The sequence below is a fragment of the Anaerobiospirillum thomasii genome (genome assembly GCF_900445255.1).
In the GTDB taxonomy this organism is placed as follows: Bacteria; Pseudomonadota; Gammaproteobacteria; order Enterobacterales; family Succinivibrionaceae; genus Anaerobiospirillum_A; species Anaerobiospirillum_A thomasii.
Map to the genome: position 1 here is coordinate 1132501 of NZ_UAPU01000005.1, position 57671 is coordinate 1190171.

Below are 57671 nucleotides of genomic sequence, written 5' to 3' on the forward strand. Positions count from 1 at the left end.
AGCCACGTACACGTAAAAGTCCGTGCAGTGAGCCAGATGGCTCATTTCTGTGGCACTGGCCAAACTCGGCCATACGTATAGGCAGATCGCGATATGATCTTGTTCTTGAATTGAAGATCTGAATGGCACCTGGGCAGTTCATTGGTTTTACTGCATAGTCTCTGTTCTCTGACTGAGTAGTAAACATGTATTCCTGATATTTATCCCAGTGACCTGATCTCTCCCAGAGTGATCTGTCCATGATCTGAGGGGTCTTGACCTCAATGTAGTGATACTTGTGCAGCATCTCGCGCATGAAGTTTTCCATAACGCGGTAAATTGTCCAGCCATCATTGTGCCAGAAGACAAGACCTGGAGCTTCCTGCTGGAAGTGGAACAGATCGAGTTTCTTGCCAAGTACACGGTGATCGCGTTTGGCAGCCTCCTCACGGCGCTTGATATAGGCATCAAGCTCCTCTTTGCTGGCCCAGGCAGTACCGTAGATACGCTGCAACATCTTATTCTTTGAATCACCACGCCAGTAGGCACCTGCAAAGTGTGTCAGCTTGAAGTTGGTGCAGAATGACATGTGTGGTACGTGAGGACCACGGCACATATCGATGTATTCATTGTGGTGATATAAGGCAGGAGTATCGCTCTTGTCGATATTCTCCTCTAAAATCAGATTCTTATATGACTCCTGACGCTCTGTAAAGACATCATGAGCTCTCTGCCAGGAGACAACTTCCTTGACAACACTGTAATCGGTTTTAGCAAGCTCGTGCATTCTTGCATTTAAAGCTTCGAGATCTTCTGCTGTAAGTTTGTGCTCAAGATCCACGTCATAATAAAAACCGTTATCAATAACAGGTCCGATAGCCATCTTGGTCTCAGGCCACATCTGCTTTATGGCATGACCTAAAAGGTGGGCACATGAGTGACGTATGATTTCAATGCCTTCTTTGTCCTTTGGTGTGACAATTTCAACCTTGGCATCATGATCAACCATATCACAGGCATCATGCAGTACGCCGTCAATCTTACCTGCAACACAGGCTCTTGCCAATCCTGCACCTATTTTCTGAGCTATCTGATAAATTGAGACTGCGCCATCAAACTCTAAAACAGCGCCATTTGGAAGTGTAATTTTTACCATATATTTAAAACCAACGGTGCCTACGAAACACCTTAAGGTCCTCTTTTATGTGAAAATGGGAAATAAAAGCGCTAACTGTAACTTCTGCCAACTAACTCGCTGGTCCGACTGTACAGGGCACTTGACCTTTAGAGTATACTCCTAAAAATTTGCATAAGATCACTTTTTATCAAGATTAAACACTTTTAATTCCAATTTCTGTACAAAGATCCATCATCTTTTAACGCCAAGACTTAGTTTTATTTTTGTAAAGTAAAGAAATGTCAGCCAGCTTTGTTCAAAACGTAAAAAGCTTTAAATCTGATATTTATCTCCCTTTTCTTAACAGTACCATTAAATACCTTAACCATTTTTTTTAAATTTTGTTCAAAAATTAAGTTTTTTTTGAAAAAGTTTACACTTTTTATTGCCTTTTTAAATTTTATTGCTATAATGCCTATCACTTTATTTAGTTATGCGCCCTTAGCTCAGCTTGGTTAGAGCATCACCTTGACATGGTGGGGGTCGGTGGTTCGAGTCCACTAGGGCGCACCATTCAGGCAGTCACAGACTGCTTTTTTTATATCCCCCTAAGATCGCACACTAAACATACCGAGAATCAATCTTAATTTCATGATCAGAAGCCGGCCGCCGGACGCGACCAGATCTTCTTTTTTTATCTATCGTTTAAAGCTAAAACCCTCTTCTTTGGCATATGCTGCACGTGTCAGCGTATCTAATGGCTCAATGCCAAATGAGCGTATTAACTCAGACTGCCTTTTTAATATTCCTCCAGAGAATATTATAGATCCATTTTCTTTATCAATAGTGGCCTCTATAGCCTCCAGAGAGCGCAGTGTGCCTCTAAATGAGTTATGACAAAGCTTTACAGGAGGCAGATTGTTTTTAATCTGCTCTTTATTAAAGACTTTATTAGCCTCGAGCATTTGTCTTTGAACCTCTGATGCAAGAGATAGTATGAATACTTTGGCATTTACTGTCTTATCGGTGGAGGCATTGAGTGTAGAGCCTCCAAGCTCGCCTTTAATTATACTATAGCCCACCTCTACATTATTTCTCTGCGCATATATTTCATTTGCCTCAATAACATTATCCACACAGTCAGAAACAAGAACTCTGGTGGCTATTTGTCTGCATAGCCTTGATATGGCATAGTATCTTGGGTAATAGCGTTGTTGAGGCTGCTCCTTTTTGTCAAAAGAGGAGTCAGTGTCTGCAACCTCATCACTATATTGAAATAAATCAACGAGCTTGTCTTTTACAAGATTGGTATGAGCGGCAGTAAGCTCAGATGGCTCTTTACCTGCAATAACCTCCTGCCAGTTGCTGGCTATATCATAGGCATCATTGAGCTCTTTGATTAAAACCCTATATTTATTCATGCTCTCTTCATATATCTCGCGGGAGAAAATAAAGTGTACATACAGATTTTTCTCTTTTTGCCTTACAGGCTTGTAAGACTCATTATTTTCTCTTGCCATTTTACTTAGAATCTTCTGTGTATAAGACCATGGGAGCTGTATAGTCTTTCCTGCAAGCAGTTTAGGCGCAGTGTCTGTAATATCTGCGCTACTGCTAAAAACCAGACCCCTGTCTCTTAGCAGATCGCGTGATATGACATCTACCTGCTCTTTGATAAGTTTGCTCTTGGCTATATTACAGTTGCACACAAAGGATATATTATGCTCAAGCATGGCCGAGATATTGTTGATAGACCAGAATCCCCTGTCACAGACTAAAGATATATTGTCGCCGGCGCCTCTGTCCACAAGCTGCCTGCATACTGACTCCACAGTCAGCACATCTGTAATATTGCCTGCATATGTAACAGTGGAAAACAGCTCATGTGTGCTCTGGTCAACCAGTGTTATAAAATTAATAACCTTGTTGTCTGTACCGCTTTTAGATTTGCCGTACTGTGCCTTAGTCAGGCAGTTGCCGGCATTATCTACGTTAGTACCATCAAGAGCCAGAAACTGCATGTGCTTATTGCTATTTTTCTTTTTATGATACTGAGTTTTAAATTTGGCAAACTCGTTTATAACGCCGTTTTCATCTATGTATTTATACAGTCTCTGTATATGATCTTTATAAGAGTTTATATCTAAATCAAGAGCGTGCTCTCTGACAAAAGCCTCAATCTCATAAGATATAGATTTAATACCCTTGGACAGACAGGTCATTATCATGTATACCAGCAGGATGTATTTGTCATCAGGCATAATCTTTTTAAGGATATTAAATGATGGCATCTTATCCATAAAGGATTTGAGCAGATAATAATCGCCAAACTTACGAGCAGTGCCGCAGATCTTGGGGGTAGCAGAGCCAGAATTTCTAGCAACAGAGGCCTTGGTGCGTATGCCAGGTTTAGATGGATTTGCTTTAATATCATCCAAAATATCCTGAGAGTCGGCTAGTTTTTGTTTTATTTCCTTGATTTCAGCTTCTGAGCGTCTTTCGTACTCAAACTTTCCCTGCCCCACACGTATAACCTTCCATGGAATAAACTCAGGATTTTCAGAGAGAAAGTTAATATTAAAAACACACTCACCAATACCATCTTTGCTTTTGATAGATCCAATCTGAGTTGGTGCCACACGGGTTGAATAGCCTTTTTCAGCATTCCATACAGATTTCCCCTGCAAGAGAGCATAGGCATAGGTTCTCTTGCTGGCAACAACGTTCTTGAAAACTGGGTGATCTTGATTCTTATCTTTACTGGCCATGATGTCCTCCTATTGGATAAATCGTACCATAAAACAAGAAAAAAGTCAAGGCATTTAGAAAAATAATTTAAAAAAAATTTGATTGATAACAAGGAATTTTTGGTAGGATAAAGAAAAACAAAAAAACTAGGTATTTTTACCCTGCGATCTCAGGGTTATATCTGAAATTCATATCTTAAATCCATATTCAAACGCTATACCCTATCATAGCAATTTGATGATGCGCACAAATGCTATACTGTAAAAAAGCAAAAGACCGCAACCCTAGTGCAGTCTTTTTAACTTTTATAAACTTTATCATACCCTAGCGTGGCATTATAGGCTGATAAAAATCCCTGCCGTCAATGTGCAGCTCCATACCAGGTATAGAGTTGTTGTTCTGCTCATGATAGAGATCGCGCTTTTGCCTTTGTCTCAAGCTCTCTTCAATGGCAGCATCCTGCAAAGGACGGGTTGAGATTATACTGCCATCCTGTGGCAGAGGATCATTGTCACACTGCCCGTTAATGCACACCAGAGCATGTGCATTTAAAGACATAAGCGTAGCTCCCAAAGCTATTATCATTTTAAGCATAGCCCACCCTCCATGAATCATATGTTCTTTTAATTATAGAACATCAAATATAGTTTTACCTTAGCTTTTACGGCTTAATACATATAAAGCCAGCCCTAAAAACGCAAGTGTAGGAGCACTGGCGCCTATAAGCGGCGGAATACCATAGACTAATGATAAAGGGACACCAACACGATTGGCCAGATAGAACATAAAGCCAAGAGCAATACCGCCTAAAATGCGCACACCCATTGAAGTCTGGCGCAGTGGCCCAAATACTGTTGAGGCAGCTAGAAGCAGCATAACCACAATATTTAGCGGAGTTAAAAATTTTCCGTACAGATCGAGCTTGTACTTTGAGGAATCCTGATTGTTCTCCTCAAGATACTCAATGTAGTCCATAAGGCCAAAGACTGACAGACTGACAGCCTTTTCACGCACCACAGCCACGCGCTCAGGAGTAAGATTAAGCTTCCATGGTTCATGCTCAGCCTTTTCAATTACAACCTTGTCTTCATTGTAGATATAGCGTGTCACATCATACATCTGCCATGCGCCATTTTCATAGCGGGCTTTGCTTGCATAGCTTACAGCCTTCATGGCGCCATCATGCATGTCATATTTGACAATGGCATTTAAGGTACCATCTGTATAGATAGTATTTATACCTATAAAACTCTCGCCTTCTTTAAGCCACAGACTTAAATAATTTAATGAGATAGCACCGTTTGATTCGGCATAGTTCAATTTGGTCTCGGCATACTGCGAAACACGTGGCACTATAAACTCGCCTATAAGCAGCACTACAACAATAACAGGAAAAAGTATTTTAAGTGATGATAGTACAATACCTGTACGTGACACACCAATAGACTGCAGCACAATAAGCTCTGAGGTCTTGGCCAGAGAGCCCAGAGCCACCGCACCGCCTATGAGCACAGCTATAGGAAAGAACATCACCAGAATACCTGGAACCTGCATCAGTATGTATTCTGTTAAAAACAGAAAATCAACACTGCCACGTCCAAGATAGCGCAGTCTGTCCACAAAGGTTATAAGTGTGGTCAAGAAGGTTAGAATCACTGTAACTATAAGTACAGTGTAAAGTACATTTTTACCTACATATCTGTCTAAAACACCAAACATCTTACTTCTTCACACCCTTTGATGGCATTATTCTGTTAAAGAAATGGCGTGGCAGATTTAAAGGAATAGCCACCAGCAGAAAAAAGGCCAGAGGCACAACGTAGATGCCAGGAACCATAGGGAATCTGCCTGACATAATAAGTGAGCGCACTGACAGTAAAAACATATAGTATGAAGCAAAAAGCAGAACAGCCGGCATGAGCTTGGCAAAGCGTCCCTGTCGTGGGTTGACCATAGACAGAGGCACTGCAATCAGACAGATAATAAATATGGTGAAAATAGGCGCAATACGCCACTGTCCCTCAACATTATACTCAGGATTGTCAGAACGCAGCAGATCTATTGTCCCCATGCTTGATATGGAGAGCTTTCTCATCTCCGATCTGTCATCATTTGACAGTGGGGCTCTGAAGGTATCAAAGGCGCCCACCCTGAAGGTTCCGTCAGCAAGCTGACCTTCATAACGGGTGCCATCCTTTAGATACAGCCACAACACACCTGACTCATCCTTTTGCAAATAGCCCTCGGAGGCTGTGGTCATGGAGCCGTTTATCTGAGAAAAAGGATTCTGCATAACATAGATATGCCTGATTTTCTTGTTGTCGCCGCCTTCCTTTTCCACCTCTTCAATATAGATGTTCATACCTACACCAAAGGAGACAAAGCGTCCTGACTCAATGGGCAGAAAGGTAGGATTGCTTTTGGCATCACTTAAAATCTTCTGCTGCTCCTGCGAGGCCTTGGGAATAAGATAGATAGAGCAAACACCTGTGATAAGAGCTGTTATAAAAGCCACTATTAGGGCAATATTCATAACCTTGGCTGGTGAAAAGCCCACTGAGCGCATCACCACCATCTCAGAGTCTGAACAGATGCGGCCTAAGGTTATCAAAATGGCAATAAAGACAGTTAAGGGCAGCAGTATCACTGAAATCTCTGGCAGAGCATACAATACAAGCTGTGCCACAATGGCGCCAGGTATGCTGCCAATAGAAGCCTCTGATATAAGGCGGATTAAAAGCTGGCTTATAAATACAGTATATAAAACTGCAAAAACCACCAGCTGCGAGCGTAGCAGCTCTTTGAAAATATATCTGTTAAGTATCAACTTTTATCCCAACAGTCCTGCTAAAAATGTTCGTAATGTAGCATAAGGGGCGCGTATGGCCATGCCCTGCTGCATATCATCAAGATATTTTAAAGACTCGGCAGCACCAAAGAGTCTATCTGCTTTCAACTGCGCAAAGACAGCAGCAGTTTTATTATCAAGCAGTGGCAGTGAGGCAAGGCCCACGCCTGCCTTATATTTTATAATCTGCACAATAAGTGCTGTCAATATGCGGCCAAGGTCACTAAGATTTGTATCAAGCGCCCACTCTTTGAGCATGACTATTATATCATCGGCACTGACTCTACCTTGTACATATTCACAAAGAGCGTCTTTTAACGCTGTTGCCTGCTCTGCTCTGCCACATTCTATAAGATGGGCTGCCTCAAGCGGGGCATTATCACACAAGGACAGAGCCACACTGCCCAAAGAGACATCATGCCCGTTTTGCTCAAGATACTGCAGAGCAAGTGCTGTGTCTGTTGTCATAAGAGGCATTTTAAGACCTCTTGATAAAATAGTTGGCAAAAGACTTTCATAATTGTCAGAGACAAGAATCAAAAGCGTATTGGCAGGCGGCTCCTCAAAGGTTTTTAAGATGGCATTGGCCGCACTCTCATTCATATACTGAGCATCGGCAATAAGACATACCTTGCACGGACCTGAGACAGATGACTCATAGACATAATCATTCATGCGCCTTAGTGCATCTACGCGCAGTGTCTTTTTGTGCTTTAAAAAGATATCAGGGCTTAAAAGCGCCTCATAGCGGTTTGAAAAATCATCAAAATCCTGTCCTTCTTTATCAGCGCTTTTGCTTTTAGGGCCAGTAGGCATAACCACGCGCAGATCATGATGCGACATGGCCTCAAATGTGGTACAGGAGCGACACTGACCGCAAGGATGCCTATTGATCCTGTGCTGGCACAGATAGGCCTTGGCACAGTAAAGTGCAAGATTATACACACCCTGCCCTGCACTGCCTCCTATAATGACAGATGGCGTAAGCCTGCCATTATCAAGGGCCTTTATAAAATTCTGATAATAAGGCTCAAGCCATGGCAATAGTTTTATCATTAAAGAATTTTTCCATTATGTCTGTAACAGCAGCTCGGACCTGCTCTCTATCCTTTGAGCTGTCTATAACTTCAACCTCAGACCGTGTTTTGGCAGCCTCAAGATAACTTTCTCTTACGCGTGTAAAAAAGGACAGCTCCTCAAGCTCGAATCTGTCAGTCTCACCGCGCGATCTGGCCCTTTGCATACCAGCTGCAGGCTCTATATCCATTAACAATGTCAGATCGGGTTTAAAATCACCAAGCGCTATATTACGTATTGACTCTATCAGAGCCATAGACAGACCACGTCCTCCGCCCTGATAGGCTATGGTTGAAAGATCATGTCTGTCACAGACAATGCATACGCCCTGCGCAAGCTTGGGTTTAATATATGAATTTACCAGCTGACATCTTGCTGCATACATTAAAAGTAGCTCTGTCACATTATCCATCTTCTCTGAGCATGGAGTTTTAAGTATAGCTCTTATCTGCTCGGCAATAGCTGTGCCGCCAGGCTCTCTTACACATTCACAAATCATGCCCTTACTTTCAATAAAATCTTTGATATAAGGCACTACAGTAGTTTTACCGGCACCTTCAGTGCCCTCAAGAGTAATAAAAAAACCTTGCATATATGGCCTATTTTGAATTTTTAGTCTCTTTTAAATATTCTCTTACGCGCTTTTTATAAACTGCAACGGATCTGTTATGCTCATCAAGCGTATCTGAGAACACATGTCCATCCTTTGGATCATGACTTTTGGCCACAAAGAATATGGCCTTGCTGTTGGCAGGATGTAAAACAGCATCAATAGCATTTTTTGACGGCATGGCTATAGGTGTAGGTGGCAGCCCTGCGCGTGTATAGGTGTTATAAGGTGTATCTTTTTTAAGCTGTGAGGCTCTTAAAGGGCCGCGAAAGAGCGGGGATACACCATACATGACAGCAGGATCGGTCTGCAGACGCATGCCCTTTTTAAGTCTGTTGTAAAAGACACTGGCAATCTGCGGCATTTCCTCGGCAATAGCACTCTCACGCTCAACAAGTGAGGCAAGAATTAAAGCTTCATATGGATCCTTAAGCTCAAGACCATCATCTTTTGATGGCCATGAGGTTAGCATGTACTGCGCCATATCCTTTAGGGCATAGGCAATAATATCGCTTGCTGTATTATCTTTATAATATGGATAGGTGGCAGGCAGCAGCAACCCCTCAAGTGAGTCATGAACACCACCTATAGCCTCAATAAGCTCCTTGCTCTCAAGAGTCTTTTGAATAAAGGCAGGCACGTCCTTAAGTACAATAAGATCATTTTGCAGATCGCCTCGTGCCATCATGCGCTTTAAGATAAGCTCAAACTGCATGCCCTCAGCAATAGGCAGAGTTTGCGGGTCCTCGACATAAACCTCGCCGCGCTTCATTTTCTCAAGCAGATCCTTAATGCTAATCTTGCCGTCAATAACATAAAATCCCCTTTGAATGCCTCTGTAGTCATCAGCATTGAGCTGCACCCACAGTGAAATTATAAATGGCGGGTATTTATCATCTAGCAGATCGTGCACTACATAAGATACACCTCTGTTGGCCTCAAGCTCATAAGGCAGACTGCGGGCTTTTAGAGGATCATTGCCTATGGCATTTAAAATTGAGTAGCCTGATGCTATAAGCAATATGACAAGTGATATAAGAGCAGCCTGTATAATCCAGGCAATAGAGAATTTACGAGGCTCTTTAAGCGGTCCTTCAATTATTTCAACTTCTTCTTTAATGGATGCAGACAGTCCCTGCTTTGTTTTGTTCTGAGCCTTTGCCATATGTAAACCTATAACCAAAAAATTTCGTAAATTCTATCATTTTTAGTCAATATTATCTTCATATATGCTCAAAAGTACCTTAAATTCTCATATCAAGGCGCTCGAAAATCCTATAGATATCTATCCTTCAAGTAGTAGCTACTGCTTATATTATCTTTTTTTAATAGTTACTAACAAAAAATTTAAATAAGATCTAAAGTTGGACTTTTTAACTGACGATAATGAGAATATAAAACAGAATTTATTTTTAGGAGGCCGCCATGGCATTGTTTGTAAATACCAACGTTTCATCCATTAATGGTCAACGCAACCTGACCAATGCTACCAACAATCTCAATACCACCTATCAGAGATTATCATCAGGTCTTCGTATTAACTCAGCCAAAGATGATGCCGCTGGTCTTCAGATTTCAGACAGATTAACCTCTCAGATCAATGGTTTAAACCAGGGTAATCGTAATACCAACGAATGCTATCAGAAGGAAGCGGTAACCGCTGCATAGTATTTCAGCCCCTCCTGCTTCCCAAGGTTTTTACAATGAGGAAGCTAACATGCCCACATCTACAATATCTCAAGCATCCATAGACTACATAAACGAATTCTTTCTAAAAACTGGTAAAAGATACCTTGCAGTAGATCTTGCATCCAGAGTTGTTCAGATTTGCTACTACTCAATAGCCCATAAAAAGATAATCAATAAAGAAATAAGAGCCAGCGAGCTTGAAAGTGTACTAAGCTCATATGAATCAGGAACTTTGATTGTAGGCTTTGAGGCATGTGGCGCCTGCCACTACTGGGCACGCCGTGCTCAGGAGCTGGGCCATGAGTACAGATGCTTTATGGCAGAAAATATACGTAAACATAAGAAAAAAGAAAAGACAGATAAGATTGATGCTCTTGCCATCTTCAAAGCTTTACTTGACCGTGACAGTGCAGATCTGAGCATAAAATGTAAAAGTCTTGATCATCAGATGCTCTCAAGTCTCATGACAACCCGTTCATGCATTACAAGCCAGAAGGTTAAGAGCCTGAATGCGCTGCGCGCATTCATGTATGAATTAGGAGTAGTCCTACCACGGGATTTAAGTCCTCAAAGGATGATAAAAAAGGCGCTTGCTTACAAGGAGCAGATGCTGCTCGAGCAAGGTGCCGACAGTGAAGCCTTTATCTTTTTTGATATATCGCTGCAGACCTATATTGCACAGATAGAGCACTGTGTAAAAATTATTGATGGACTGGATAAACAAATTGAGGAGCTCTCACGCAAGAATACAACATGTCAGCTGCTAAGAACCATACCTGGCGTTGGCTATATTATAGCTATGATGCTCTATATTGCAGGCTTTGATATATCAAACTTCAAAAATGCCAAGCACTTTGCAGGCTTCTGTGGCATAGCACCCCATGTAGAAGGATCAGGTGGCACTGCAACCAATCTTGGAGTCAGACATTTTGGCAACAGAGCTCTGGCAGGCATGCTCTACATAGGAGCTATGGCCCACTACTCAAATACATTAAAAAAGACGTTGGAAAATTCAGAGAATGAGCAGATCAAGGTGCAGATGCAAAAGAGACGTAAGGTCTTAATCTGCGCCATAGCAAATCACATAGCCAGAACTGCATTTGCTGTTATAAGGGATAAGACCCCCTATACAACGCAAAGAGCAAGTGGGCTACTAACTGCCTATAAAGAATGTATTTAATGTCTTTTATTTAAAGTTTTTTACAGGAAAACCACGAACAAGCTTAATGCCCGTGAAAGCGAATATAGATTTGTGTATGTAAAAAACTTATGTCATAAAAGATGACAACCAAATTTTAATGAGTCAGGTGAATGAACCTAAAAAATATAAAAACTATTATCCAACTCGATTTAAGAGGAGGACTTTAATTTAATTATACAGGTTTGTGAGCCTGACTTAAAAAGTATCAACCCCTAACAGAGGAGTCAATTATGTAAAGGTTATTGAACCTATACTAAAATAAACACGCTACAGTTTTAGTATATGGTATTTAAAAGGTAATAGCAAGTATAAAGTATTTAAGGCAATCTTAGGCTTAAAGCTTACGTCAACACAAGTATACACAGTACCTGCGTTACCTGGAGTATTGTCTACAAAAAAGATTGAATCTAAGTTCGAAATCGCGTCTAGCTTAAAACTGCCCTTTGAATAGGAACATGATTCAATCAAGATGGATGCATTGTAAAATGCATAGAAAAAGAAGGCTGTGGCCTTCTTTTTGTTTGGATGTTTAAGGAGGTCGATGCCTCCTTAATACAGAACTCAAATTTTGAATATATTAGCCAAGCAGTGATAAAGCCAGCTGTGGTCTTGAGTTGGCCTGTGTCAGCATGGATGATGCAGCCTGCTGAATGATGGTCTGCTGTGACAGTTTGGCTGACTCTTCGGCAAAGTCTGTATCACGGATACGGGCACGGGCATCAGATACGTTCATGGAAACATTTGACTGATTGCGAATTGATGATTCCATACGGTTCTGCATAGCACCCAAATGGGCACGATGTTTGTCAATTCCAGCAATAACTGAATCAATTGTAGTAATTGCAGCTGCTGCCTTGGATTGAGATGTTACTACAAATAATTTACCTGCCACAAAACCATGATCGTCTTCAGTTAAAGCAGCCCCGACTGCAGCTGAAGCAAAAAGACTTAAAGCAAATCCTTCACTAAAACCTGTCATCTGTAAGGTATCGCCTTTATAGGCACCAACCTGAATTGTGATAACACCACCACTGGCAACTATACTACCAGCCCCACTGCCATTTAATATAGTGTTTCCACCAAATTTTGTTTGCTTAGCAATTCGTGTTATCTCAGATGACAGCTGTGTCACTTCCTGCTGAATTGCCTCACGGTCCTTGGTGTTATTCGTACCGTTTGATGACTGTACTGCTAAGGTACGGATACGCTGTAACATGGTTGTCATCTCATCCATAGCTCCTTCCATAGTCTGAGCAAGGGCTATGCCGTCGTTCGTATTTCTATTTCCCTGATTTAAACCGTTAATCTGAGCAGTCAGACGGTCAGAAATCTGCAGACCTGCAGCATCATCTTTAGCAGAGTTAATACGCAGACCAGATGATAATCTCTGATAGGTGGTATTGAGATTGTTGGTAGCATTGGTCAGGTTTCTCTGGCCATTGATTGATGAAACGTTGGTATTGACGAATAGCGCCATGGCGACCTCCTAAATTGAATCTGTTTCTTTCTATAGCTTAATTATCGACCGGGGGGGGGGGGGGTAACTTTAGGATTTTTCTAAAAATTTTTACGATTTATTGGCTTTTATTATAGTATGCCAGAAACGTCACGTTTTTATTTGATGTGTTTTTATTTTTACAAGTTATGTGTTTTGAAAATCTTTAGAGGCAACAAAAGAGCCCTGTATGTCACTACAGAGCTCTTACCTCTAAATTTTCTTTAAAACGAGGATTTAATTATGTCACAGATCTACGATTTAAGAAATAACCCATTTGCTCAAGCCTGGATAAATTTTGATTTTAAGGTGGCTACCAAGCTGCAATGTGATCGCATTATTCAGGATTTATTTGAAACAAGTGACTCACTGCCTATGAGTTTTAACAGCAGGCAGGAGGCTCAGGAGCATCTGAATATAAGCTACAGAGCACTTTTTGAAAGAGTGGAGAGAGCCAAGTCCAGAAGCAAGGCTCATTTAGTTGCAGCAGGCTGCAAAGAATTTGAAAACATACCTGTCATCATAGAAAAAAGTGAGCTTAAAAAGTACGTGAATGTCTTTGAGCCATACATGATTAATAAAATTGTCAGTAAATGTAAGAAGTATGTGGTGATAGAGCTGCCAGCTGCCGCTGCTATCATCTTTAATCTTACATCGCGATCCAACCGCAACAAGATAAAACAGCAGTTAGGTGGCTTTACCGATAAGGGTGAACTGATTGTAGGTATAGATTTGGCCTCAGAATTACAGGAAATCTGTTTTTATCATGACACACTGCACTATCCTGTCAGTGTCCCTGTAAAGACCAATGTGCTTTTAGCCTATTTAGACTTAAGTCATCAGAGCATGTTTATAGTCTCAGAGTCCTGCTCTATGATATCCAAGCTCAATGATATGGTGGAAAGGCTTAACCAAAAAGCCCACCATGGCAGGCACTATACCTATGTTGCCCTCAAGAACACACATATCAATTATTTAAAAAGCCGTGACTCCAAGACTGATAAAAGTGATGCCACCATTTTATTTATAGCAGGCTCCACTCCCTCAAACCTGATACCTAAATCTCTTATATCTGATGAATACTGTGCCACTGGTAAAATCATATCATCTATACTCAAGGCCAAAAATCAGAGATATCAGAGTGTCATAACTGAAATTAAAAATGCAGTGCTCGAGCTTACCGGCACTGCCATAGATAAAAATGCCAATGGCGATGAGGTGTGCCGTGCCGCCACACTGTTACTGCTCTCACTTATGCCAAAGCTAAGATACTGTGTACAAAGGGTTTTATCTGATAGTGACCCTAAACATAATGAAGAGCTTATAGCTGCTGTCAGGGGACTGCGTCTTTTAGATGATGAGCAAATCAACAGAGCATTGCAGATGCGCAGCATCTGCAATGATGAAGATGTAACACCAGATTTGCAGGTAAGATTTATAGATAATGGATCCAGTGCTGATGAAATAAAAGCCGGCAAGGTTACATATAAAGGATTTGAGGGTTTAAATTTAGATTACTGTAAAGATATTGTAACAGACGGAGTGCTTACACATCTGACTCCAGCCCCTGGCTATAGCTATGAGGAGATGGATGCCATTATGTTTTACACCATGGCCTCATCACTTATTGGCAGTATACAGGAGGCTGTAATGCTGCAGATGCAGATTGAAACCCAAAAATGTGCCATAAAAGATTTAGTGGTGCCCTCCAATATTGCCATGACAGCAGCTTGTCAGATTCCTGCCATAGGCAGATATCAGGCTTTTGAGCTTGTTATCTCACTAGGTGATGTATGGCGTTTTGCCTCAGCCAAGGATGCTCAGTCATACCTGGGTATAGTTCCTGTACAGAGCTCTACAGGACATAAGCATTGTAAAGGTCGCAGGCAAAGCAGAAAAGGACGAAAGTCCTTTAAAAAGAGTATGTTTTTAGGACAGCTGGCTGAATCTATGCGCCATGACTTTGGAATATCAGATGACTGCAGCTTATGGAAAAACATATGTCATGCTGTGGCCGTCTACATTGCCATGATGAAACAGAACAAGCAATATATGCCACTTAAAAAAGATGCCGATGGCAGAAATAAAAGTAAGCTCAGGCAGTTCTCCAAGGTTAAGGTAGATGATAGATCCGATATTATTGCCTCAATACGTAAATCAAGAAGAGTATCCAAGCAAGGCATGACTGCCATGCTTTGCGGGCTGTACACAATAACCAGAGTCAAAGAGGCTCACAATTCCTGTCAGGATGAGCCTTTAATGGTTTCTGATTTTGAAAATGACACTGCCATCATGCCTACCTATCAGAACAACTACAAGCTGCCAAAAGTGGACAGCAGATATGAAAGACATCTTATAAAAGAGCGTATCAGTCATGCCCTGTTTAATGACTACAACTGCTTTTATGCCACTATTGACAGCATCTGCCCTGGCAGAGGCTCGCTTATGGGCTGGTTTGGCAACAACTATTTTGCATTTTTAGATTTGCTTATAAATGACATTTCCGCTCACTCCTATGCTTTTGCCAATACTGTAAAACACGCAGGAGCACAGGAGATTTTGAAAATTGTACAAAGAAAGGTTAATACATTTGGCAAGAAAGCCAAAAGCACTTTAAACAGCATCAAGAAGGCTGAACAATATCAGGCCGCAACTGAAATTACTCTGCAGAGCTTATAGGAGCTTTATATGCAAAGAGACTTAGATTTAAATCCTATTAACCAATAATTTGAACGAACTATAGAGTCAGGCAGTCGTGTTGACTCTTAATGTAATTCTGGGCTTCGAGCCATTTCAATAATGTAGAGAAACATGACTGCAACCCACTTTGAATGATAACTATAAATGCCATTAGCATTTAGATTTTTTATCTGAAATTCATAATATAGATGTTAGCTGCGAGCTATTAAAGCCTGAAAAAAGGCCTGTCTGACTCTAAAGTCCCCGTTCTGCGGGAGAAATTTTATGCCGTAAAAAGCTATTTTTTTGTTTTTTATGTGACCCAATTTAAGCTGAGGACAGATTTTTGCCCTCTGAATTTTTTTACGCCCAAAATTTTGGGCTTAACTGGATATAAACGCGATAAAATCAGGAATTCTATTTAAAAGAGTAGGCATTTTGATCTGTGAAAAAATTAAAAAAAGTGCTTGATTTAAGATCCAGTCCGATATAGATGGCATAGCTCTTGCCCAGACTATGGAAGGCGCCATGGATGAGATGACAACCATGTTACAGCGTATCCGTACTTTAGCTGTACAGTCATCAAACGGCACCAATAATGCAAAGGACCGTGAGGCTCTGCAGCAGGAAGTAGCTCAGTTATCAAGCGAGATTACACGTATTGCCTGTGCAACTAAATTTGGTGGTGAGCAGATACTCGCTGGTGCTGGCGCTGCAGCTGGTGGTGCTGGTGGTGGTACCGGCAATGGCCTCATTGATAAAGATGGTAATATTGTTATTCAGGTTGGTGCCTACAATGGCGACACTCTTAAGATGACAGGTTTTTCTCTTGGCTTTGTATTATCAAAGATTGCAAGTACTGCTTTAGGCGCAGCTGCAAAACTTGATGATCACGGCTTTGATAAAGGTGCATTTGTTATTTCCATGCAGTCACTAGCTTCAAAAGCAATTGACTCAGTTGATAAGTTTATTTCTCTTATTGACACTAAACGCGCTCACTTAGGTGCCATGCAGAACCGTATGGAATCATCAATCCGCAATCAGTCAAATGTTTCCATGAACGTATCTGATGCACGTGCACGTATCCGTGATACAGACTTTGCCGAAGAATCAGCCAAACTGTCACAGCAGACCATTATTCAGCAAGCTGCAAGCTCAATGCTGACACAGGCTAACTCAAGACCACAGCTGGCGCTGTCACTGCTTGGCTAATTTTTAAGTTTCTATTCTTTGCAAAAGGAGGCTTCGGCCTCCTTTTCCTTATCTGATAATCAACCACTTATTAAAAATTATTTAAACATTTATAAAAGTTGGCATGTATTTTTCTTTATATGAGTTAAGTTAATAAAACTGCCATTTATGGCAAACTCAGACACATATACTCAGGAGAAAAACATGGCTCTTTATGTAAATACTAACGTTTCAGCCATTAATGGCCAACGTAAACTTACAAACGCAACCAATGCCCTTAATGTTTCATATCAGAGATTAGCATCAGGTCTTAGAATCAACTCAGCTAAAGACGATGCTGCAGGTCTTCAGATCTCTGATCGTCTTACCTCTCAGATCAACGGTTTAGGCCAGGGCAACAGAAACTGTAACGACGGCATTGCCTTTGCCCAGACAATTGAAGGCGCCATGGATGAGATGACAAATATGCTGCAGCGTGTCAGAACTCTCTCCATTCAGGCTGCCAACGGTACCTATTCAGCTGATGATCGTGTTGCTATCCAGCAGGAAATTGAACAGTTATCTGCCGAAATTACCCGTATTTCATGTAAAACTACCTATGCAGGCAAAACAGTTCTTAATGGATTTAGAACCGCACAAGGTGGTGCCGGCGGTAATAGTGAGTCTACAATCATTGGATCAAACGGAAGTGTGACCTTCCAGGTAGGTGCTAATGCCAACGATACCATTGCTGTAGGTGGCATGTCAAAAGGCTTTATGCTCTCCATGATAGCCTCACAAGCTGGAATTCAAAACTTAAATCAGGATACTGGCTTTAAAGCTGTGAATGGTGTTGGTATTTCCTTCTCTGTCTCAAATCAGTCACAGGCACAGTTAACTCTTGGTAATGTGGATAAATTAATTCAGGTTATTGACTCCAAGCGTGCCGAGCTTGGTGCTGTGCAGAATCGTATGGAGTCAACCATCAGAAACCAGGCCAACATTCAGGAAAATGAATCTGATGCCCGCTCACGTATTCGTGATACTGACTTTGCTGAGGAAACTGCATCATTAACTGCAAATCAGATATTGCAGCAGGCTTCACAGACTATTTTATCCCAGGCCAATCAGAGACCACAGATTGCTCTGTCTCTGCTTGGAGGTTAATAAATTATTAAAAGCTTTCTCTCCTGAGCATTATGCTCATTGGCCAGAGCTCTCTCTGGCCCTTTTTAGTCATATCTAAAACTCATGCTTCTTACAACTAAGTGGCAGGACTTTTTATGCACTAAAATGTCTTAAGACTTTAATGTACCCACTCGTAAAAAAAATGCTCCTAAAAGAGTATTTTCATAACACTCATACGGCAGATGTGTTACGCCTATTTGCCTATTAGTGGATATAGCCTACTTTAGGCTCTGCTACAAATTTATTGAAAATTAAAAAGGAGGCCTGAGCCTCCTTCGTAAAAACACAATTCAGATTGAATCTTATTAGCCAAGCAGTGACAGAGCCAGCTGTGGTCTTGAGTTGGCCTGTGTCAGCATGGATGATGCTGCCTGCTGAATGATGGTCTGCTGTGACAGTTTGGCAGACTCTTCGGCAAAATCTGTATCGCGGATACGGGCGCGGGCATCAGATACGTTCATGGAAACATTTGACTGATTGCGGATTGATGATTCCATACGATTCTGCATGGCACCTAAGTGAGCGCGCTGTGTATCAATAACCTGAACGAACTTATCTACTGCTGTAATAGCTAAAGCTGCTAATGATTGCTTGCTTACAGTAAATGAAAGAGTGTCTTTACTGTATCCTTCAGTAGCATCATCTTTAATGCCCGCAGTTGATGCAATCTTAGACATTGTAAAGCCCTGGCTATTGAACTTCATATCTAAGGTATCACCCTGGTATGCACCAACCTGAACTTTAACAAGACCTACTGAGTTCATTAATCCATTCATCTGACCAGCCTGGCCAGAGCCACCACCTAAAATCTTCTCACCACCAAATTTGGTCTGACAGGCAATGCGGGTGATTTCCTGTGACAACTGAGTTACTTCCTGCTGAATAGCCTCACGGTCTTTAGTGTTATTGGTACCGTTTGATGACTGAACGGCTAAGGTGCGGATACGCTGCAACATATTAGTCATCTCATCCATAGCGCCTTCAGCTGTCTGAGCTAAAGCTATGCCATCATTGGTGTTGCGATTACCCTGATTTAAACCATTGATCTGTGAAGTTAAACGATCTGAAATCTGCAGACCGGCAGCGTCATCTTTGGCTGAATTGATGCGCATACCAGAAGATAATCTCTGATATGTGGTATTTAAATTGTTGGTAGCATTGGTAAGATTGCGCTGACCGTTGATTGATGATACGTTAGTATTAACAAAAAGAGCCATGGCGGCCTCCTAAAATAAATCCTATTTATTTTTTAGTTATCGTCATGAAAGAAAAAAACTTTAGCATTTTGTTTAAAGTTTATAAAGTAACAACCTTACATCCTCTTTATTGCTGCAATTTACCCACAGTTAACAATTCAACCTTCACTTATTATGTCGCAGTCTTAGCAAAGACAATTTGTCTATTATTTTTTGTTATTAAAGACTTTTGTCTAAACGCTTTATTACAGTTCTTTGACAGATGGTGGATTTTGTATAAAAGCGTTTTCTGAGATCTTGAGTATCAAGAATAACAGCACAATGAAAATCCTCTAATTTCCTATAAGGCCTAATGCTGCTTTTATTGATCATTTAATCAAGAGGCAAGATAGAAATATGCTCTTTTAATCTGTCCACAGATGTGCCTATGCACCAAAAAAGTATTTTTACGTGACATAAGGCAGGTAAAAAGATACAATCAAAGTCATTTTCAATGAAAAATAATTCTTAAAGATTATTAGTAAATTTGCGAGCATACTTATGGAAATGGATAAGACCTACCAGCCGGAGAATTTTGAAAGCAGCATATATAAAAGCTGGGAAGAAAAAGGCTTTTTTAAGGCCAGCGGTGATGAGACAAAACCAGGCTATGCCATAGCCCTGCCACCGCCTAATGTCACAGGCTCTTTACATATGGGACATGCTTTTCAGCAGACCATTATGGACAGCCTTATTCGCTACCACCGCATGAAGGGTGACAATACCCTCTGGCAGTGTGGTACTGATCATGCCGGTATTGCCACACAGATGGTGGTGGAGCGCAAACTGCTTGCAGAAGAAAATCTTACCCGCAAGGATTTAGGTCGTGAGGCCTTTATTGACAGAATCTGGCAGTGGAAGGAGCAGTCAGGCGGCACTATTACCCGTCAGATGCGCCGTCTTGGCACTTCTGTTGACTGGGATCGCGAGCGCTTTACTATGGATGAGGGTCTATCCCGTGCAGTGCTTGAGGTCTTTGTCAGACTATATGATGAGGATCTTATCTACAGAGGCAAGAGACTGGTTAACTGGGATCCAAAACTGCGTACTGCCATTTCCGATCTTGAAGTGGAAAACAAGGAAACCAAGGGCAGCATGTGGTATGTACGTTACATGCTCTGTGACGGTGCCAAAACCAAAGAAGGCAAGGATCATCTTTTAGTTGCCACCACCCGTCCTGAGACATTGCTTGGTGATACAGCCGTTGCAGTAAACCCTGAGGATGAGAGATTTAAAGATTTAATAGGCAAATTCCTCACCCTGCCTTTAGTTGAGCGCAGAATTCCAATTATTGCCGATACCCATGCTGATATGGAGACAGGTACAGGCTGCGTTAAGATTACCCCTGCCCATGACTTTAATGACTATGCCGTAGGTCGCAGACACAAACTGCCTATGATCAATATCATGACCGAGGATGGCTGCATCAGACAGGAAGCTGAAACCTTTGACACCAACGGTGAAGACACCGATGCTGTTTCATCCTTCATTCCTGAAAAGTATCGCGGTCTTGAGCGCTTTGAAGCCCGCAAGTGCATAGTTGCAGATCTTGAGAGTCTTGGTCTTTTAGAGAAGATTGAGCCACACACCCTGTCACAGCCATATGGCGACAGAGGAGGTGTACCTATTGAGCCTATGCTTACTGATCAGTGGTATGTAAGAGCACAGATGCTTGGCAAAGAGGCTCTTGAGGCTGTAGAGGATGGCCGCATCAAATTTGTTCCAGCTCAGTACACCAATATGTACTATTCATGGATGCGCGATCTGCAGGACTGGTGTATTTCCCGTCAGCTGTGGTGGGGTCACAGAATTCCTGCCTGGTATGATAACAAGGGCAATGTCTATGTAGCCCGCGATATTGATGAGGTCTACACCAAATACAATCTGTCATCAGATGTTGAATTAACCCAGGATCCTGATGTTCTTGACACCTGGTTCTCATCAGCTCTGTGGACCTTCTCAACCTTGGGCTGGCCTGACAACACCAAGGAGCTTGAGACCTTCCACCCAACAGCAGTGCTTGTCACCGGCTTTGACATTATTTTCTTCTGGGTGGCCCGCATGATCATGATGACCCTGCACTTTATGAAAAATAAAGACGGTTCATCACAGGTTCCATTCCATACAGTATATGTAACTGGCCTTATCCGTGATGAGGAAGGTCAGAAGATGTCAAAATCAAAGGGCAATGTACTTGATCCTCTTGATATGATTGACGGTATTGATGTTGAGTCTCTTGTTGCCAAGAGAACTGCCAACATGATGCAGCCTCAGATTGCCAAGAAGATTGCAGACAGAACACGCAAGCAGTTCCCTAACGGCATCAACGCTCACGGTACTGATGCTCTGCGCTTTACCCTATGTGCTCTTGCCTCAAACGGCCGTGACATCAACTGGGATATGAAGCGTCTTGACGGTTATAGAAACTTCTGTAACAAGCTGTGGAATGCCAGCCGCTTTGTGCTTATGAATGTTGATGGCATGTCTCTTGTCAAGCCACAGGCTAAGGATCTGAGCCTTGCAGACAGATATATTCTCTCCACTCTGTCAAAGACCATCAAGTCAGTAACAGAGTCTCTTGATGCCTACCGTTTTGATCAGGTAGCTGCATCTTTATATGAGTTTATCTGGAATGAATACTGCGACTGGTATCTTGAGTTTACCAAGGCTATTTTAAAGGATGAGAATGTAAGCGCAGAGCAGAAGAATGCCACAGCCTATACTCTCGTTGATGTGCTTGAGACTGTACTGCGTTTAGCTCACCCTGTAATGCCTTATATTACAGAGACCATATGGCAAAACGCCGCTCTTAGAATTGACAGGCTCAATGCTGACAAGTCAATTATCACTGCAGCCTACCCTACAGTCTCAGACTACAGCGTAGATGAAAGCGCTCTTGATGCAGTCAATTACATCAAAGAGTTTGTAACTATTGTGCGTAACCTGCGTGCCGAGATGAAAGCCTCTCCTGCTGCTGTGCTTGAGCCAATACTGCGCGGTGCAACTGATGAGCAGTGTGCCTGGCTTGATGAGAACAGTTCATTAGTCTGTGCTCTTGCCAATGTCAAAGCCTGCAGCTTTATAAAAGCAGGTGAGAGCACCAGCGTGCCATGTATCTCAAAGCCAATCTTAAAGGGTGAGATCTTAATTCCTATGAGCTCTCTTATCAACAAGGAAAGCGAGCTTAAGAGATTAAATGATCTAGCTGACAAGACCCGCGGTATTATTGCAGGCATTGAGGCCAAGCTGTCAAATGAGGCCTTTGTCTCCAAGGCACCTGCCAAGATTATAGATGGTGCCAAGGCTCAGCTTGATCTTAACAAGACTCAGCTGCAGGGCATACTTTCTCAGATTGAAGAGATATCAAAGCTTTAAAATATCTGTTTTAAAGTAACCCTATACATAAGCGCCGCAGATACCGGCGCTTATTTTTTATAAAAGAGCTTAAAATTCATCAGGATATTTTAGTTTGGCTTCATATAAATTAAATTCATGTATTGCTTTAAAGCTCTGTAAGTGTTTTACAGTAAGAGCGGCAGAACAAGTTTCCTAGTATAAGACGCATAAGTCTAACGTATTTATCAATATCTGTACTGTCCATTGATGTGCTCTATAGTAAGGTTGTAGTAGATAAAAGTCTGTGAATTTCTTCTTTAGACATTGATTTTTCACATTTTTGCTACACTCAAAATAATAATCCCAATCCTCTTTGCTCATTACTTTGTCTTTTTATACTAAGGGAGGTTTGGTAATTTGCTTTCAGACATTTTATACTCAGTAAATTACAATCTTTTTGCTGTCATTTAACGAGACATGGTCAATATACAAGTGCAATAAAGTCCTGTTTTGAAGTGTTTGACCAATAAAGCGCCTTTATATCAGCGCTACAGCGCTTTTTTATTTTTCCATCTGGCGTAAAACTTTTAGATCATGTTTTAGACTGTCAAAAGTTATAGAGCTGCAAGGGTCTGTGCCTATGCCCTTGCTATCTTAAGGATTTGAAACTTAATATTATATTTAGCTTTACACCCTCTTTTACTCTATAATTTGTCTATAGCGCATCACTATGGGCATTACTATTTAAAAGGATAAAAACAGATGAGTGCATATAATATAGATTGGTGGGGAGCCAACTACTTTTTTGTCAATGACAAGGGACATGTCTGTGTCTGCCCTAATCCTGATATACAGGAGGCCTATGTTGATCTGGCCGAGCTTGTAGAGGCCAGGGCCAAAACAGGTCAGCGTCTGCCGGCACTCTTTGCCTTTCCACAGATTCTGCCTCATCGTGTCAGACAGATTAATGCAGCCTTTAAAAAGGCCCGCAGCGACTATGACTACAAGGGCGATTACTTTTTGGTTTTTCCAATTAAGGTCAATCAGCATCACCGCGTAATTGAAGCTTTGACACAAAGCGGCGAGCCTATTGGTCTTGAGGCTGGCTCTAAAGCCGAGCTTATGACTGTGCTGGCCCATGCCGGACGTACCCGTTCTGTTATTGTCTGCAATGGCTATAAAGACAGTGAGTATGCAAGACTTGCACTTATTGGCGAGAAACTTGGACACAGAGTCTATATTGTTATAGAAAAGCTCTCAGAGCTTGAGACAGTTCTGGCTCAGGCCCGTCGTCTTGAGGTCAGACCGCGCCTTGGTGTCAGAGCCCGTCTTGCCTCACAGGGATCGGGAAAATGGCAGTCCTCAGGCGGAGAGACCTCAAAGTTTGGTCTGTCAGCAGCTCAGGTGCTATCTCTTGTTGAGTCGCTAAAGGCACAGGATATGCTCTCATGCCTTGAGCTTTTACACTTCCATCTGGGCTCACAGCTGTCAAACATACGCGATATTGTAACCGGCGTACGAGAATCAGCCCGTTTTTATGTAGAGCTGGCCCACCTTGGTGTCAATATCAAGTGTTTTGATGTAGGCGGAGGTCTTGGTGTTGATTATGAGGGCACCAGATCGCAGTCTGACTGCTCTGTAAACTATGGCCTTAAAGAATATGCCAACAATATAGTCTTTGCCATTGGTCAGGCCTGCCGTGAGAACGATCTAGAAGAGCCTACCATCTTTACTGAATCTGGCCGAGCCCTTACTGTCTATCATACAGTTTTAGTCTCATCAGTCATCGGTGTTGAAAGATGTGATTTTAAGGTGCCTGAGCTTAAGGATATTGATCTGAACAAAGCAGAGCTTAACTCTATTTTAACCACCTATAAGGAAATATGCTCAGACAAGCGCCACCGCTCATTTTCTGAATGGCTGCATGATAGTCAGTTTGATCTGCATGATGTTCACACAGGCTATATCAAGGGTGATTTTACGCTAAAAGAGCGAGCCTGGGCTGAGCAGATGTATCTTTGCATCTGTAATATGCTCATGTCCAATCTTGATGCACACAACCGCTCCCACCGCAAGATAATTGATGAGCTGCAGGAGCGCACAGCAGATAAGCTTTATGTCAACTTCTCGCTCTTTCAGTCACTGCCAGACTCATGGGGTATAGAGCAGCTCTTCCCTATTATGCCGCTAGAAAAACTCAATGAGCCATTGACCCGCCGTGCTGTGCTTTTAGATATAACCTGCGACTCAGATGGTGCCATCAAGCACTATATTGATAATGAGGATATCTCAAGTACCATGCCATTTCCTGAGTATGATGAACAGCCGCCTTTAATTGGCTTTTTCATGGTAGGCGCCTATCAGGAGATCCTAGGCAACATGCACAATCTCTTTGGTGATACCGAGGCTGTTGATGTCTATGTCAAGCCAAATGGCAAGGTTGAGGTCAGACTGTCTGATGAGGGCGATACTGTGGCTGATATGCTGCAGTATGTACAGCTTGACCCTTCTCTTTTATTAAATCAGTTTGTCTCGCAGGTACGTGACAGCAATCTTGATGAAACCCTGCAACGACAGTTTATAGATGAATTCCGTGAGGGCCTTTATGGCTACACCTATCTGGAGGACTAAGATGCCAACTCTAAACAATGCCTATGATAATTCACTTGTGTCAAATGCTTTTGGCTTTTTACGCCAGCCTTTGTTTTTTGAGCCATATACCTCAGATGCCGATGCCATAATTACAGGTGTAACCTTTGATATGGCAACCTCAGGCCGCTCAGGATCACGCTTTGGACCTGCAGCCATACGTCAGGTTTCAACACAGCTAGCCTGGGAGGGCTGCCGTTATCCTTGGAAATTTGATGTAAGAGATAAATTAAAAATTGCCGACTGCGGCGATCTGGTCTACTCCTTTGGTGACAGCGAGGATATGTGTCAAAAACTGACTGACCATATCTATGCCCTGCTGCAAAACGGCAAATATCCTGTAACATTTGGCGGCGATCATTTTATAACCCTGCCTATTTTAAGAGCCTTTGCCCGTCATTATGGCACCATATCCATGATCCATTTTGATGCCCATGCCGATACCTATTCAAATGGCTCTAAGTGCGATCACGGCACTATGTTCTATCATGCTCCTAAAGAAGGTCTTATCGACCCACAAAGCTCAGTGCAAATAGGCATAAGAACAGAGTTTGATGAAAATGACGGCTTTTTGGTCCTCGATGGAGCAAGATGCATTGATATGACTGTAGATATGCTGCATGATGCAATAAAAGAGCGTGTCGGTAATAATAAAGTCTATTTAACCTTTGATATTGACTGTCTTGATCCGGCCTATGCCCCAGGCACAGGCACACCTGTTGCAGGCGGTCTGTCTACAGACAAGATTTTAAAACTGCTGCGCTCCTTTAGTGACATTGATATTGTAGGCTTTGATGTAGTGGAGGTGGCTCCAAATTATGATATATCAGAGATAACATCATTAGCTGCTGCCACTATTGCCCTTGATCTTCTTTATCTTAAGGCCTCAAAGCTGTAAATGTTAAAGAAAGTGGTCATTGTAGCGCTGTGTCTTTGCAGCATACATCAGGCTACTGCCAATGATGTATGCTCATTATATCTGCAGCGCTATCATAACAGCAGATCCTTTGTCTCTGTGGATATTGCATCGGTAAATCAGGGACGCATTGAGCTTGTGGTTTTAGGGCAGAGCCGCAACCTTTACGTTACTGTCAACGGTATTGATGTCAATAATACCTTAGAGGGTATAGATGAGATTATCTGCAGCAATAGGAGAGCAGGTGAGATAAGAGTTTATAATCTGCATAAGCTTGCTATGGATGCAGGCTTTTTTGAAGCCAGGGTAACAGGAGCCTCATCATCAGATACGGCTCAGACCCCCTACAGCCTGCACTGATTAAAAATGAGGATTGATCCTCATTTTTTACATGCCTAAAAAGGCCTGCTCTAGATCCTTAATAATATCATTAACATCCTCAAGGCCTACAGAGAGTCTGACAAGACCTGCACTGATGCCGGCACTTTGCAGCTGCTCATCGCTAAGCTGTCTATGAGTGGAGCTGGCCGGATGCAAAATACAGCTTCTGATATCAGCCACATGCACCTGCAAAGAGATAAGCTTGAGTGCATCAATAAAACGTGCACCAGCCTCTCTGCCTCCTTTAAGCTCAAAAGATATCACACCTGACTGGCCCTTTTTTAAATACTTTTGGGCAAGATAATAGTATTTATCGCCCTCAAGACCTGGATAGTGCACCTTGGAAACTTCATCGCAGCCTTGCAGGAATTTAGCAACGCAAAGGGCATTGGCGCTGTGTCTTTGCATACGCATTGGCAAGGTCTCAAGACCATGATTGATTAAAAAGGCGCCATGGGCACTCTGGGCACAGCCTATATCGCGCATAATCTGCACTCTTGCCTTGACAATAAAGGCCATATTGCCAAAATCCCTGGTATAGATAAGACCATGATAGCTCTCATCTGGCTCATTAAACTCACAAAAGCGCTCATTACCTGCAAAATCAAATCTGCCGCTATCTACAATGACACCGCCTACCACAGATGCATGACCGTCTAGATACTTGGTTGTAGAGTGAATGACAATATCGGCACCATATTCAAAAGGACGGCACAGATATGGGGTGGCAAAGGTATTATCCACAATAAGAGGCAGCTTATGAGCGTGAGCAAGATCTGCAAACTTTTTAATATCAAGCACTGCCATAGATGGATTGGCTATAGTTTCAGCAAAGATGGCCTTGGTATTATCCTTTATATGTGAGGCAATCTCATCTGCAGAGGCATCCTGATCCACAAAGCTTACCTCAATGCCAAAGCGTTTGAAGGTTACAGCAAAAAGATTATAGGTGCCGCCATAGATATTGGATGAGCTAATTATATGATCGCCGTTTTTGGCCAGAGTTAAAATGGCGGCAAAAGTGGCGGCCTGACCTGATGAGGTGCACATGGCGCCGACACCGCCTTCAAGTACGGCAATTTTTTTCTCTATGGCATCTACAGTTGGATTGCCAAGACGTGAGTAAAAGAAACCTGCAGTCTTAAGATCAAAAAGATTGGCCACCTCCTGTGTTGTATCGTAGCAAAAGGTTGTGCTCTGATATATAGGCAGAGCACGTGCTTCACCACTTTTAGGGCTGTATCCTGCATGCAGACACTCTGTTGGCAGTTCCATAATCTTTATCCTTATGTGTACAATTTATAAAAGCAATATAAAAACAATGACTTTTAAATGTAAGAGTTTTTTTGGCCTTTTCACAAATAAAGTGCAATATTTAAAACTTTTTTAGCCTTTGCACTAAAAGAATCCTGTCAGGAGTAGGACTGTGTCAATAAATGTTAAATAATACCAGGACTTATCTGTGCAGCCATTAGAAATGATTACGGCTAAAGGATTGAAGGGTAGCAGAGCAAAAGGGTCGTCTCTGCGACCCTTTTATAGGTTTAAAACCTGTACTAGATATTATCAGGCAGAGGAAAGACACGATCGGCAGGAATTAACCCTACACCCTGCACCTGAACATCACAGAGGGTCTGCAGATGTTTTATAATATCCTGCACCAGATACTCAGGAGCAGAGGCTCCTGCTGACACACCTACCTTTTTGGCATTGTCAAACCAGCTGTTGTCAATATCAGTATAATCATCAATAAGATAGGCCACAGCTCCTACACTTTGTGCCACCTCGCGCAGGCGGTTTGAATTTGATGAGTTTTTAGAGCCGGCTACAAGCACTACATCACATATCTGTGCGAGCTGCTTTATAGCCTCCTGACGGTGCTGTGTAGCATAGCAGGTATCATCCTTGACAGGACCTTCAATCTCAGGGAATTTTGCCTTTAAAGCCTGTACAGTTTTGGCAGCCTCATCAATTGACAATGTAGTCTGTGTGGCAAATACCAGATTCTTACCATCAAGATTTAGCGCATTGACATCATCAACACTCATAACCACATGCACATTGCTCTTATCCCCATCATACTGCCCTACAGTACCTATAACCTCCTGATGGCCGGCATGACCTATGACAATAGCTTTTTTATGCTCCTGTGAGGCCTTGTTTATCTTAAAGTGCACTCTTTTAACCAGAGGACAGGTGGCATCAATCACATTGATAAAATTACGGTTTTTGGCCTTGGCCATAATCTCAAGCCCTACACCGTGAGCTGAGAAGATAAGCACGCTGCCATCTGGTACATCATCTATGCACTCAACAAAGGTGGCACCCTTTTGCTCAAGTGACTGTACCACATGCTTGTTATGCACCACCTCATGGAGTACATAAACCTTGTCGCCGTATTTTTCAAGAGCGCAGTTTACAGTGCGTATAGCTCTGTCAACACCTGCACACATGCCACGGGTATTGGCAATATATATCTCAAAAGCCATAGTATCTCTCTTAGGTTCTATCAGCGCCTGCGCTCTTTTCATCCTTATTCTCGCCCTTATCCTCCTTTTTAAAGAAGGTGGTTACAATAAGGAAAAAGGCTCCCAGACATACGGCTATATCTGCCACATTAAAGGCAGGATAAGCCCAGAAGGTCTCATCTGTATAGATATAAAACAAAAGAAAATCCACCACATAGCCTAAAAAAACTCTGTCAATAAGATTGCCAAGAGCTCCGCCTATAAACAGAGCATAGGCAAGACAGGTTAGTGTATGCGAACGTGGCGTGCGTTTTAACAGAATAATAAAGACCAGTGACAGTATGATGGCAATAGCACTGAACAGATATCTCTGCCAGCCGCCCATATCTGCCAAAAAGCTGAATGCAGCTCCATAATTATAGACATGCACTAAATTGAAAAATGGGGTAATTTCAATACCCCATGTACCATATTCAATATAGTTGACGCACAGATATTTGGTGTACTGATCCAGTATCAGGATCAGCACACTTACAAACAAAAATATGGAGCCGTTGCGTACGCCTCCTGACATTTATGCGTACTTCCTTGTCTCACCCTGAGCCTGCTTGATATTCTCAATGCATCGTGGGCACAGACCTGGATACTCAGGATCGCTGTCAACACCATCCTCATAATGCCAGCATCTTTCACACTTCTTGTGCTCGGATTTGGCCACAACAAAGGCAAAGTCACCATTTTCAGAGGCAAAGGCGCCCTCTGGAGCATCACCGACCACAACAGATGCCTGTGAGGTAATAAGTACAAAGCGCAGCTCATCTTCAAGCATAGCAAGTTTTGCAGCATGCTCTTTGCTTGTATAGATGGTGATATTGGCCTCAAGAGATGCACCTATAACATTGCGGTTACGGGCCTCTTCAATGGCTCTGTTGGCCTCATCTCTAAAGGAGAGCACATACTGCCAGTACTCATCATTAAAGGCGCTCTCATCTGATATGCGAGGCAGCCCCTCAAAGAAAGTCTGGGTAAAGACAAAGCGCTCACGCTCGCCAGGCATAGCCTCCCAGGCCTCCTGAGCAGTAAAGGACAGGATAGGAGAGATCCAGCGGACTAAAGCCTCGGCAATCAGATACAGTGCACTCTGACATGATCTGCGGGCCTTGCCGTCAGCCTTGGCTGTATACTGTCTGTCCTTGATGATATCAAGATAGAATGAGCCAAGCTCGATAGAGCAGAAGCGCATTAAGGTCTTGACTACAAGGTGGAAGTCATAGTTGTCATAATAGCCAATAATCTCATCCTGAGTCTTGGAGGCAAGAGATACTGCCCACTTGTCAAGCTCAACCATATCCTCAAAGGCTACCATGTCTTTAGCTGGATCAAAGCCTGAGAGGTTGGCAAGCAAGAAGCGTATGGTATTGCGCACACGGCGGTAGGAGTCAGATGATCTCTTGAAGATCTCATCTGATACAGCAATATCGCCTGTATAGTCATTTGATGCCACCCACAGACGCAGCACATCGGCACCTAATTTGTTGATTACGCTCTGTGGAGCAATTACGTTGCCAAGTGACTTTGACATCTTGCGGCCCTGACCGTCAACGGTAAAGCCGTGGGTCAGTACCTGACGGTACGGAGCCTTGTCCTTCATGGCTACAGAGAGCATTAATGATGACATGAACCAGCCGCGGTGCTGATCGCTGCCCTCTAGATACATATCAGCGCTGTTGCCTTTAAATTCTGGGCGCTGATCAACTACAGAAAACTGTGTTGAGCCTGAGTCAAACCATACATCAAGGGTATTTGGATCCTTGTAGTATTTGTCTGCATCAGTGTCGATAAGATCCTCAACCTTAAGATCCCACCAGGCCTGAATACCGTTTTGTTCCACGGCTTTGGCCACCTTTTCAACAATAGCAGGAGTATCTGGGTGAATCTCACCTGTCTCTTTGTTGATAAGCACGGCACATGGCATACCCCATGTTCTCTGACGGGAGATACACCAGTCTGTTCTCTGACTTACCATAGCCTCAATACGGTTCTGACCCCAGGATGGAATCCAGCGTACCTTCTTAATCTCCTCAAGGGCGCGCGCTCTTAGACCATTGCCATCCATGGTAATAAACCACTGAGGGGTGGCTCTGAATATAACAGGGGTCTTGTGACGCCAGCAGTGTGGGTAGCTGTGCTCAATCTTTCTGGCACATAAAAGTGAGCCATTGCTCTGCAGCAGCTTTATAACCTCAGGGTTGGCTTTAAATACATTTAAACCCTCAAAGTGCTCTGTGCCTTTGACAAAGCAGCCGTCAGGACCTACAGGATTATCAACGCTAATACCGTATCTGGTGCCTACATTGTAGTCATCAAGACCGTGGGCCGGAGCTGTGTGAACACAGCCTGTACCTGCCTCTAAAGTTACGTGGCTGCCAAGAATGATTGGCACGCTGATATTTAAAAATGGGTGATTGAATTTTAATAGCTCCAGAGCCTTGCCAGATGTGGTGGCTAAAATCTCATAATCTTCAATCTCACAGCGCTCCATTACTGATTTTACAAGCTCTGTGGCCAGTACCAGGCGCATGGCCCTGTCACCTTTAACCTGCACCAGTGAGTACTCAAGAGCCTCATTTAGACAGATGGCGCGGTTGGCAGGCAGTGTCCATGGGGTTGTGGTCCAGATGACACAGCATACAGAGCCTTCACCTGCACTGGTGTTAAAGGCCTTGAGCACAGCATCTTCATCTGCAGCCTTGAACATTACATCAATGGCATCAGATTTTACATCATAGTACTCAACCTCAGCCTCTGCCAGTGCTGACTGACAGTCAATACACCAGTACACAGGCTTGGAGCCGCGGATAAAGTGACCGTTGGCAATAACTCGGCCTAAGGCGCGTATAGTGTCGGCCTCGGTCTTGTAATCCATGGTCTCATATGGATGCTCCCAGTCGCCAAAGACACCAAGGCGCTTGAAGTCTTTCATCTGACCTGCAATCTGGGTCTTGGCATATTTGCGGCACTCTTTGCGGAAGGTGGCGGCATCTACCTTGTCACCAGGTTTGCCAACAAGGCCTTCTACCTTAAGCTCAATTGGCAGACCGTGGCAGTCCCAGCCTGGAATATATGGTGAGTCAAAACCCTCAAGAGTTTTGGATTTGACAATAATGTCCTTTAGAATCTTGTTGATGGCATGGCCGATGTGAATGTCGCCATTGGCATATGGAGGGCCGTCGTGCAGAATAAACTGCCTGGCATCAGAGCGTGACTCTCTTATTTTCTGATATAGATTTTCTCTCTCCCAGGCATCAAGCATACCCGGCTCTCTTTTGGCAAGATCGCCGCGCATTGGGAAACTGGTAGTAGGAAGATTTAGCGTATTCTTATAATCAGCCATGAAAATACCCGTTTTATTACCTTAAAGTTTACAATTCTCAAGCATATAAGAGACCGATCTCTGATCGGCCTTTATTTGCGCCATCAACGATGTAAGATCCGGAAATTTCTGTTCGTCTCTTACCTTCTTTATAAAAATAACTTCTATGTGTGTGCCATAAAGATCTTTGTCAAAATCAAAGATATTGACCTCAAGAATACTTTTTATTTTATGTTCATAGATAGTGGGTCTCAAACCTATATTGGCCATACCCTTGTACTGGCCGTATACAGTTTTGACCATAACGGCAAACACGCCTTTGAGCGGACATACCTGTCTGTTTAGATTGACGTTGGCAGTTGGAAATCCTATGGTTCTGCCTATGGCATTGCCATGCACCACACGCCCTGATATGGCATAGTGGCGACCGAGCATCTCTTTTGCTGTTGCAAAGTCTGACTGTGCTATAAGAGCACGTATCATAGTACTTGAAATGCGGGTATTGTCGCTGGCCACACCCAAAATGGCATCGGCCTCAATTCCAACCTCAGAACAATAGGATTTAAGCTCCTGCAGACCTGCCACACCTCCGCAGCCAAAGGTAAAGAGCGAGCCTACGGTAACACTTTTGACATTCATCTTTTTGTGCAGTATTACTTTGACAAAGCTTTTAGCATCAAGCTCTGCTACAGAGCGGTCAAACTTGATACAAAAAACAAAATCAACATTACATGAGGCAAAAGCTCTTAGCTTGTCGCGCAGCGAATAAAGGCGGGCCGGGACAGCCTTGCCAAAAAACTCAAGAGGCTGTGGCTCAAAGATCATGACAGCACTGTAAAGGTTCTGCTCCCTGGCTTTTTTGTGCATAGCCTCAATCACGGCACGATGACCCTGATGAAAACCATCAAAATTGCCTATGGCCAGAGCCACCTGTTTATCTTTTATTTTAAAGTCAGATAAATATCTGTACAAACGCATGCAACACAACCTTTTATGTAAAAGCTCTCTGTCATAAAAGTCACTTTTAAAGTTCTAATTATAACCTCTAGATGTATTAATGCCTATGTTTAATTTTCAGGCCAACCCCCATAATGCATTATTTTTGTTCAAATTTCTAAGATTTGATCTAATTTGGATCTTTATCTTTAAACGGTGCAAAAAAAATGATGCCCGATTTAATTTTATTGTGCTTTTTTTTAATATCGGCCCTTGTTACAATCAAGATGTATTTAAAGATTATATGAGGATTTATCGTGACGGTTAAAGTTGTATGGCCATCTGGCAATATGGCCCTTTTAAGTCAGATAGAGGCCGACAGTATCTCCCTTACCTCACAGGGACAGCTCTACAACCTCTACAGAAACTGCTCTCTTGCTGTGTTAAATTCAGGAGCACTTACTGACAACTCAAAAGAGCTTTTGGAAAACTTTGAGAATTTTGAAATTGATGTAATGCGCAATGAGCGCGGTCTTAAGATAGAGCTTATCAATCCGCCATCTACAGCTATTGTTGATGATGAAATTATAAAAAGCCTGCAAAAGCATCTTTATGCTGTGCTGCGCGATATTGTGCAGATTCACTATCTGCATGCCATTCACTCTATGAGCACTGACAAGGATCATGCTCAGACCATCCCTGATTTTATCTTTAAGATACTGCGCAATGCCGATGTGCTAAAGAGCAATGCCAAGCCATCTTTAGCTGTATGCTGGGGCGGTCATTCCATATCGCAGCAGGAGTATGACTATGCCTACAATGTAGGCTATGCCTTAGGCCTTAGAGGCGTTGATATCTGCACAGGCTGCGGCCCTGGTGTCATGGAGGCGCCAATGAAGGGCTCCCTAATGGGCTTTAATATGCAAAATAATATGCGCGAATGTCGCCGTATAGGTCTTACAGAGCCATCTATTATTGCAGCCGAGCCGCCAAATCCAATGGTAAGCGATCTTGTAATTCTGCCTGATATTGAAAAGCGCCTTGAGGCCTTTGTGCGCCTTGGCCACGTGCTTATAGTCTTCCCAGGCGGTCCAGGTACGGCCGAAGAGCTTTTATACATTATCGGCATCAAACTTTTAAAAGAGAACAGACATGCCGCCCTGCCTCTTATTTTAACTGGCAACAAGGAGTCAAAGGCCTATTTTGATGCCATAGATGATTTCCTGCGCCACTGCTTTGGCCCTGAAGTTACCCGTCATTACAAGATTATTATTGACGATCCTAAGGCTGTGGCAGTTGAGGTTAAAGAGAGTCTTGATACAGTCTACAACCATCGTATCTACTCCCATGACTCATTCTGCTACAACTGGTCTTTAAATATTCCACCTGAGCTGCAGTCACCTTTTGACGTGACCCATGAGTCAATGGCTACCCTTGATCTGCACAAAGATCAGGAGCCATGGCGTCTTGCTGCCAACCTGCGCCGCGCCTTCTCTGGCATTGTAACTGGCAATGTTAAAGATTATGGTATTGAGCAGGTGGCCAAACACGGTCCTTTTGAGCTGCATGGTGATGAGGACATCATAGGCTATATGGACAAGCTCATGCGTGATTTTATTGCTCAAAAACGCATCTCCCTCTCTGACAAGGAATATGTGCCTTGCTATAAATTCACAGCAGACTGATAAAAAGGCAGGATCTCATTAAGATCCTGCCTTTTTAAATTCTCAATATCTAAAAAATATCTAAAGCAGTCTATAACAGTCCCTGATCCTTAAGGTACTGTTTAATGCCGTGCATGGTCTGCTCTGAGACTACATGTTCAATACGGCAGGCATCTTTTTCAGCAAGATCGGATGGGATCTGAGCTGTATGCTGTAAAAATACTGTCAGAAGCTGATGTCTTTCAAAGACTGAGGCGGCGAGCACCCTGCCATCAGGAGTAAAATTAATGGCTCCGTTGTCGGCAATGGTAATAAGGCCTTTATCCTTTAAAAGACCTAAGGCGCGTGACACACTTGGTTTTGAAAAGCGCAGTTCATTGGCCACATCTACAGCACGCACTATGCCATCAGCATTGCGCTCTTTGATGACATAGATGGTTTCAAGATAGTTTTCACCAGATTCGGCTACAGCGCCATGACGTGTCGGAACCGGCTCTGGCACAGCATCCTGTGGAGTCGGTGCTTGTCTTACTCTTTCCATGCGCTTTATCTGATTACTGTGACATTGACCTTTTCGCCAACTAAGGTCAACTGTATGGCATTGTTAGGACCGATAGCACCTTTGGAGATGAGACCTAAGCGTACAAGCTCGGTAAAATCAAGGCTTATCTGACGGGAAATATGCTTGCCTCTGGCGTCGGTTATAGAGCCCATGGTAGGCACTAAAGGACGCATACCAAGATTTCTGGCTTTAGAGAGCACACCAATCTGCTCAAGGCGGTTGATTAATCTGTATACAGTTGCAATGCCCAGATCTGGCACAAACTGTTTGGCCTCGTACCACAGCTCCTTTGGAGAGGTACACTTGCTGTTAGTAAGAATATCAATGATATGTCTTCTTTGCACAGTCATGCGCAAGCCGCTTGCTTCTAGTTTACGCAGAGTATCCTCGGTGAGATTTCCTACGTTATAGATTGGATCATTATCTTGCATCTGAACCTTCTTACTAATCTAACTCTTATTTATCTACAAGCTATGCACTAAAAATAACTATTCATGCTTTGATCTGTGATCAGAGCAGCCGCACGAATTTGAACCACAACTGCAATTACTACAGTCATCTTTCTTTGAAAACATAGCTATAATTTTCTTCATTCCAAAATAAAATGGAATCAATATCACAACTATTATGGCATAAGTCCAAATATTACTCATGTATATTTCTCCTATTATTTCCATATATGCAACATTTGTAGCATTTTTAGCCAAATTTTATCATAAATTAGCCATGGCTAACTTGCAAGAGCAATTTATAGTGCACCATGCTTTGGCACCAATAGATGCCTTATTTATCAGAGAAATTACAATATTTAATTATTAAGACTGCAGCCTGGTAGATAAAAAAGTCACTTAATAAAGTGACTTTAATATCCTGACTTTACATATTGCTCATAATAAAGCCTACAGTAAAGATAACAAGCAGTATGCCGCCTAATATACGCAGCACTATTTTGGCCACGGTGGCATTTTCCACCATGGAGCGCAGGGAATTGATTTTCTTGTGGTTAAGCTTTGATGCAAGCTCACGCCTGGTGCAGTCGCCCTTGACATCAGGTCTGCCTATAACTGCAGGAATGCCGTAGGCATTATAATAGGCAAAACCAAAACCAAAGGAGTTTCTGACCTGTTTTTGTATAGAGTAGTTTAAAACAGCATTGGCCCCAAGGCTTTCACACTCGTGTAGCAGACGGTATCTGGCATGCTCTATATTGCGATCGCCTTTGACAATAGGACCGCCAGCCCTGTCTATGATTTCATAACCTACAATCTGCATACCCTTGTCAATCTGTGTTGCAGGTGGCTCAAAATAGGTCATGCTGTCCTCGGCAAAGGCCTTGACATCTAAAAGCTCAAGCTGTGTGCAAAAACCACGATCGTCAGCTTCAAATTCAGATCTGATGCCGACACAGACACTGTCTGCATCCTCAGCTTTGCTAAAGGATGTTTTATCAAAGCTGTAGATATGACCATCATCACCCTGTATGCGGCCATCTTTTGAAATACTGTCTACAGATGAAATCAAACCCTGCATTGTTATCCTGCCTTTTGTTTCAAACTCTGTCACTTACAGATTGTTATCAAGACGCCCTTCTTTGAGGGCCTTTGAAAAATTAAGCATGCGCTCAAGTGGCTTTGTAGCCTGCACTCTTATATCCTCAGGTACAAAGAGCTCATGACCTGCACTGTTCTCAAGTGCATCAATCAGTGACTCAAGTGAGTTTAATGCCATCCATGGGCAGTTGGCACAGGAGATGCAGTGACCTGACAGTGATGCTACAGGTGCCTCAATTAAAATCTTGTCAGGACAGGCCTGTTTTATCTTGTAGAAAATATTGCGCTCGGTGGCAATGATGAGCTTTGTGGCATCTGAGGCCTTGGCATAGTTTAGAATCTGTGAAGTTGAACCTACAAAATCAGCCATAGCCACTACGCTCTGCGGAGCTTCAGGGTGCACCAGAATAAGAGCATCAGGATTGTCCTTTTTGACAAAGGACAGAGCATTTGACTCAAAGGCATCATGCACAATGCAGCGGCCAGGCCAGCAGTGAATGGCTGTTTTGGCATTGTTTGCAATATAGGAGCCAAGATGTCTGTCAGGCAGCCACAAAATCTCCTCATTGCGCCCTTTTAGATAGTCGGCAAGCTCAACAGCAAGTGATGAGGTAACAATCCAGTCAGCCTGAGCCTTAACAGCAGCTGAAGTATTGGCATAGGCCACCACAGTGGCATTAGGATACTGCTCTTTAACCCTTGCGAGATCATCGGCACTGCAGCACAGATCAAGTGAACACTCAGCCTTAAGGGAGGGCATGACTACCTTCTTTTGCGGAGAGAGTATTTTAGCTGTCTCGCCCATAAAACGCACACCTGCTACAGCTAATGTCTGCTTGTCACTGTCACGGCCTTCACGGGCCATCTCAAGTGAATCGCCAATAAAACCGCCTGAGGTCTCAGCCAGACGCTGCATGGTCTCTGAGGTATAGTAATGGGCAATTAAAAAGGCATCATGCTTTTTTAAACACTCAAGAGCTCTGTCAAAAAGCTCCTCATCCTTTTTAAGATCCTCTTTTGTCGGCATGACTGGCAGATCAAAACTCTCAGGAATTGAAACGCCCTCAATCATATGCACAGCCATAATCTACTCCATATTAAATTTAAGCTCATCTGCTCCTGTCTTTAAAAGAGCCTGATGGGCATCAGCGCGCATTACACCCAAAGCGCGCATTCTTGTAGTACAAAGGCGCAGATCCAAAGATGGAGTCTCATCACCTTCAACAAAATTCTCTATAGTACTATAGTTATAAGGTCCATTCTCTGGCAAAAGCCCTGCACCTACTAAAGTTGATGGCATGACACAGTACAGCTTTTCCTCACATTTCATAACCTCAACAGTATGGGCAAGTGTCTCGTCAAGCTCACAGACAAACTCAAATTTATCGCCGCTTTGCAGATTAAAGGAGTCAAAACCTATAAGCTCGCTTGAGTCTTTAATCTGTGATCCTGCAGTATAGATACTGCCGCCTATGACAAAATGTCTTTTACAGACAGGATAGTCAAAGGACAGGGCAATAAGATCGCCTATAAAGGCTCTGTCGGCACTGCCGTCAACTGCTACAAGCCGCCATACAGATGTATTGTTCAGACTTACTTTTAAAAGATACTGCATTACTGTGCTACCTTAGATATATAAACTTCCTTGCTCTTACCTGCGTAGTTCTCGCCCTCAAGACATGCACAAAAGGCCTTGACATTAAGTTTTGAGCTAAACACTCGCAGATCCTGATCTTCATACAATATAGATAAATTACTCTGTCTGTTTCCAGCAAGTTGCAAAAACTTATTGGCAAGAGCGGCATCTGGAGCTATGACATGCGAGCGCAGAGCAATACGATAGAGCATAAAATAGAAAAAAGATGAATAATTTAATCGAAATTCATGTCTGTTCTTGGCAATAAGATGTAAAAGCTCAAGATTGCCCTTTAAGATCTCAGGGGCCGGAGCGCTGTCATCTAGATTGTAATCTAAAAACATGGCAGAAAAGCCCAGCACAAAAAATGATGACATATAGGTCATATAAAGATGTATGTCATTTTCTTTTAAGGCATAGCCTGATTTTGAATTTAAATAGCTTTCAATCTCAAAGGAGCTAAAGTCATTAAAGCAAAAGAGCGACTGACAGACAGCATAATTCATAGGAATAAAGCTAAGAGACACCTTTTCAGCAAGGGCGCTTAAAAGACTTATATCCCTTTTTGTTAGTGCATTGTTTTCAAAAAGAAAATCTACAGTGGCTGTTAAAAGATTGTCACTGTCCTGACTGTAGATTGTATGCAGATAACGCTCAAAAGGACCATCTTTTTTATAGATGGCGCGAATGAGCTTTTTAATGTGTCCTGCAAGCACAGAGCAGTCAATATTGAGCTCAGCCCCTACAAAGCGCCAGCGCAGAGCAATGACATCACACAGCATCTGTGAGTGAGACAGAGCATAGCGCTGAAAATCGCTGTGTGAGCTGTAGCTTAGGTTGCGCAGTACGCCAAGTGACTCATCAGAGCCTAATTTGTAGGACAGATAATGATAATGGCAGGCAAGAGCCATATTGCGCGGCAAAAGGTTGCCCTCGCTGTAGACTTTGGCCATAAAATTGGCGCACATGGCGTCTTTATCTGCATCCTTTACAATATCATCAAGCACCCTGATATAGGCTACAGGCTTGTACCTGCCCTGAGCCTTGAGTCTTTCAAGCTCATCCTGACATCTTTTATCCATGCAGTCACTGCCAAGGCGCAAAAGAGTTGAGGCTATATCATCCTTTGTCACCTTCTTGGCCATGACATAATACATATTCTGTAGCTGTGTTAAAAGATAGATATGATGCGGCGCAAAATCAAAGCCAGCACCGTCATTTATATGAAAGACATCAACAATGGGACTTTGCAGATCATCATGTATATGATCATGAATGAAATTTAAAGTATCTGCGCATTTTACCTTGAGCTCCTCACTGTCATTGCACAGGCGTAAAAGTGTATTGACAGCACCTGCATCAAAGTTTTCAACTAAAAGCTGCAAAGCCCTTATATAAATACTTTTTTCATAGGTTGCTGCAAATTTTTGCGCTATAGCCTCATTCTGATCAACTAAAACGCGACAGCTGAAAATATCGCCTTCAATGACAGCCACCTGCAGAGCCTTGTGTAAAATAGAGAGTATCTTGTCAAAAACTGAGATCTCCTCATCATCCTCATCTACTGTATGCACTGCCTCTAAAAGAGCCATGATAAAGCCCTGATCTAAAATAGGCAGATCCTCATAGGTAAGTGAGCAGAGTATAAACAGAGGTGCTGCAAAGCGTCTTTTGCTCTCAAGCATCATCTTTTTAAAGCCTTCTATGACAAAGATGCCATAGTCATAGACATTAAGATCCTCAGATACGGCCCTTTCTGTTATAAACTGCAGATGGCAGCGCTTGGCAAGAGCTGTAAGCGCATTGTACAGAAGATATTCCTCAACCTCGATAACTGTGCCATCTTCAAGCTCAATCTGTTCCTCAAAACTTACCGAGGCATAGCTTTGATTGATACAAAGATTATAGGCAAAAAACAGCTCATCAATAAAATTGGTATTGGAGCCTGAGAGATTGTAGTCCATGCTGTTATTGACAATAACATCATAGTAATAGGCAAGAGGATGACCCTGCAGAGCGCTCATGCGCAGCCACATGCGGCCTGCATGCGGATCTTTTGGCAGAAAATCACCGCTAAAGCAGGCCTGGGCAATATACATGCAGCTTTGTGCCGACATGCCCACAAAAGGCAGAATCTCCTCACTGTACTGACACTGCTTTAGTGAGGCCAAAAAGGTAAAGAGTTTCTTTATATTGTAAAAGTGCTTTTGTTTGGCTCCATGGCGTCTGTCCTGGGCATAGGACATGCTGTTAGCCTGTGTATCTAAAAGCGGCAGCAGATTTTTAAAGATAAAAGGACTTATCTGTGCCTTTGACAGAAAATAAGCCATACGCATGGCCGCGCAGCTGGCTATACTTGGCGCACTCTCATGGGTCATAGGTGAGCTTTGTATATATAAAAAGTCACTTAAAGGCCTTAACAGCGCATCATCATCTTTTATCTCATCAGATGCAATGTGCTTCATAAAGTCTCTAAACTCTGTAAGATCATACAAAGGCGGAATATATTCCTGATAGGCAGTTGATGAGCTTATACTCTCAACACGTGATGCCATGTGCTCACTGCCAGGCAATTCCTCAAGTATAAAGGCACAGCCATCATTGATAAGTGAAGTAAGCCTCTTGAGATTCTTTTTACTGCGGTTTTTATAATAGGTGACATAGGCCATAAACTGCACTTTATCATCATAAAGAATATCATTTTTACGCAGATTGCTATCGTGCAGCAGAGAATTTAAAATACTTGAGGCTTTATCGGCACTTATATCAATGCATGAGCCTTTTTGATAATCACTGTCTATCTCAAGCAGCTGACGCTCAAGATCCATAAAATTAAGCTTTAAATCACCATAGGTAATATCAGATTTATAAAAGCCGTTTTTTTCAAAAAAATTCAGAGGTTTGTTCAGATTGGCCATTGCACCTATTCTTATAAAAACGCCACCTTACGTTTCCGCAAAGTGGCTTTAGAAAAAATTTTACTTAAATATCAATATCTTACTTAGACGATCTTGCTTATACGTTATACAGCTCAAGATTGGCGCTGTCCTGCCAGGCCTTGTCAGCTTTAGCATCATCCGAGCGCTGCTCTTCAAGATATTTAAAATACTCCTCATCCACATCGCCTGTTATATAGGAGCCGTTGAACACCGAGGTTTCAAACTCTTTAAGAGCAGGATTCTCCTCGCGTACAGCATCGCACAGATCCTCAAGAGACTGGAAGATAAGAGCATCGGCATGGATCTGTTTGCAGATCTCATCATTGTTTCTGCCATAGGCAATAAGCTCCTGACGGGTTGGCATATCAATGCCATAGACGTTAGGATAACGTATCTCAGGGGCTGCGGAGGCAAAGTAGATAGCCTTGGCACCTGCATCGCGGGCCATATCCACAATCTGCTCCGAGGTGGTGCCGCGTACAATTGAATCATCAACCAATAATACACGCTTATCCTTAAACTCGGCAGGAATAGGATTTAACTTGTTGCGTACAGATTTTTTACGCTGTTTCTGGCCTGGCATAATAAAGGTACGGCCTATATAGCGGTTTTTAACAAAGCCCTGGCGGTAAGGTTTGCCTAAAATTCTTGCAATCTGTACAGCAATATCTGATGAAGTCTCGGGAATTGGAATAACCACATCAATATCAAGATGGGCATATTCACGCATAATCTTGTTGGCAAGCTTGGTACCCATGCGCACACGTGAGGCATAGACAGACACACCATCTAAAATTGAATCTGGACGGGCAAAATAGACATACTCAAAAATGCATGAGCACAGTTTGGTTTCACTGGCACAGATATCACTATAGAGCTTGCCGTCATTGCTGATAAAGACAGCCTCGCCCGGGGCGATATCACGCACCAGCTTAAAATTGTCCACATCAAGAGCTACAGACTCAGAGGCCACCATGTACTCATCCTTGCCGTTGTCATCAACTCTTTTGCCAAGTACTAAAGGACGTATACCATTTGGATCTCTAAAGGCAATCAGGCCTACACCAATAATTAAAGCCACTACAGCATAGGCGCCGCGTATTTCAGCATTGACACCTTTGATGGCAGTGAAGATCTCCTCAGGGCTTGGTACAGCACTTTTTATATCAGAGAGCTTCCAGGCTAAAATATTGAGCAGCATTTCACTGTCAGATGAGGTATTGACATGACGGTGGACGCTGTCACATTTGTTCTTAAGCTCACGGGCATTGGTCAGGTTTCCATTGTGGGCAAGAGCTATACCATAAGGTGAGTTGACATAAAAAGGCTGGGCCTCGGCTGCAGAGGATGAACCTGCAGTTGGATATCTGACATGACCTATACCTATATTGCCCTTTAATCTGGCCATGTGCTTTTGCTCAAAGACATCAGCTACAAGACCATTGGCCTTCCTCTGTCTGAAGTTGCCGCCGTCAATGGTAATAATACCTGCCGCATCCTGACCGCGGTGCTGCAATACTCTCAGCGCATCGTAAAGAGACAGATTTACAGGAGAGGTCGCAACCATTCCAACTATTCCACACATTTTTATTTGCTCCTTAAGAGGTTCCAAGATAGCTAAAGAACCAGGTTACAATACGCATGAGCTCAGGAATCAGGACAGAGTTTACATACCATGTTTCCTGCTCGATAAAGGTTAGAATATGCAGCTTATAGAGTATCTGTAAAAAAGCCAGCATAGCGCAGACTATTAAAATACCGCGCACTACGCCAAAGGCTATACCCAAAAGCCTGTCTGTACCAGAAAGGCCAGCCTTGTTGAGCAGATTGCGTATCATATTGCCGCACATGCCCACAACAAAAAGCGTTGACACAAAAAGGATGATAATAGCCAACACATTGCGTACAAAATCATCCTCAAAATAGGTCAGCTTTCGTGACAGATCCTTATAAAAATTGCCTGTGACCATAAAGGCACTGACCCAGGCCAAAAGCGATATTGCCTCACGTACAAAGCCTCGAAGTACCGAAAGCAGAGCACTGATAGCAATTATCGCTAAAATGACATAATCTGCAGCTGTAAGCATTATTTGTTACACGCAATAACTTCAAGACCACCAAGGTAAGGACGCAGTACCTTAGGAACAGTTACAGAGCCGTCGGCATTCTGATAGTTCTCAAGTACGGCAACTAATGTACGGCCAACAGCAAGACCTGAGCCGTTTAGAGTGTGCAGAAGTTCAATCTTGCCATCCTTGCGGCGCACACGGGCCTGCATACGGCGGGCCTGGAAGTCAGTGCAGTTGGAGCAGGATGAAATCTCTCTGTAGGTATTCTGAGCCGGCAGCCATACCTCAAGATCGTAGGTCTTGGCAGAGCTAAAGCCCATATCACCTGTGCACAGAGTTATGACACGGTATGGAAGCTCAAGGGCTTTTAATACAGATTCAGCATCTGCTGTAAGCTGCTCTAAAGCCTCAAATGAATCCTCAGGTTTTACCAGCTGCACCATCTCAACCTTGTCAAACTGATGCATACGGATAAGACCGCGTGTATCTTTGCCTGCAGAGCCTGCCTCTGATCTAAAGCATGGAGTGTGAGCTGTTAATTTTATCGGCAGCTCCTCTTCTTTGAAGATCTCATCGCGAGCCATATTGGTAAGAGGCACTTCAGCAGTTGGGATGAGGCAGAAATGACGGTTTACATCATCGCCGTCGGCATCGCCGTTTAATGAGGTGTGGAACAGATCCTCGCCAAATTTAGGCATCTGACCTGTACCATAGAGTGAATCTAGGTTTACAAGATAAGGTACATAGACCTCGGTATAACCCTGCTCTTTGGTGTGCAGATCAATCATAAGCTGCACTAAGGCTCTGTGCAGAGCACAGATTGGACCTGTCATCAGGGCAAAACGGGCACCTGAAATCTTTCTGGCGTTGTTAAAATCAAGCATGCCAAGGCCCTCGCCAATGGCTACGTGATCTTTTATCTCAAAATCAAAAGTGCGTGGGGTGCCGACGCGGCGTACCTCAACATTGGCACTCTCATCTGGACCTACAGGAACTGAGGCATCTGGCAGATTAGGAATAGTCAGAGAAATATCCTTAATCTGCTGCAGTACAGCATCCTGCTCTTTTTTTACAACATCAAGCTCATCGCCGATAGATGCCACCTGGGCCTTGATGGCGCTGACATCCTTGCCTTCCTTTATGGCCAGACCTATGGACTTGGATAATGAATTACGCGCTGCCTGAAGATCCTGAGTTTTAACCATGAGATCTTTTCTTTTGACCTCAAGCTCCTGTAATGTGCTGGTATCTAGGATAAACTTTCTTGTGGCTAGGCGCTCGCTGGCCTCTTGAATATCGCCACGGATATATTTTGGATCTAGCATAACTTATGTGCCATATGACTTATTTGTGAAAAAACAATAAAATTTTCAGCCTAGATTTTATCAAAAGCCACATAACTTTACAATTTAGATTTCTTGTCCCTATTGCGTTAAAAAGGGCATATACACACCAATTTGCTGACTAACATAAGGCAGGCATAAGAAATTCCATGCATATTATGCGCTCAATATGATCTTACAAAAGAGCTTATAGATTATTGACAAGAGCGTTCGTTCAGTGTTTTAAGAAAGATCTTAAGAGCATATCTTTAACATGTCATTTAGATGTCATCTACATGTCATTGTCAATGCCACGCGCCTTTAAAGCCGCCATAGCCTTTTGTGCATGCTCCTTGCTGTAGCGTCTGTCACTCTCACGCTCATCTCGGCCCTTAAGATAGGCAATTTTCTCAGCAATTTTTATCTCAAAGCCTCGGTCAGACGGTCTGTAATAGACACGTCCGTCAAGCTTTTCTGGCATAAAGCACTCAGCTGCAGCATAGCCGCCCTCATAGTCATGGGCATATCTGTAGCCCTCTTTATAGCCAAGTTTTTCCATTAAAGCTGTAGGAGCATTGCGCAGATACATAGGCACATCATAATCAGGCAGATTTTTAGCATCTTCCATAGCCTGATTAAAGGCTCTGTACAAAGAATTACTTTTAGGAGCCAGTGACAGATAGACTGCAGCCTCGGCAATAGCTCTGAGCCCTTCTGCATCCCCCACCCTTTTGTATATATCATAGGCATTAAGCGCAATACCCATGGCCTTAGGATCGGCAAGCCCCACATCCTCTGTGGCAATAGCCAGAAGACGGCGGGCCACATACAGAGGATCGCACCCTGCGCTGAACATACGGGCCATCCAGTACAAAGCTGCATCAGGGGCCGAGCCGCGCACTGATTTGTGAAAAGCTGAGATAAGCTCATAAAAACTATCCCCGCCTTTATCATAACTTACAGGTCTCTGCCCTGCCACTGCACCTACCATAGATACAGTTAAAAGATGCGAGCCATCATCCTGAGTTACAGCCAGATCGGCACTCATCTCAAGTATATTTAAAAGATGACGCGCATCACCACCGCTAAGCTCAATTAAAGCCTCACGCACCTTGTCATCAAGCTTTAAATTCTTATCTAAAAGACCTTCTTTTTTAGTAAGTGCCAGATCTATAAGTCTGTTTAAATCACTGCTCTGAAGTTTTTTTAAAACGTAGACCCTCGCGCGTGACAAAAGAGCCTTGTTAACCTCAAAGGATGGATTTTCTGTAGTGGCACCTATAAAGATAACAGTGCCATTTTCAATATGCGGTAAAAAGGCATCCTGCTGTGATTTATTAAAGCGGTGCACCTCATCGACAAAAAGTACGGTACGCCTGCCAAGGGCGCGGCGTTTTATGGCCTTGTCTATAGCCTCACGTATATCCTTGATACCAGATGTCACAGCCGAGATTTTCTCAAGATAGGCATCGGTGGCTTTAGCTATGATAAGAGCCAGCGTGGTTTTACCCACTCCAGGCGGCCCCCAGAGTATCATGGAATAACAGCTTTTATGGGCAAGGGCCTCATACAGAGGACGGCCCTTGCCTACAAGATGGGACTGCCCTATATATTCATCTAAATTTGCAGGTCTGAGCCTTGAGGCAAGAGGGGCAAAGGCATCATAGGCAGTATCGGAACTTTCCATCTGCTCTTGTTGCTCATGCATCTGCAGATCAAGGGCAGCAAAAAGATCATCTGTCATCAGCTATCTCGGCATCATCAGGAAAGGCATAGTCAAGAGCGCTGATATCAACACTGTCTTTAATATTAATAAAATCATAAATACTGATATCATCACTTGTCATATGGGCCTGTACCTGCTTTAGCACATTGTCATCAAAGCGCAGGCTAAAGGATTTGATATCAGCGTTTTTCTTTTTGGGAATCAGTGTATAGCTGCCATCTTTATACTTGATACTATAGTCATCAAGCTCCTTTTTATCACTGATAAGTATCAGCGCAAAAGGTGAGTTAAAAAAAGCCTGAACCGGGCTTATGGTCAGCTGATTTAAAAAGGCATCATAAAAATAAATGCCATCTTTTTTATACATAATCACGCTTTCATCTGGATCTGTTGTGTGCATTAAAAATCCAGGTGTCAGTCGGTCAAAGGCCACGCTGCCTTTGGATGTGGCAATAATCTTGTGCTTACTATCTGTCACCTGCTGAGAAAAGTCGGCACTAAAGGCCTTTTGCATACTTAGTGCTTTATACAGATCATCATTTACTGATGCATGTGTAAGACAAGACACAAAAATCATCATTAAAAGCCACAATCTGCACATAATTTCTCTCCGAGGTGACAGATAAAAAGTATTTTAGGTAAATACTATAAAAAAGTGCTATTCGCCTGAGCACTGACAGCCACAGCCGCAGCCGCCTTCACTCTCAGTCTCCTGCGCACCCTGCTCATCAGTCTCGGCCAGAGCCTTTAACACCTTGCAGAAAACTTCATCGTCAGTGCCAAGCTTCTCTTTTAAAACATCATAATCGATGAACTCGTTCTTTGATGCATAGTAAGAAAGAATCTCTGTCTTGGCCTTGGCAATAAGAGCCTCAAATTCTGTATCTGACATAAAATACTCCTGTTGTTAAATTAAAGTCCGTTTAGCATATCATTAATAGGCATATTACTGTAAAAAAAATCTCTAAAAGTTGTTTTTACACAGCGCTTTTAATTGATAATGCCCTCATTTTGCAGCTGCATGTGGATCTTTTTAGCTCTTGGATAACCCACTCCAAGCTTAATCTGAAAATCACTGATTGGCGGATATTTCTGATTTCTTGCATAGTAGTCAAGAGCAAAGGCTGCAGCCTCCTCAAGCTTGGCATCGCGCTTGCCGGTGGCCTTCTCCTCGCCACCTTCGCTCTCCTCGACAAGCTCTTCTGTAACATCGTCAATATACTCAATCTCACCATGCTCACGCCAGGACTGTACCACGGCATCAACATCAGAGTTGCATACAAAGGCGCCATGACATCTAAAGGATACACCCTGATTGATGGAGGTAAACTTACAGAGCATATCACCATTGCCAAGCAGTTTTTCAGCACCGCCCTCATCCAGAATAACACGTGAGTCCACAAGGCTCTGTACTGTAAAGGCAATACGGGCCGGAATATTGTTTTTAATCACACCGGTTAGCACATCAGAGCGTGGTGACTGTGTGGCAAGAATAAGGTGAATGCCGGCGGCACGGGCCTTGGCTGCCAGTCTGTTAATATACTGCTCAGGTGAGTTTTCATTTTTCTTTCTGCCACCTGAGGTCTGAGCTACAAGATCGGCATACTCTTCAATAACCACAACTAATAGCGGCAGAGGTTTGAGTACAGGAGGCTCGCCGCCCATATCGGCTGTCCATGACTTGTCATAGATGACCTCGCCACGCTCCTGAGCCTGTCTTATCTTGTCATTGTACTCATCAAGCTTGCGCACTTCATTGGTTTCAATCAACTGATAGCGTCTTTCCATCTCCTCCACACACCAGCGCAGAGCAGCAGCAGCCTTGTCAGCCACATCAGAGATAATAGGTGTAATAAGATGTGGCAGATTGTTGTATAAGGAAAATTCCACACGCTTTGGATCAATTAAGATTAATCTTAGCTCCTCTGGTGATTTTTTAAGCAGCATGGACACTAACATGGCATTTAAACCTGCAGACTTACCAGAGCCTGTGGTACCTGCAACTAAAAGGTGCGGAGCCTTGACCAGATCAACTACTACAGGTGTGCCTGTAACCGAGCATCCAAGACATAAAGGCAGTTTGCAGTCGCTCTGTGCAAAATCATCCTTGCAGGCCACATCATAAAGGGTTATAAGCTTGCGTGATTTATTTGGCACCTCAATGCCCACAAAGGCTGTACCTGGAATTACATCAATAACACGCACAGTCTGCACCATAAGCGAACGGCTCAGATCAACTGACAGTGATGAGATAGCTGATGATTTGATGCCAGGGGCCAGAGAGAGCTCATAGCGGGTAATAACAGGACCTGTAATATAGCGCTCAACCTTGGCCTTGACGCCAAAGGAACTTAAAACCTGATTTATCTTGCTGGCCATCTCATTTAAGGAGTTGACATCAGCATCCTCCTGTACAGGAGATGGGGTCAGAAGCTCAATGTCAGGACGCCAGCTGCCATATACAGTATTTGGAGCTGTTACCACATTGGATTTGAACACCACACCCTTGGTGCCAAAACTCTCGTTGCCGCCTACTCTTGAATCCTGCATATATGAAGGGTAATTGTTGCCAGAGCTGTTCTGCTCAACAAAGCCCTCTTTATAATCTGAGTTGTTGCCAATAGATCTGTCATCGGCACTGACACTCTCATAGCCCTGCTCCTGAGTGCTCTGAGTCTCCTGAGCTGTACCTGCAAACTGTGTATAACCGCTCTCTGAGACCTGTGTCTGCTCTGCCTGAGAACTCTGAGCTTTAACATTGGTCACAGGAGCCTGACTCTGAGCATAGCTGTATACCGTATGCTCACTTTGAGCATAGCTGCTGCCTGGCATTGAATAATCCATGCTTGATGTGGCGGCAAAGGATGACAGCGGTGAATAGCTCTGCGACAGATTTACAGTACCTGTGCTTTGAGTGTTGTTCTCTCTTTCCTTATCTTCAGCAGCGCTGCTCTCATCTTTTGAAAATACGCCGCGGCTGGCTCTGCCATAGTCATAGGCAGCATCCTTTTCAGATATGGTCTGTCTGTCCTTTTGCAGAGCATGACCATCGTTCTCTTCTTTTACCTGCTCAAAAGATGAGGTTAATCTGTCCCCTACCTCATAGCCGCGCTGTGTGCTATCTTCATTGACATCATCAAAGGATATGACATTGTCAACGTAGGAGGCATTTTCATCGACAAAACCAAAGCTCTTTTGCACATCACTGTATGAAGGTATACCCTCACTGCCGCTTTGAATATAGGCGCAATCGGGACGCTCAATGTCCTGATGTGTATCTGCTCTGTTCTCTTGCGATGCTACATAATCTGCGCCTTGGTGCATTGTCTGCTGTGGTTGCAGCTGGTCTTGATCCTGTGACTGCTGTGACTGACTGTCATATACAGAACGCTCTGACATATCATAAGAGACAGTATCCTGTGACAGGTGCTGTTCAGGCTCATAAGAAGATGGCTCATTATCATATGGATCAGAGCTGTATCTTACACCATCGTTTGTACCTGACTGTACATTTGCAGAACCATCAGAGCTCTGATCTGCACCTGATGCGTACTGAGGCTGTGGCTGCTGTATCTGAGCCTGCTGAGCCTGGGCCATTGCCTGCATATAGGCACTGCGATCTGTGATAATGGTGCTAGGTCTGCCATCATCTTCATATGGCTCATCTGCTCTTTCATCTGTTACTTCTTTACCCTGTTCCTGACCCTGTCTTATCAGATAGTTGGTAAGCTCAGAGCGATCAGTTATGATTGAGTGCACCTCATCGTCTTTCTCATCTGCGTTATATAAAGGATTTTCATCCTGATATGCTCTTGCGCGCTCTGCCTCCTCACGCTCAAGCTCAAGGCGCTTTGCCTCTCTGCGGGCCTCTTCCTCAAGAGCCTTTTGACGCAAAATCTCTTCTCTGTCAAAGATAATGGTATGAACCTCATCATCTGAGAGTGACTCTGATGGAGTGTCAGATACAGTATTGTCTCTGACAAAGGTACTAGGAGCACTGTCATCTGCAGTGTAATCTGTATCTGCTCTGTCAAAGGAGCGGGGTGATATATACTGCGGACTCTCATCCTGCACAGCATCATGTGCCACACTCTGTGTCTGTGGTGCAAAGGCGCTCTCAGGCGCTGCCTCTGCAGTATCTGTACCTAAAGCTGTCTGTGTCTGACTGTCATTTATCTCTATAGGCTGTATCTGTACTGCCTTTGGTGCATTAGGGCTGTTATCTGCAACAATGGTTGATGGGCTTTGCTGCTCACTGTCAAATACAGGCTCCTTGCGTTTGCCAAAAGAGCCGCCATGGGCACTTTGAGCCTCAAGCTCTTTTTTACTGATCTTGCCCTTAAAGCTTGGAATGGCCCCCTTGCCGTCTAAAACATTGGCAATGGTATGTCTGTCAGCATCCTTTTTCTCAGCTGTAGCAATAATAGGCTCTTGGCTCTTGGTCTCCTGTGTGCTTTTATCCTTTTTGGTAAAGAGCGAGGTAATGGTGGCGCCTATTTTATCTATAAGAGCCAGAGGGGACATAGCGACAAAAAGGCTTAAACCTGTAAGCACTATAAGTATGGAGACAATGGTTCCCATGGCGCCTGGGGCAAAGGCTTTGAACATAATATTTAAAAAGTCGCCTAAAATGCCGCCACCTCCGGTTTCGCCAAGATTAAAGCAAAAGGAGAAGGTTGAGGTGCAGCCTATAACTAAAAGGTTAAAGCCCAAAAGGCGCAGCGACAGTGAGAACAGATCAAGCTGTCTTAGATTAATACGGCGTATAAAAAGCACATAGCCAAAGTAGATTATAAACAGTGGCAGAATATAGGTAAAGGCGCCAAAATATCCAAATAAAAAACCAAAGAGAGAGCCGTCTTCATAGGATGCAGGTGCAGAGTTGTTAAGATTGAGCTCACCTGTCAGAGCCTGAGCTTCGCCCTGGCGGTATGAAAGCAGCAGATAATAGATAAATAAGGCTGCAAGCACACTTGCACCAAATAAAATCTTACTGATTAAAGATAAACCCTGTGCTTCCATATTTTTATTATGAGCACCTAACAGCATAGCCCCTCCAACGTATGATTTAGCTGCCGGACAATAGTATGTATGACGTCAAGACAGAGAGAAAAAATTAAAAAACACTAGCGCTATAAAGGAGCTTATTCTACCAAGAAAAGAACCTTAGCACATTATTTTTAAACAAATTGTTTTAAAGCTTATGCCCAAGACTTGGTGCGCATTATATTTGTAAGTATCAGGCACCCTGTAAAGTCAATAGTGCTATAATCGCCCATGAAAGAAAAGGAATAATTATGATACAGATAGTTTTATACAGGCCGCAGATGCCAGAGAATGCAGGAAATATTATACGTCTTAGCGCCAATTTCGGTCTTAAACTGCATATAGTAGGCCCGCTTGATTTCTTTCTTGACAATAAAAGAATGCTAAGGGCCGGACTTGACTATCATCAGATAGCCAATATGGTAAGTCACACAAGCTTTGAGAGCTTTATGCAAAACTGCAGTCCCAAAAGACTCATTGCCGCCACCACCAAGGGCAGTGTGTTGCCAAGCTCCTTTAAATTTGAAGATGAAGGTGACTTTTTAATTTTTGGCCGTGAAACCTCAGGCCTGCCTGATGAGGTTATGACGCTTATTGACAGCTCCTGCCGCCTTAAAATTCCTATGATGGCACAAAGCCGCTGTCTTAATGTAGCCAACTCTGTTGCCATTTTAGCCTATGAGGCACTGCGCCAGCAGGATTTTAAAGGTATGCAGCTTTAAAAAGTATTTTTACTTAAGTATACATATTCCTGCATCCTGCTGTTTTGTTGGCTCAAAGGTTTGCAAAGCTGTGCTTTTTACTTAAATTTGCAACATTTTTTTGTTAAACTAGACTGAATTTTGTGTATTTTCAATAAAATGTGCTGATTGACGCTTTTAGGAAAGACGATGCTAGATTTCTTGATCGAGTTTTTTACTGATTACGGCTATATAGCAGTTTTTGGTATTCTGATTCTCTGTGGTTTTGGATTGCCTGTACCTGAGGATATAACCTTGGTATCAGGCGGCGTAATCTCCGGTCTTGATCTGGCCAATCCGCATTTTATGGTGGCTGTGGGCATGGCAGGAGTGCTCATTGGTGACAGCACCATGTTTTTATTAGGCCGCATCTTTGGCTATAGAATACAGCGCATCAGAACCTTTAGAAAAATACTCTCTCCGCGCCGCTTTTCACTCATTCAAAGAAAATTCAAACAATATGGTCTGGGTCTGTTATTTGTAGCCCGTTTTCTGCCAGGTTTAAGATCACCAATCTATCTTGTAGCCGGCATGTCACGCCGTATCTCCTTTATCACCTTTATTCTCATGGATGGTCTTGCAGCCATTATCTCTGTGCCTGTGTGGATCTATCTTGGCTTTTTCTTTGCCAACAATCTTGATCTGCTGATGGAATATGTAGGCGATGTTCAAAAGGCTATTTACCTGGGTATTGGTCTGCTCTTTGCCATTATTGGTATTATCTATCTTAAAAAGAAATTCCATGGCCGTCTTAATGCCATAGGCGCTGAAAATGCAGATACAGATGCTAAGACTGAAGATAATGTAACATTAAAAGATGACAGTACTGCTTTAAATTCAGGTACCAAGACCAGGGCTAAAAGCGCTGACAAATCTTAAATAAAACCCCCGTCTGCATTTCATTTACAGATCCTGCCACAAAAGGGTGCACATAGCTTATATGTGCAACCTTTGTGCTAAACTTTATCGAATTATCCTTATAACACCTGCTTTTTTTATCCTGCAGTTTTGTGGAAAAAATACATGAACGAACTTACTACTATTGTTAAAGATATTAATTCCATTTTATGGGGACCTTGGTGCCTTATCCCTATTTTAGTAGGTGCCGGCATTTTCTTTACTGTAAAACTTGGTTTTGTACAGTTTCGCATGTTCCGCCGTGCCTTTGGTCTGGTCTTTGGCGCCCTGAGCCTTAACGGTGAAAAGGCAGGTCATCATGGTATGACCTCATTTCAGTCCCTAGCAACAGCCATTGCAGCTCAGGTAGGTACAGGCAATTTAGCAGGTGTGGCCACAGCCATGGCCCTAGGTGGACCAGGTGCTATTTTCTGGATGTGGATTGCAGCCTTTTTTGGTATGGCCACCATTTTTGCAGAGGCCATTTTAGGTCAGCTCTATCGCACCAAGGATGAACAAGGTCATATTACAGGCGGTCCTGCCTACTATATTTTAAAGGGCCTGGGCTCAAGATCTCTTGCCAATATTTTTGCAGTTACCATTATTATAGCCCTTGGTTTTATAGGCACCATGGTACAGGCCAATTCCATCTCCACAGCCTTCTACTCAGCCTTTGATATTCCAAACTGGGTCTCAGGTCTGTTTATTATTCTGCTGGCCGGCTTTATTTTTATTGGCGGCATACGCCGTATTGCAGGCTTTACTGAAAAGATGGTGCCGCTCATGGCCTCTGTCTATGTGTTAGGCGCCATTTATATCTGTGCTGTCAATTATGATATGGTGCTTCATGCCTTTAATGTCATTATTGTAGGAGCCTTTGATCCAACTGCCGCCACAGGCGGTGTCATAGGAGCAGGCGTCAAGGAGGCCATACGCTATGGTGTAGCCCGCGGTTTGTTTTCAAATGAGGCCGGTATGGGTTCAACTCCTCATGCCCACGCTATTGCCCGCGTCAAACACCCTGCCGAGCAGGGCCTGGCTGCCATTGTTGGTCTGTTTATTGATACCTTTATTGTATTAAATGCCACTGCTCTGGTGATTTTAGTGACAGGCTCTCTTGATGGCACCTCTACAGGTATTGTGCTCACACAAACTGCCTTTATCAAGGGTATGGGTGCTGCAGGCTCTGGTTTTGTGGCTATCTGTCTGTTCTTTGCCGCCTTTACCACCATTATTGGCTGGTACTTCTTTGCAGCACAGAATGTCAAATTCCTCTTTGGCTATAAGATAATCAATGTCTTTTCAGTTATGGTGCTGTGCTTTTTAATGATGGGCTCCTTTTTACAGGTTGAGCTGGTTTGGGAGCTTGCAGATATGTTCAACGGTCTTATGGTTATACCAAATATTATTGCTGTTATTGGTCTTTACAAGCTTGTTGAAAGGGCACTTAAAGATTATGAGGGCAATTTCCTTACTGGCAAGAGACCACTGTTCGGTCCATCTGAAAAGCTTACCAATCGCTTTGCCAATCTGCAGCAGGTTTATCGCAAACAAAGACGCAAGAATGTCTATGAAAATGAAGATAATTAATCTTAAAACTGCATACTAAAAGATGCTAAAAAACCCCGCGGATCATGCACCTGCGGGGTTTTGTTTTATAGCTGTTATCTGTTTTATTCAAAAGCACAAGCCTCAGACTTTTGCTCTGAGGCTTGTGATAAAGCCTGTCTAGATATTTGTTATTACAGCCTTGCAGTTGTCAAGCTGCAGCTTTTTGTTGTGCAGTATCTCAAGTGATGATCTGTGACCTACTGAGATAATAATGCTTTGTGGCAGTGTTTCTATTAAAAGGCTGTAGCATAAAGCTTCAAGATCCTCATCAAGAGCAGAGCTTGCCTCATCTAAAAACAGCACCTTAGGTCTGTTTAAAAGCGCACGGATAAAAGCTACACGCTGCATCTCACCAAGTGAGAGTATATGTGACCACTGCTCAGTGCTATCAAGTCTATCAATAAGATGGTCAAGCTTTAACTTTGTCATATACTCTTTTATAAGATCATCATCAAAGGCTGATGGCCTTGGATAGTAAAGACACTGTCTTAAACTGCCCTGTGGCAGATATGGCTTTTGCGATAAAAACAGCACATCATTGTGCTCTGTCATGGCAACAGATCCTGTGGCATATGGCCAGATACCGGCTATGGTGCGCATCAGTGTTGACTTGCCGCAGCCTGACTGACCTTTAATTAAAAGTCTGTCGCCGCCTGCAAGGTTCAGGCTCAGATTGTCAATTAAAACTCTCTCATCCACACTTTTGACACACAAAGAGTCAATGACAACTTCATTTTTATCATGTGTCTTTACCTCAATACACTCTAAAGCTGCAGCCTTGTCCATGCTTGTGGCAAAAAGAGAGAGACGGTCAATCACACTCTTCCAGGAGGCTAAAGCATTAAAGTTCATAATAAGGGTGGAGAGTGAATCGTGCACCCTACCAAAGGCAGATGTAATCTGCATAATGGTACCCATGGTAATGAGCTTGGCAAAATAGATTGGCGCTGCAATAAGTATCGGGAAAATTACAGCTGTCTGGGCATAGCCTAAGGTTAAAAAGCCAAGACGCTTGGTGCAGTTGATAAGCTGTATATAGTTTTTAACTAAAATGGCAAAGCGATCTTTTAAGGTTTCATTCTCCTCACTTTCACCTTTGTAAAGAGCAATGGAGTCGGCTGACTCTCTTAGGCGTATGAGTGAGAAACGAAAATCAGCTTCATACCGCTGCTGACGAAAGTTTAAGCGCACCAGAGGCTTGCCTAAAATAAAGGTGACAATGGTGCCAAGTATGGCATAGATGGCAGCAAGATAAAATAAATAGCCATCTGGCAGAGTGATGACATAACCGCCAAAGACTGTCAGATCAACACTTTGTGATAAACCCCAGAGCACTACTGAGAAGGATACAAGCATAGCCATGTCAGTACCTACACCTAAAAGCAGAGCTATGGTATTGCCCACAAAGAGATTTAAATCCTCGGCTATACGCTGATCTGGGTTGTCAGTTTTACTGTCAGTCAGCTGCATTTTATAATAGCTTCCCTTTTCAAGCCATTTTCTTACCATGACATCTGTCATATAGCGGCGCCACTCAATGGCCATTTTGGAGCGCAGGAAACTGTTGTATACAGAAACCACCACATGAATGGTGGCTAGAATGGCAAAGATAGAGAGCTGATGAAAGAATCCGTCCACATCATAGTTTTGTATAGTATCCCAGAACTCCTTGTACCAGGTATTAATACGCGTAGCAATATAGACAGAGCCTCCTGTCAGTAACAGAATAAGACCAAGATAGATCCAGCAGATCAATGATTCTTTTTTAGTCCAGTACAGCTTTAGCAGTACATAAAAGGAGCTTATGGTCTGTTTGAGGGGCAGACTGTCAACTCCATATTTTGAATGATGTGGCTTATCTTGCATAAATTCTCCAAAGTTGCTGTCTTGATTGTAAGAAAAATCCCATAGAACTAACTTAGTTCAAAGAGTTTTTCTAAAAAGACAGCTATACCCTCATTATCATTATCGAGGGTGACATAGTCGGCCAGAACCTTGACAGTATCATCGGCATTGCCCATAGCCACGCCAATTCCAGCCTTTTTTAGCATGTCAGCATCATTTTCGGCATCACCAAAGGCCAGAACATTATCCATAGATATATTTAAAATCTCGCACAGATGGGTTAAAGCCGAGCCTTTGGTACATGTGCCTGGAATAAATTCAAGAAAGTTTGGATCAGAGCGCATAATGGTGTATTTATCACTTTGCATTGCATCAAGACTTGCTCTTAGTACATCAAGCTCATGGCTTTGACCTACTGCCAGGGCCTTGAAAAAATGCTCATTTGGATCCACATGCTCAAGATTGCTTTTTTTATAACCTACCTTGCAGTGCTGCACCTCACGATAGGAAGGTGAGTTTTCATCCTCTAAAATTAAACCCTGCTGCACACTAAAGGCATGGATTTTACAGCCATGTTCATGTGTAATCCTTGCAAGTTCCATAAGAGTTGTGCCATTTAAATACTCATTGTAGACAAAGTTTACATGCGGCAAAGAGACAATGCCTGCGCCATTGAAACACACCACATAGCCCCTGTCATTTACAAGACTTAAATCCTTTACATAATTAAAAATTCCCTGTGGCGGACGGCCTGTAGCTACAACTATATACACCCCTTTATCACTTAATCTTTTTAGTACCTGACGTGTTCTTGGCCCTACCTGTTTTTGTGAATTTAAAACTGTACCGTCCATATCCAGGGCTACAAGCTTTATCTTAGATGCTCTTTCCATTGTCATCTCCGTTAAAATCATTTTTGAGCTGTAATTCTACCAAGTAATCATGAATTTTTACTACACAAAAAAAATG

At 43.0% G+C, this 57671-nt stretch carries 42 protein-coding genes, 1 tRNA gene and 1 pseudogene (1 of these 44 running past the window's edge); 14 read left to right on the plus strand and 30 right to left on the minus strand.

Annotated elements, in window-relative coordinates:
* Positions 1 to 1135, minus strand: the 5' portion of a protein-coding gene (gene thrS / locus DRZ93_RS05005; protein WP_113742923.1) for a threonine--tRNA ligase. It extends 806 nt beyond the left edge of the window; 1135 of the gene's 1941 nt are visible here — the first part of the coding sequence; its start codon is at positions 1133 to 1135; the stop codon falls past the left edge of the window.
* A 456-nt stretch (positions 1136 to 1591) separates the two neighbouring features.
* Here thrS and DRZ93_RS05015 point away from each other — a divergent pair.
* Positions 1592 to 1669, plus strand: a tRNA-Val gene (locus DRZ93_RS05015).
* A 125-nt stretch (positions 1670 to 1794) separates the two neighbouring features.
* Here DRZ93_RS05015 and DRZ93_RS05020 read toward each other — a convergent pair.
* The 7 genes from DRZ93_RS05020 to mltG form a co-directional block, all read right to left on the minus strand.
* Positions 1795 to 3864, minus strand: coding sequence for an IS1634 family transposase (locus tag DRZ93_RS05020; RefSeq protein ID WP_113745997.1), 2070 nt, complete (start codon positions 3862 to 3864; stop codon positions 1795 to 1797).
* Positions 3865 to 4168: 304 nt separating this feature from the next.
* Positions 4169 to 4438 (minus strand): hypothetical protein, encoded by a 270-nt coding sequence (locus DRZ93_RS05025; RefSeq protein WP_113742929.1) that lies wholly within the window; start codon positions 4436 to 4438, stop codon positions 4169 to 4171.
* Between the two features lie 60 nt (positions 4439 to 4498).
* Positions 4499 to 5563, minus strand: coding sequence for an LPS export ABC transporter permease LptG (gene lptG, locus DRZ93_RS05030; protein ID WP_113745998.1), 1065 nt, complete (start codon positions 5561 to 5563; stop codon positions 4499 to 4501).
* 1 nt (position 5564) lies between these two features.
* On the minus strand, positions 5565 to 6671 hold the full coding sequence (lptF, locus tag DRZ93_RS05035; protein ID WP_113742931.1) for an LPS export ABC transporter permease LptF: 1107 nt from the start codon (positions 6669 to 6671) through the stop codon (positions 5565 to 5567).
* 3 nt (positions 6672 to 6674) lie between these two features.
* Complete coding sequence (locus DRZ93_RS05040; RefSeq protein ID WP_113745999.1) at positions 6675 to 7748, minus strand: hypothetical protein; 1074 nt, start codon at positions 7746 to 7748, stop codon at positions 6675 to 6677.
* Positions 7723 to 8361 carry a dTMP kinase gene (gene tmk / locus DRZ93_RS05045; RefSeq protein ID WP_113742933.1) on the minus strand — a complete coding sequence of 213 codons (639 nt, stop codon included), beginning with the start codon at positions 8359 to 8361 and terminating at the stop codon, positions 7723 to 7725. The genes DRZ93_RS05040 and tmk overlap by 26 nt, the downstream gene beginning before the upstream one ends.
* A 7-nt stretch (positions 8362 to 8368) precedes the next feature.
* Positions 8369 to 9544: an endolytic transglycosylase MltG gene (gene mltG / locus DRZ93_RS05050; RefSeq protein ID WP_113746000.1), complete on the minus strand. Its 1176-nt coding sequence runs from the start codon at positions 9542 to 9544 to the stop codon at positions 8369 to 8371.
* Between the two features lie 260 nt (positions 9545 to 9804).
* Between mltG and DRZ93_RS05055 the strand changes: the two are divergent.
* Positions 9805 to 10014 (plus strand): annotated as a pseudogene (locus tag DRZ93_RS05055) (flagellin N-terminal helical domain-containing protein); the annotation flags it as partial.
* Between the two features lie 82 nt (positions 10015 to 10096).
* Complete coding sequence (locus DRZ93_RS05060; RefSeq protein WP_113745807.1) at positions 10097 to 11248, plus strand: IS110 family RNA-guided transposase; 1152 nt, start codon at positions 10097 to 10099, stop codon at positions 11246 to 11248.
* 598 nt (positions 11249 to 11846) lie between these two features.
* On the opposite strand, the gene DRZ93_RS05065 is transcribed toward DRZ93_RS05060, so the two are convergent.
* Positions 11847 to 12746: a flagellin N-terminal helical domain-containing protein gene (locus DRZ93_RS05065; RefSeq protein WP_113745808.1), complete on the minus strand. Its 900-nt coding sequence runs from the start codon at positions 12744 to 12746 to the stop codon at positions 11847 to 11849.
* 261 nt (positions 12747 to 13007) lie between these two features.
* Between DRZ93_RS05065 and DRZ93_RS05070 the strand changes: the two genes are divergently transcribed.
* The 3 genes from DRZ93_RS05070 (at position 13008) to DRZ93_RS05080 (ending at position 17780) form a co-directional block, all read left to right on the plus strand.
* Complete coding sequence (locus DRZ93_RS05070) at positions 13008 to 15443, plus strand: transposase (RefSeq protein ID WP_113745809.1); 2436 nt, start codon at positions 13008 to 13010, stop codon at positions 15441 to 15443.
* A 528-nt stretch (positions 15444 to 15971) separates the two neighbouring features.
* Positions 15972 to 16655 (plus strand): flagellin, encoded by a 684-nt coding sequence (locus DRZ93_RS05075; protein ID WP_245933772.1) that lies wholly within the window; start codon positions 15972 to 15974, stop codon positions 16653 to 16655.
* 183 nt (positions 16656 to 16838) lie between these two features.
* A complete protein-coding gene (locus tag DRZ93_RS05080; RefSeq protein ID WP_113746002.1) occupies positions 16839 to 17780 on the plus strand; it encodes a flagellin N-terminal helical domain-containing protein in 942 nt (313 codons plus the stop codon).
* Positions 17781 to 18106: 326 nt separating this feature from the next.
* Here the strand turns inward: DRZ93_RS05080 and DRZ93_RS05085 are convergent, their stop codons facing one another.
* Positions 18107 to 19018 carry a flagellin N-terminal helical domain-containing protein gene (locus tag DRZ93_RS05085; protein WP_113746003.1) on the minus strand — a complete coding sequence of 304 codons (912 nt, stop codon included), beginning with the start codon at positions 19016 to 19018 and terminating at the stop codon, positions 18107 to 18109.
* Between the two features lie 525 nt (positions 19019 to 19543).
* Here DRZ93_RS05085 and DRZ93_RS05090 point away from each other — a divergent pair.
* From DRZ93_RS05090 to DRZ93_RS05105, 4 genes are all read left to right on the plus strand, one after another.
* Positions 19544 to 22411: a valine--tRNA ligase gene (locus DRZ93_RS05090; protein ID WP_113746081.1), complete on the plus strand. Its 2868-nt coding sequence runs from the start codon at positions 19544 to 19546 to the stop codon at positions 22409 to 22411.
* 723 nt (positions 22412 to 23134) lie between these two features.
* Positions 23135 to 25003 (plus strand): biosynthetic arginine decarboxylase, encoded by a 1869-nt coding sequence (gene speA, locus DRZ93_RS05095; RefSeq protein WP_113746004.1) that lies wholly within the window; start codon positions 23135 to 23137, stop codon positions 25001 to 25003.
* A 1-nt stretch (position 25004) separates the two neighbouring features.
* Complete coding sequence (gene speB / locus DRZ93_RS05100; protein ID WP_113746005.1) at positions 25005 to 25919, plus strand: agmatinase; 915 nt, start codon at positions 25005 to 25007, stop codon at positions 25917 to 25919.
* A complete protein-coding gene (locus tag DRZ93_RS05105) occupies positions 25920 to 26297 on the plus strand; it encodes a hypothetical protein (protein ID WP_113746006.1) in 378 nt (125 codons plus the stop codon).
* Positions 26298 to 26324: 27 nt separating this feature from the next.
* Here the strand turns inward: DRZ93_RS05105 and DRZ93_RS05110 are convergent, their stop codons facing one another.
* From DRZ93_RS05110 to ribF, 5 genes are all read right to left on the minus strand, one after another.
* Positions 26325 to 27593, minus strand: coding sequence for an O-acetylhomoserine aminocarboxypropyltransferase/cysteine synthase family protein (locus DRZ93_RS05110; protein ID WP_113742948.1), 1269 nt, complete (start codon positions 27591 to 27593; stop codon positions 26325 to 26327).
* 281 nt (positions 27594 to 27874) lie between these two features.
* Complete coding sequence (ispH, locus tag DRZ93_RS05115; protein WP_113746082.1) at positions 27875 to 28807, minus strand: 4-hydroxy-3-methylbut-2-enyl diphosphate reductase; 933 nt, start codon at positions 28805 to 28807, stop codon at positions 27875 to 27877.
* 10 nt (positions 28808 to 28817) lie between these two features.
* Positions 28818 to 29360 (minus strand): signal peptidase II, encoded by a 543-nt coding sequence (lspA, locus tag DRZ93_RS05120; RefSeq protein WP_113746007.1) that lies wholly within the window; start codon positions 29358 to 29360, stop codon positions 28818 to 28820.
* The gene (gene ileS, locus DRZ93_RS05125; RefSeq protein WP_113742950.1) at positions 29361 to 32180 is read right to left on the minus strand and encodes an isoleucine--tRNA ligase; all 2820 of its coding nucleotides are present in this window, start codon (positions 32178 to 32180) and stop codon (positions 29361 to 29363) included.
* 21 nt (positions 32181 to 32201) lie between these two features.
* On the minus strand, positions 32202 to 33137 hold the full coding sequence (ribF, locus tag DRZ93_RS05130) for a bifunctional riboflavin kinase/FAD synthetase (protein WP_113742951.1): 936 nt from the start codon (positions 33135 to 33137) through the stop codon (positions 32202 to 32204).
* 275 nt (positions 33138 to 33412) lie between these two features.
* On the opposite strand from ribF, the gene ppnN reads away from it, so the two are divergent.
* Entirely contained in the window at positions 33413 to 34780 is a 1368-nt protein-coding gene (gene ppnN / locus DRZ93_RS05140) for a nucleotide 5'-monophosphate nucleosidase PpnN (protein ID WP_113746008.1), read from the plus strand.
* Between the two features lie 70 nt (positions 34781 to 34850).
* On the opposite strand, the gene DRZ93_RS05145 is transcribed toward ppnN, so the two are convergent.
* The 13 genes from DRZ93_RS05145 to DRZ93_RS05205 form a co-directional block, all read right to left on the minus strand.
* Positions 34851 to 35300 (minus strand): metal-dependent transcriptional regulator, encoded by a 450-nt coding sequence (locus tag DRZ93_RS05145; RefSeq protein WP_113746009.1) that lies wholly within the window; start codon positions 35298 to 35300, stop codon positions 34851 to 34853.
* 5 nt (positions 35301 to 35305) lie between these two features.
* A complete protein-coding gene (locus tag DRZ93_RS05150) occupies positions 35306 to 35752 on the minus strand; it encodes a transcriptional repressor (protein ID WP_113742955.1) in 447 nt (148 codons plus the stop codon).
* A 445-nt stretch (positions 35753 to 36197) separates the two neighbouring features.
* Entirely contained in the window at positions 36198 to 36851 is a 654-nt protein-coding gene (locus tag DRZ93_RS05155) for a hypothetical protein (RefSeq protein WP_113742956.1), read from the minus strand.
* Between the two features lie 33 nt (positions 36852 to 36884).
* Positions 36885 to 37955 (minus strand): quinolinate synthase NadA, encoded by a 1071-nt coding sequence (gene nadA, locus DRZ93_RS05160; protein WP_113746010.1) that lies wholly within the window; start codon positions 37953 to 37955, stop codon positions 36885 to 36887.
* Positions 37956 to 37958: 3 nt separating this feature from the next.
* On the minus strand, positions 37959 to 38486 hold the full coding sequence (locus DRZ93_RS05165; protein ID WP_113742958.1) for a hypothetical protein: 528 nt from the start codon (positions 38484 to 38486) through the stop codon (positions 37959 to 37961).
* Positions 38486 to 41425: a hypothetical protein gene (locus tag DRZ93_RS05170; RefSeq protein WP_113746011.1), complete on the minus strand. Its 2940-nt coding sequence runs from the start codon at positions 41423 to 41425 to the stop codon at positions 38486 to 38488. Before DRZ93_RS05170 ends, DRZ93_RS05165 begins: the two co-directional genes overlap by 1 nt.
* Before the next feature lie 97 nt (positions 41426 to 41522).
* Complete coding sequence (gene purF, locus DRZ93_RS05175; RefSeq protein ID WP_113746012.1) at positions 41523 to 43031, minus strand: amidophosphoribosyltransferase; 1509 nt, start codon at positions 43029 to 43031, stop codon at positions 41523 to 41525.
* A 13-nt stretch (positions 43032 to 43044) separates the two neighbouring features.
* Entirely contained in the window at positions 43045 to 43533 is a 489-nt protein-coding gene (locus DRZ93_RS05180; protein WP_113742961.1) for a CvpA family protein, read from the minus strand.
* The gene (serS, locus tag DRZ93_RS05185) at positions 43533 to 44840 is read right to left on the minus strand and encodes a serine--tRNA ligase (RefSeq protein WP_113742962.1); all 1308 of its coding nucleotides are present in this window, start codon (positions 44838 to 44840) and stop codon (positions 43533 to 43535) included. Before serS ends, DRZ93_RS05180 begins: the two co-directional genes overlap by 1 nt.
* Before the next feature lie 289 nt (positions 44841 to 45129).
* The gene (locus DRZ93_RS05190) at positions 45130 to 46524 is read right to left on the minus strand and encodes a replication-associated recombination protein A (protein WP_113745048.1); all 1395 of its coding nucleotides are present in this window, start codon (positions 46522 to 46524) and stop codon (positions 45130 to 45132) included.
* 46 nt (positions 46525 to 46570) lie between these two features.
* A complete protein-coding gene (locus DRZ93_RS05195; protein WP_172458057.1) occupies positions 46571 to 47131 on the minus strand; it encodes an outer-membrane lipoprotein carrier protein LolA in 561 nt (186 codons plus the stop codon).
* 90 nt (positions 47132 to 47221) lie between these two features.
* A complete protein-coding gene (locus tag DRZ93_RS05200) occupies positions 47222 to 47455 on the minus strand; it encodes a hypothetical protein (RefSeq protein ID WP_113742964.1) in 234 nt (77 codons plus the stop codon).
* 98 nt (positions 47456 to 47553) lie between these two features.
* The gene (locus DRZ93_RS05205; protein ID WP_113746013.1) at positions 47554 to 51612 is read right to left on the minus strand and encodes an FtsK/SpoIIIE family DNA translocase; all 4059 of its coding nucleotides are present in this window, start codon (positions 51610 to 51612) and stop codon (positions 47554 to 47556) included.
* 248 nt (positions 51613 to 51860) lie between these two features.
* Here DRZ93_RS05205 and DRZ93_RS05210 point away from each other — a divergent pair, with 248 nt between their 5' ends.
* The 3 genes from DRZ93_RS05210 (at position 51861) to DRZ93_RS05220 (ending at position 54836) form a co-directional block, all read left to right on the plus strand.
* Positions 51861 to 52331, plus strand: a complete 471-nt coding sequence (locus tag DRZ93_RS05210) for a tRNA (cytidine(34)-2'-O)-methyltransferase (protein ID WP_113746014.1) — start codon at positions 51861 to 51863, stop codon at positions 52329 to 52331.
* Between the two features lie 168 nt (positions 52332 to 52499).
* On the plus strand, positions 52500 to 53228 hold the full coding sequence (locus tag DRZ93_RS05215) for a DedA family protein (RefSeq protein ID WP_113746015.1): 729 nt from the start codon (positions 52500 to 52502) through the stop codon (positions 53226 to 53228).
* Between the two features lie 144 nt (positions 53229 to 53372).
* Entirely contained in the window at positions 53373 to 54836 is a 1464-nt protein-coding gene (locus DRZ93_RS05220; RefSeq protein ID WP_113746016.1) for an alanine/glycine:cation symporter family protein, read from the plus strand.
* 138 nt (positions 54837 to 54974) lie between these two features.
* Here the strand turns inward: DRZ93_RS05220 and DRZ93_RS05225 are convergent, their stop codons facing one another.
* Positions 54975 to 56723: an ABC transporter ATP-binding protein/permease gene (locus DRZ93_RS05225; protein ID WP_113746017.1), complete on the minus strand. Its 1749-nt coding sequence runs from the start codon at positions 56721 to 56723 to the stop codon at positions 54975 to 54977.
* 47 nt (positions 56724 to 56770) lie between these two features.
* Positions 56771 to 57595, minus strand: coding sequence for a Cof-type HAD-IIB family hydrolase (locus DRZ93_RS05230; protein WP_172458059.1), 825 nt, complete (start codon positions 57593 to 57595; stop codon positions 56771 to 56773).
* Positions 57596 to 57671: the final 76 nt, after the last annotated feature.

Excerpts from the sequence above, each read along its gene's own strand:
- DRZ93_RS05075 (WP_245933772.1), top strand. The coding sequence starts at position 15,972 with ATGGATGAGATGACAACCATGTTACAGCGTATCCGTACTTTAGCTGTA.
- mltG (WP_113746000.1), bottom strand. The coding sequence starts at position 9,544 with ATGGCAAAGGCTCAGAACAAAACAAAGCAGGGACTGTCTGCATCCATT.
- DRZ93_RS05085 (WP_113746003.1), bottom strand. The coding sequence starts at position 19,018 with ATGGCTCTTTTTGTTAATACTAACGTATCATCAATCAACGGTCAGCGC.
- DRZ93_RS05025 (WP_113742929.1), bottom strand. The coding sequence starts at position 4,438 with ATGCTTAAAATGATAATAGCTTTGGGAGCTACGCTTATGTCTTTAAAT.
- DRZ93_RS05190 (WP_113745048.1), bottom strand. The coding sequence starts at position 46,524 with ATGGAAAGTTCCGATACTGCCTATGATGCCTTTGCCCCTCTTGCCTCA.
- speB (WP_113746005.1), top strand. The coding sequence starts at position 25,005 with ATGCCAACTCTAAACAATGCCTATGATAATTCACTTGTGTCAAATGCT.
- DRZ93_RS05105 (WP_113746006.1), top strand. The coding sequence starts at position 25,920 with ATGTTAAAGAAAGTGGTCATTGTAGCGCTGTGTCTTTGCAGCATACAT.
- DRZ93_RS05020 (WP_113745997.1), bottom strand. The coding sequence starts at position 3,864 with ATGGCCAGTAAAGATAAGAATCAAGATCACCCAGTTTTCAAGAACGTT.
- DRZ93_RS05040 (WP_113745999.1), bottom strand. The coding sequence starts at position 7,748 with ATGATAAAACTATTGCCATGGCTTGAGCCTTATTATCAGAATTTTATA.
- DRZ93_RS05150 (WP_113742955.1), bottom strand. The coding sequence starts at position 35,752 with ATGCAAGATAATGATCCAATCTATAACGTAGGAAATCTCACCGAGGAT.
- DRZ93_RS05230 (WP_172458059.1), bottom strand. The coding sequence starts at position 57,595 with ATGGAAAGAGCATCTAAGATAAAGCTTGTAGCCCTGGATATGGACGGT.
- DRZ93_RS05210 (WP_113746014.1), top strand. The coding sequence starts at position 51,861 with ATGATACAGATAGTTTTATACAGGCCGCAGATGCCAGAGAATGCAGGA.
- ileS (WP_113742950.1), bottom strand. The coding sequence starts at position 32,180 with ATGGCTGATTATAAGAATACGCTAAATCTTCCTACTACCAGTTTCCCA.
- purF (WP_113746012.1), bottom strand. The coding sequence starts at position 43,031 with ATGTGTGGAATAGTTGGAATGGTTGCGACCTCTCCTGTAAATCTGTCT.
- lptG (WP_113745998.1), bottom strand. The coding sequence starts at position 5,563 with ATGTTTGGTGTTTTAGACAGATATGTAGGTAAAAATGTACTTTACACT.
- DRZ93_RS05200 (WP_113742964.1), bottom strand. The coding sequence starts at position 47,455 with ATGTCAGATACAGAATTTGAGGCTCTTATTGCCAAGGCCAAGACAGAG.
- DRZ93_RS05220 (WP_113746016.1), top strand. The coding sequence starts at position 53,373 with ATGAACGAACTTACTACTATTGTTAAAGATATTAATTCCATTTTATGG.
- DRZ93_RS05165 (WP_113742958.1), bottom strand. The coding sequence starts at position 38,486 with ATGCAGTATCTTTTAAAAGTAAGTCTGAACAATACATCTGTATGGCGG.
- ribF (WP_113742951.1), bottom strand. The coding sequence starts at position 33,137 with ATGCGTTTGTACAGATATTTATCTGACTTTAAAATAAAAGATAAACAG.
- DRZ93_RS05205 (WP_113746013.1), bottom strand. The coding sequence starts at position 51,612 with ATGCTGTTAGGTGCTCATAATAAAAATATGGAAGCACAGGGTTTATCT.
- DRZ93_RS05060 (WP_113745807.1), top strand. The coding sequence starts at position 10,097 with ATGCCCACATCTACAATATCTCAAGCATCCATAGACTACATAAACGAA.
- DRZ93_RS05110 (WP_113742948.1), bottom strand. The coding sequence starts at position 27,593 with ATGGAACTGCCAACAGAGTGTCTGCATGCAGGATACAGCCCTAAAAGT.
- DRZ93_RS05180 (WP_113742961.1), bottom strand. The coding sequence starts at position 43,533 with ATGCTTACAGCTGCAGATTATGTCATTTTAGCGATAATTGCTATCAGT.
- serS (WP_113742962.1), bottom strand. The coding sequence starts at position 44,840 with ATGCTAGATCCAAAATATATCCGTGGCGATATTCAAGAGGCCAGCGAG.
- DRZ93_RS05155 (WP_113742956.1), bottom strand. The coding sequence starts at position 36,851 with ATGCAGGGTTTGATTTCATCTGTAGACAGTATTTCAAAAGATGGCCGC.
- DRZ93_RS05065 (WP_113745808.1), bottom strand. The coding sequence starts at position 12,746 with ATGGCGCTATTCGTCAATACCAACGTTTCATCAATCAATGGCCAGAGA.
- ispH (WP_113746082.1), bottom strand. The coding sequence starts at position 28,807 with ATGGCTTTTGAGATATATATTGCCAATACCCGTGGCATGTGTGCAGGT.
- lspA (WP_113746007.1), bottom strand. The coding sequence starts at position 29,360 with ATGTCAGGAGGCGTACGCAACGGCTCCATATTTTTGTTTGTAAGTGTG.
- DRZ93_RS05170 (WP_113746011.1), bottom strand. The coding sequence starts at position 41,425 with ATGGCCAATCTGAACAAACCTCTGAATTTTTTTGAAAAAAACGGCTTT.
- DRZ93_RS05215 (WP_113746015.1), top strand. The coding sequence starts at position 52,500 with ATGCTAGATTTCTTGATCGAGTTTTTTACTGATTACGGCTATATAGCA.
- DRZ93_RS05080 (WP_113746002.1), top strand. The coding sequence starts at position 16,839 with ATGGCTCTTTATGTAAATACTAACGTTTCAGCCATTAATGGCCAACGT.
- DRZ93_RS05090 (WP_113746081.1), top strand. The coding sequence starts at position 19,544 with ATGGATAAGACCTACCAGCCGGAGAATTTTGAAAGCAGCATATATAAA.
- DRZ93_RS05225 (WP_113746017.1), bottom strand. The coding sequence starts at position 56,723 with ATGCAAGATAAGCCACATCATTCAAAATATGGAGTTGACAGTCTGCCC.
- tmk (WP_113742933.1), bottom strand. The coding sequence starts at position 8,361 with ATGCAAGGTTTTTTTATTACTCTTGAGGGCACTGAAGGTGCCGGTAAA.
- nadA (WP_113746010.1), bottom strand. The coding sequence starts at position 37,955 with ATGGCTGTGCATATGATTGAGGGCGTTTCAATTCCTGAGAGTTTTGAT.
- DRZ93_RS05145 (WP_113746009.1), bottom strand. The coding sequence starts at position 35,300 with ATGGAAAGAGTAAGACAAGCACCGACTCCACAGGATGCTGTGCCAGAG.
- DRZ93_RS05070 (WP_113745809.1), top strand. The coding sequence starts at position 13,008 with ATGTCACAGATCTACGATTTAAGAAATAACCCATTTGCTCAAGCCTGG.
- speA (WP_113746004.1), top strand. The coding sequence starts at position 23,135 with ATGAGTGCATATAATATAGATTGGTGGGGAGCCAACTACTTTTTTGTC.